Raw genomic sequence first — 55,354 nt, 5'->3', positions numbered from 1 at the left:
CAAGAACGCCCTCCGGCGAGCCCGGACAGTGCCACGTACGCCTTCTCCCAGCCCGGCAGGGAGACCCGGCCGCGGAGCACCGCGCGCGGGTCGGCGGAGATCCGGCCGAGCAGGCGGTGGTAGATCCCGGCCATCGCGGCGGTGGCGGCGCGGCTGCGGCGGTCGAGCATCGGCAGCAGCCGCAGGCCCTCCTCGAAGGCGCGCTGGGCGCGTTCGGCCTCGAAGGCGACCAGACCGGTGAAGTCGGCGCCGACCGGGAGGGCGGGCAGGGCGAAGCCCTGCTGGCAGCCGAACCGGACCAGGTCCTCGGTGGGCAGGTAGGTGCGGCCGTTCAGGGCGTCCTCGCGCAGGTCGCGCAGGATGTTGGTGAGCTGCAGGGCCAGGCCCAGGGTGTCGGCGTACTCGGCGCCGCGCTCCCAGTCCTCGCAGCCGTAGACGCCCAGCGAGAGCCGGCCGACCGAGCCGGCCACGCAGCGGCAGTAGACCTTGAGCTCCTCGAAGGTGGCGTACTCGACGCCCTTGAGGTCCATCTCGACGCCGTCGACCAGTTCGTCGAAGCCGCCCAGCGGGATCGGGAAGCGGCGGGCCGCGTCCGCCAGGGCGACCTTGATCGGGTCGGTGTCGTCCTCGCCGACCGCGCCCGCCCGGACCTCGTCCAGCAGGACGCGGGTGCGGGCCAGCGCCTCGGCCTTCTGCTCGGCGGGCAGGTCGCCGTCGCCGATGTCGTCGACCCGGCGGGCCAGCGCGTACAGCGCCGACATCGCCAGCCGCTTGGCCTCGGGCAGCAGCCGGATGCCGTAGCTGAAGTTGCGGGCCTGCAGGGCGGTGACCGCCTCGCAGTACCGGTAGGCCGCCATGACCGGCGCGGACGCCAGTGGTGATGCCCCCACGCGGGCGCTCACCTTCCCTTCGCGAAGAGTGCCGCCGCCCGGCCGGCCAGGCGGCGCTTGTCGGGCTTCGCCCGGTGCGCGAGCACGTCGAACCTGACCGCCTCGACGGCGTCCAGGGCCGCGTACCCGCCGGCGGTGAATCCCGCCAGCAGCAGTCGGAGCCTCCCGTGAACCGTACCCACCAGCGGCGCGCCGCGGTCGAGCAGGGTCCGGGCCCGGCTCGCCTCCCAGGCGATCAGCTGGCGCACGCCGCGGCTCGCGGTGTCGGCGGCGAGGTCGTCCTCGGTGACGCCGAAGGCCGCGAGGTCCTCCTGCGGGAGGTAGATCCGGCCGCGTTCGAGGTCCTCGGCGACGTCCTGGAGGTGCTCGACGATCTGCAGCGCGGTGCAGATCGCGTCGGACAGCTCGATCCGCTCCGGGGTGGCGCGGCCGGCCAGGGCGAGCACCAGGCGGCCGACCGGGTCGGCGGACAGGGTGCAGTAGTGGCGCAGGTCCGCGTAGGTGGCGTAGCGGGCGGTGGTCTGGTCCACCCGGTTGGCCTCGATCAGCCGGCGGAACGGCTCGGGGGTGACGGCGTGCCGTTCGACCAGCGGGACCAGCCGGCGCAGCAGCGGGTGCCGGGGCTCGCCGGGGTCGGTGCCCAGGACGGTGCCGTGCGGGGCCGGGTCGTCGCCGAGGGCGGTGGCGAAGACCCGGTCGAGGTCGCGCTCCAGGCCGTCCAGCAGGGCGAGCCGGAAGCCCTCGTCGCCGGGCCCGCCCGGGACGTCCAGCAGCCGGGCGACGGCGGCCGGGTCGGCGAGGTCGCCGTCGCCGGCGTCGTCGACCAGGCGGGCGAAGCCGTAGACCGCCATCAGGTCGCCGCGCCAGGCGGCGGGCAGGAAGCCGGGGGCGACCGGGAAGTTCTCCAGGTCGGCCTTGTCCAGCGTCACCGCCGCTGTCTGGTTATCTGACTTAGTTGAATCCGACACTGCCGTCACTCCCCCGTTCTACACCGGGCCGCACCGCCACCGCGCCACGGACACGCATCCGCCGTCGCCCCTTCACCCGCCGCACGGCGCAGGGCCGGTGCCCGGGGATCCGCTCCCCGCGCACCGGCCCTGCGCCCCGCGACCCGCCCCCGTTCAGGGGCGGTCGCCCTTCTCGTAGCGGCGGACCACCTCGTCGGTGTGCCCGTCCATGATCAGCTCGCCGTGCTCGATCCAGATCGTCCGCTCGCAGGTCTCGCGGATCGCGTTGTTGTCGTGGCTGACCAGGAAGACCGTACCGGCCTCCTTGCGCAGCTCGTTGATCCGGGCCTTGGAGCGCTGCTGGAAGCCCTGGTCGCCGGTGGCGAGGGCCTCGTCGATCAGCAGCACGTCGTGGGTCTTCGCCGCCGCGATGGAGAACCGCAGGCGGGCGCCCATGCCGGAGGAGTACGTGCGCATCGGCAGCGAGATGAAGTCGCCCTTCTCGTTGATGCCCGAGAAGTCGACGATGCCCTGGTAGCGCTTGCGCACCTCGGACGGGGACATGCCCATCGCCAGGCAGCCGAGCACCACGTTGCGCTCGCCGGTCAGGTCGTTCATCAGCGCCGCGTTGACGCCCAGCAGCGAGGGCTGCCCCTGGGTGTAGATGCCGCCGCGCTCGGTCGGCAGCAGGCCGGCGATGGCCGCCAGCATGGTCGACTTGCCGGAGCCGTTCGAGCCGATCAGGCCGATCGCCTCGCCCTTGTACGCGGTGAAGCTGATGCCGCGCACCGCGTGCACCTCGCGGATCGTGGGCGACTTCTTCCGGGTGATGATCCGGCTCAGCGCCGAGGTGGCGCTGCCCTTGCCGGAACCGGCGCCGTGCACCTTGTAGACGATGTGCACATCGTCCACCACCACGGTGGGGACCTGGGCCTGGTTGTCCACCACGGTGGTCTCCTTGACGGTGTCGAGAGCTGCGTCAGCCACGGCCGTACTCCTCCTCTGCCTTCCAGAAGAACACGAAGCCGACGGCGAAGGCGACGACCCCCCAGGAGGCGGCCATGATCCAGATGTGGTCGGGGAGGATCAGCGCCTTCGGCAGCGCGTTGCCGTGGGCGTCCCAGCCGCCCGGGTAGAGCTTCTTGTCGAAGCTCTCGGGCATGAAGGCGTAGCGGATCAGGTCCATGTAGACCACGGCCGGGTTCCACGAGTAGACCGTCTGCCAGATCGGCGGCCACTTCTCGATGAAGCTCGACACGCTGTACATCACGCCCGAGACGTACATCCAGGTGCGCAGCAGGAACGGCATCAGCTGCGAGATGTCGGAGGTCTTGGAGCCGATCCGGGCCATCACCAGGGCGAGGCCGGTGTTGAACATCGACTGGAACACCAGCGCCGGGATGATCAGCAGCCAGGTCATGCCCGGGGTGATGCCGTTCAGCAGCACGATGACGACCAGCACCACCATCGAGATCAGCAGCTGCTGGAGCTGGATGATGGTGAAGGCGATCGGCAGGCTGGCGCGCGGGAAGTGCAGCGCCCGGATCAGGCCCAGGTTGTCGGAGATCGACCGGGTGCCGGCCTGGATCGCGCTCTGCGAGAACTGGAAGATGAAGACGCCGATGCACAGCCAGGCGATGTAGTTCGGGACGGTGTCCCGGTTGCTCATGATCAGACCGAAGACCAGGTAGAACACCGCGCAGTTCAGCAGCGGGGTGAGCACCTGCCAGACCTGGCCGAGCTTCGCCGTGGTGTACTGCGCGACCAGCCGGGCGGTGGCGAACGCACTGATGAAGCTGCGCCGGGCCCAGAGCTGGCGGACGTACTGCGGCAGGCTCGGGCGCTTGCCGCTGACGGACAACCCGTACTTGTCCGCCAACTGCTTCGGGGTCAGACCCGCGTCGGAACCCCTTGGTGCGGAGAGGTTCACCGGGTCACTCAGTGTCGACACATTCGTCCTTCAGGGGGTCGAAATCCCCCGCCGGGGGGACGGGGCGGGGGACCGGGGCGTACCACGGGAGCTCTGGTCTGCTTGGTGATCGGCCGGGGGAGGGAGCCGAACCGCCGCGATCAGATGATTGGCGGTCTGCCGAGCCTGGTCAAGCGCCAGACGGTGGACCACTTCATCGGCCGGCGCGGGCCGCAGGACTCCTTCCAGCCTGCCCGGAAACCGCCGAGCCAGGCCCGCAGCCCCTCCTTCGAGGGACGCCGGAGCACGGTCAGCAGGAACCAGGTTCCCAGGTAGAGAGGCACCAGGAGGGCCGGAAGGTTCCGCCGGGCCAGCCAGACCCGGTTGCGGGCCACGTTGTGGAAGTAGGCGGCGTGCCGGGCCGGGGAGGTCGCCGGGTGGTGGAGCACCACGTCCGGGCGGTAGTCGATCGACCAGCCGGCGTCCAGCGCGCGCCAGGCCAGGTCGGTCTCCTCGTGCGCGTAGAAGAACTCCGCCGGCAGCTGCCCGGCCTGCGGGAACACCGCGCTGCGCACCGCGCTGGCGCCGCCCAGGAAGGTGGTGACCCGGGAGCCGTGCATCGGGTCGCTGGCGCGCAGCCGGGGCACGTGCCGGCGCTGGGTGGTGCCGGTCTCCGGGTCGGCGATCCGGAACGAGACGATGCCCAGCGCCGGGTCGGCGGTGAACGCCGCGCGCAGCAGCTCGGCCGAGTCGGTGTTCGGCAGCAGGCCGTCGTCGTCCAGGAAGAGCACCGCGTCGACGTCCCGGCCGTCCGGGCCGAACAGCTCGATGCCGACGTTGCGGCCGCCCGGGATGCCGAGGTTCTCCGGCAGCTCGGCAGTGCGCACCCCCGCGGGCAGCGGAGGCAGCGGGGCGCCGTTGCCGACCACCGCGAGCTCCACCGGCGGGCCCTGCTGGGCGCGCACCGACTCGATCAGCGCGTTCAGCTCGGCGGGCCGGTTGCCCATGGTGATGATGACCGCGCCGAGGCGGAAGGCGTCGCTCATCGCAGCCTGCTGGACAGCACGATGGACAGCAGGTGCAGGACGGTCTGCAGGACCGCGATGGCGGCCAGCACCACGACCGCGAGCCGGGTGAAGAACAGGTCGCCGCGGACCGCGTCGGCGATGCCGGCGGCCAGGATGAACAGCGACGCCTCGACCGCGCCGACCAGGCGGTGGAACTTGAGCAGCGAGGCGGCCCGGCGGGCCTTGGCCACCGTGTTCGAGCGCGGCACCGAGGCGCTGTCCTCGACGGCGGTCATCCCGGAGCGGGCGCGGGCCACGTCGACCAGGTCGGTCTCGGACTTGATCAGGATCGCGCCGAGCGCGGCCAGCGTGCCCAGGAAGGCCCACTGCCAGGCGGCGTGCGCGCCCTCGCGGTGGAACAGGTCGGCGGCGCGCAGGCCCAGGCCGGTCAGCAGCGCGGCCTCGGACATGTAGTGGCCGACCCGGTCCAGGTAGACGCCGGTCAGCGAGGTCTGCCGGCGCCAGCGGGCCACCTCGCCGTCCACGCAGTCCAGCAGCAGGTAGACCTGGATCAGCACCGCGCCGAGCACCGCGCCGGTCAGGCCGGGCACCAGCAGGGCGAGGCCGGCCAGGATGCCGGTGAGCATCATCAGGTAGGTCAGGCCGTTGGGCGTGATCGCCGTGACGGTCGACAGGACCCGGGTGATCCGCAGCGAGATCTTCCGCATGTAGAGGCGGCCGGCCCAGTGCTCGGCGCTGCGGCGCTGCAGCATCCCCTCGGGATGGATCACCGCCCGCAGTTCCTCGATCGACGGGCGCCGGGTGAGGTCGACCGGCGGACGTTCAGCTGTTGACGGCTTGGACATAGTCGGCGTACGCGTCCCTGATGTCTGTGGCGGAGAGGTCGAGGTGTTCGAGGATGGTGAAGCGCCCCGGTCTGGTGTTCGGAGCGTAGTGCACCGCTTCGGTGAACTCCGCGTCGGTGAAGCCGAGCTGATCGGCGGTCACCGGCAGGCCGTGGAAGCGCAGGCGCTCCACGATCAGCCCGGACAGTTCCCGTTCGCCCCGCAGGTGGCAGGCGAAGGCGGCGCCGAGGCCGACCTGCTCACCGTGCTGGCCGGGCCGTTTGGGGTGCAGTTCGACCAGGGCGTGCGAGATCTCGTGGCAGGCGCCCGAGCTGGGCCGGGTGCTGCCCGCGATGTTCATCGCGATGCCGGACAGTACCAGGGCTTCCGCCAGCGTGGTCAGCAGGTCCGGGTCCTCCAGGGTGCCCGGGTGCCGGAGCAGGTTCTCGCCCGCCGAACGGGCCATCGCGACGGCCAGTCCGTCGACCGGTTCGCCGGTCACCGCGTGCGAGAGCTCCCAGTCCGCGCAGGCGGAGATGTTGGAGACCGCGTCGCCGATCCCGGCCGCCACGAACCGCTTCGGGGCCTTGGCGATCACGTCCAGGTCGACCACGATGCCGATCGGGCTGGGCACCCCGTAGGAGCCGCGGCCGGCGTCGTTGTCGAGGGTGGAGACCGGGGAGCAGAGGCCGTCGTGGGCGAGGTTGGTGGCGACCGCGACCACGGGCAGGCCGACCCGCGCCGCGGCGTACTTCGCCACGTCGATGATCTTGCCGCCGCCGAGGCCGACCAGGGCGTCGTAGTGGCCGCGGCGGATCTCGTCGGTCAGCCGCACCGCGCTGTCCAGGGTGCCGTCGGCCACCCGGTACCAGTCGGCGCCGGGCAGCGCGGGCTCCAGGCGCTCGCGCAGCAGTTCGCCGGAGCCGCCGCTGATCGCCACCGCGATCCGGCCGCCGGACGACAGCCGCCGGTCGGCCAGGATCCCGCCGAGCGAGTCGAGGGCGCCCGCGCGGATCTCCACGAAGACCGGCGAGGGCACCAGGCGGGTCAGTACTGGCACGCGATCTCCCGGGCCTTGGCGAGGTCGTCGTGGTTGTCGACCTCGACCCAGGAGACCTCGCCGATCGGCTGCACGTCGACGGTCAGGCCGCGGTCGACCATCTCCTGGTAGCCGTCCTCGTAGTACAGCTGCGGGTCGCGCTCGTAGACCGCCTTCAGCGCGTCGGCCAGCGGGCCGGCCGCCGAGGGGTTGATCACGGTGACGCCGATGTACTCGCCGGTGGCGTCCAGCGGGTCCATCAGCTTGGTGATCCGGCGCACCCCCAGCTCCGGGTCGACGACGACCTTCATCTCCTCGTCGGCGAGCTTCTTCACGGTGTCCAGCGCGAGCAGGATCCCGGGGGCGCGGCCCTCCTTGATCCGGCGGTCGTTGCCGTCCAGCATGGTGCGCTGCACCGAGGCCGGGTGCACGGTGTCGCCGTTGGCGAGCAGCAGGCCCTCGGCGAACAGCTCGCGGGCGCACCACAGCGAGTAGGCGTTGTTCCACTCCTCGGCCTTGTCGTTCTCGACCAGGGTGAGCTTCACGCCGTACTTCCGCTCCAGCTCCTGCTTGCGCTCGTGCACCGCCTCCTTGCGGTAGCCGACCACGATCGCGGCCTCCCGCAGCCCGACCTCGGCGAAGTTCCCCAGGGTCAGGTCGAGCACCGTCCGCTCACCGTCGACCGGCACCAGCGCCTTGGGGAGGGTGTCGGTGTACGGACGGAGCCGGCGGCCGGCGCCGGCGGCCAGGACGAGGCCGATCATGCGGGACTCCAAGGGGGGATCGGGGGTCGCGCGGCGCCGATCCGGGTCGGAGGTACCGTGCGGGTCTGGTGCGGCCGCGGCTGCGGCGCGCCGGGCGGACGGCCGCTGCGGGCCGCCCGGTGCCACTGATGGTAGGCGACCCCGTCGACCAGCCAGAACGCACCCCCGCACGGTTCGCCGATCGTTCCGGAGCGTTCGGTGAACGTCCGGTGACCGGTGCCGACCGCGGGTCGAACACTTCTGCCGGTGGTGTCGCCGTCCTCCCCCGGGGAGTGCGTCGCGGCCCCGCCGGGGCCCGCCCATGCGGCAGACTTGGGCCCCGACGCCGTCGGCGGACCGGCCGGTCCGGGCCGACGCGCGCAGCCGACCCCAAGGAACGGGGCGGGCGGCCCGGGGACCACAGCCGGGCGGCGGCCCCGGTCCACGTGCCGAAAGGGGCATTGTGCCCATGAGCCCTGCTGTCAGCCCGACCGAGGCCCTCTCGCCGGAGACCGTCACCCCCTCCGGGGCCGCACCGGGCGAGATCCTGCTGGAACTGGTCGACGACGACGGCCTGACCATCGGGACCGGCGAGAAGCTCTGGGCCCACCAGCAGCCGGGCCGGCTGCACCGGGCGTTCTCGGTCTTCCTGTTCGACCGCCAGGGCCGGATGCTGCTGCAGCGCCGGGCCCTCGGCAAGTACCACTCCCCCGGCGTCTGGTCGAACACCTGCTGCGGGCACCCCTACCCCGGCGAGCAGCCGTTCCTGGCCGCCGCCCGCCGCACCTCCGAGGAGCTCGGCGCCGCCCCGGCCCTGCTCTGCGAGGCTGGCAACGTCCGCTACGACCTGCCGGACGAGGCGTCCGGGCTGATCGAGCGGGAGTGGAACCACCTCTTCGTCGGGCTGATCACCGCCGACCTGGAGCCGGACCCGGACGAGATCGAGGACACCCGCTTCGTGACCGCGGCCGAGCTGCGCGAACTGCGGGCCGCGAAGCCGTTCTCGGTGTGGTTCGAGACCGTGTTCGAGGCGGCGCTGCCGGGCATCCGGGAGATCGCCGGGCACGACTGGTAGCACCCGCGGGTCCGCGGGGCCGGGGCCGCCGGTCCGGGCCCCGCGGGCCGGGACCGCCGCGGCGGGGTGGGGCCCGGCCCGGCTCAGTAGTCGGGGTCGTCGTCGGGGTCGGCCTCCGCGTCCGGCCCGGCGGCCCCGGGGCCGGGCAGCGGCAGGCTGGCCCAGATCACCTTGCCGCCGTCCTCGGTGCGCTCCACGTCGCACTCGCCGCCCGCCTGCAGGGTGACGCTCTTGACCAGCAGCAGCCCGCGCCCGCCCGGGCGGGCCGGGTCGTTCTCCTGCGCCTTGGGGCGGTACGGGTGGCCGTCCAGCACCGAGACCCGCACCCGGTCGGGGTCGATGACGAGTTCGCAGACCACCTCGGGCGAGAGCACCGCCGCGTGCGTGACGGCGTTGGACACCAGCTCGGAGACGATCAGCAGCAGGTCGTCCACCAGTTCCTGGTAGCGCTCCCCCGCCATCCCCTGGGCCAGCAGCCGGTCCCGCACGGCGTGTCTGGTGCGCGGCACCGACGCCTCGTGGGAGAGCGCCGAGAAGCGCCACACCCCGGGTTCCGGCCCCGGCCCGGGCTCGCGGCCGGGCCACCAGGTCGCGGTGACCGGGACCGCCTTTTCCGTCTGTTCCACTGCACGCCGCCCTTCACGCGGTGACGGGAGGCTCCCGCGCCGGGGTCCGGCCGGCGACGGCTGTCGGGAATCGGGCGTTCCGCTCAAGGCTCCCTGGTCCACAGAGGCTAGGAGAGCACCACCCGGCGACCCGCACCGGGACTGGAACTACGCGTGTCGTGAAGGTTCCCGACCGATTCGGTGCGTGTTGTGCGCCGTCCTGGCCGGTCGCGGCGCACCCCGGACCGACTGTTGCCGCCAGAACGCCCGTCCGAAATCGCCTCCGGGCCCGCCACCAGCGCAATCGTCCTCCACTCCCCCACCCCGCCGCCCGGCTTGTCCGGGTCTGCCCGCATCCTCGGCGGGCGGCCGCCCGCGCCCCCGAAAACGCAGGTGAGAAGCACTCCCCGGGCCTGGTAATGTTCTCTCTGTCGCCAGGGGGCGACCGAAAGGAAGCCCCGAGGTGAACACCCGGTCCGGGTGGCGGAATGGCAGACGCGCTAGCTTGAGGTGCTAGTGCCCTTTATCGGGCGTGGGGGTTCAAGTCCCCCCTCGGACACCACTGAAGGCCCCAGAGATTCTCTGGGGCCTTCTGCTTTTCCCGCTCCGCTCCTCCGTTCAGGGCAGGTCGGGGCGGGGGCCGGGCCGCGGGTCCCAGAGGCCCTCGGCGCTGCCCTCGGCCAGGCGGGAGCGGTAGGTGGTGACCTTGTGGTCGATGCGCGCGAGGTGGTCCTGGAGTTCGGCGAGGCGCGCGGCGGTCTCGGCGCGGTGGGCTTCGAGGAGGGCGAGGCGCGCGGCCTCGTTGCCGTTGCCGGCGGCGACGAGTTCGGCGTAGCGGCGCAGGGTGCGGATCGGCATGCCGGTGGCGCGCAGCCGGGTGCAGATGTCGATCCACTTGAGGTCGCGGTGGTGGTAGCGGCGGCGGCCGCCGGGGGTGCGGTCGATCTCGGTGACGACCAGGCCGGCCCGCTCGTAGTAGCGCAGGGTGTGGACGCTGACGCCCGTCCGCTCGGCGGCCTCGGCGATGGTCAGTCCTTCGACGGGAATCTCCGGCTTGATTTCGAGCACGCTCGAAATCGTAGCGTCGGTGCCGCCGACCGGGCGGGTCGGAGCCGGCGAGGGGCCGGCTCCCGCCGCGGCGGCGGACGGAGGCGGGACGGTGTCCGAACTGGACGGACGGCGGAGGCGGTTGGTGCTCGCGGTGTGCTGCCTGAGCATGGCGCTGGTGGTGCTGGACGTCTCGGTGGTGAACGTGGCGCTGCCCGCGGTCCACCGGGACTGGGGGGCGTCGGTGGCGGCGCTGCAGTGGACGGTGGACGCGTACACGCTGGTGCTGGCGGCGTTCCTGCTGCCCGCGGGGGCGGCGGCGGACCGGTGGGGGCGGCGGCGGGTGTTCGTGCTGGGGCTGCTGGTCTTCGGGCTGGGGTCGGCGCTGTGCGCGCTGGCGCCGGGGACCGGGGCGCTGGTGGCCGCGCGGGCGGTGCAGGCGGTGGGCGGGACGATGCTGAACCCGGTGGCGATGGGGATCGTGGCGACGACGTTCCCGGAGCCGGCCGAACGGGCCCGGGCGATCGGGGTGTTCGGGTCGGTGTCGGGACTGTCGCTGGCGCTGGGCCCGGTGCTGGGCGGGGCGCTGGTGGACGGCTGGGGCTGGCGGGCGGTGTTCTGGGTGAACCTGCCGGTGGTGGCGGCGGGGGTGGCGGGCGCGCTGCGCTGGGTGCCGGAGTCCCGGGCGGAGCGGGCCCGGCGGTTCGACCCGGTGGGGCAGCTGCTGGTGGTGCTGGTGCTGGGCGGGACGGTGTTCGCGCTGATCTCGGCGGGGCGCTCGGGCTGGTCGGCGCCGTCGGTGTGGGGGCCGCTGGCGCTGGCGGCGGCGGCCGTCCCGGTGCTCGGGCGGTACGAGGCGCGGCGGGCGGACCCGCTGCTGGAGGTGCGGCTGCTGCGCGGGCCGGTGCTGGCGGCGCTGGTGCTGGCGTTCGCGGCGCTGGGCGCGTTCGCGGCGTTCCTGTTCGCGGCGACGCTGTACCTGCAGGGGGTGCGCGGGATGTCCGCGCTGGACGCGGGGCTGTGCCTGGTGCCGGCGGGGGTGCTGATCCTGCTGCTGTCGCCGCGGACCGGGCGGGTGGTGGGCCGGTACGGGCCGCGCGGGCCGCTGCTGGTGTCGGGGACGGCGCTGGCGCTGGCGGGCGCGCTGCTGCCGGCGGTGGGCCCGGGGACGCCGGTGCCCGCGCTGCTGGCGGTGTTCGCGCTGGTCGGGGTGTTCCAGGGCACGGTGAACCCGCCGATCACCAACACCGCGGTGTCGGGGCTGCCGGGGTCGATGGCCTCGACGGCCGCCGCGCTGGCCTCGACGGCCCGGCAGACGGGTTCGGCGGTGGGCGTGGCGGTGGCGGGCGTCCTGCTGGCGCCCGGGGTGGCGGCGGGCGGCGCGCGGTTCACGGCGGCGGCGCACGGGGTGTGGTGGCTGCTGCTGGCGGCGGGGGTGCTGATCGCGGTGCTGGGCGCGGCGGGGCCGGGGGCCCGGCGCGGGGCGGCCGCGGCACCGGCCGCGGCACCGGCTCCGGATCCGGTGGCTCCCGTCGTGGTGGACGGCGCGGGGGCCGGGGCGGGGCGTCAGGCGCAGTCGGGGCAGAGTCCGCGGTAGGTGACCTCGGCGGTGGCGACGCTGAAGCCGAAGCGCTCGGCGGCGGGGAGGGCGGCGAGCGGGTCGCCGGTGGGGTGGACGTCCCGGATGGTGCCGCAGGCGGAGCAGACCAGGTGCTGGTGCGGCTGGTGGGCGTTGGGGTCGTAGCGCTTGGCCCGGCCGTCGGTGGCGACCTCCAGGACCTCACCGAGGGTGACCAGCTCGCCGAGGGTGTTGTAGACGGTGGCCCGGGAGATCTCCGGGAGGCGCTCGGCCGCGCGGGCGTGCACCTCGTCCGCGGTCAGGTGGACGTGGTCGCCGTCGAGCACCTCGGCGACCACCCGCCGCTGGGAGGTCAGTCGCCAGCCGCGGGACCGCAGTCGTTCCAGCAGATCACTCATCTCGTTCACCCAATCAGCTCAACATTCGCCCGAACTGTACAGCGGACGTCGTCGGACGCCCGATTCGAGCGGGACCACCACCCGTTTGACCCTCTTCTTGACTTAGACTCGGTCTATCTTAGGATCGGCTCCGAAGAAGAGCCAGACGCCCGTCGCAGAGCGCTATCCGCCCGACCCGGAGGGACTCCCATGCCCGAGAACGACGACGCCATCGTCACCGACCCCAAGACCGAGGGCGCGGGCGGCTGCCCGGTCGCGCACGGCCGGGCCGCGCACCCCACTCAGGGCGGCGGCAACCGGCAGTGGTGGCCCAACCGGCTGAACCTGAAGATCCTGGCGAAGAACCCGGCGGTGGCGAACCCGCTGGGCGCGGACTTCGACTACCCGGCGGCCTTCGCCTCGCTCGACCTGGCCGCCGTCAAGCGCGACATCGAGACCGTGCTCACCACCTCGCAGGACTGGTGGCCGGCCGACTTCGGCCACTACGGCCCGCTGATCGTCCGGATGGCCTGGCACAGCGCCGGCACCTACCGGATCTCCGACGGCCGCGGCGGCGCGGGCGCCGGGCAGCAGCGCTTCGCCCCGCTCAACTCCTGGCCGGACAACGCCAACCTGGACAAGGCCCGCCGCCTGCTGTGGCCGGTGAAGCAGAAGTACGGCCAGGCGCTGTCCTGGGCCGACCTGCTGATCCTGTCCGGCAACGTGGCGCTGGAGTCGATGGGCTTCGAGACCTTCGGCTTCGGCGGCGGCCGGGCGGACGTCTGGGAGGCCGACGAGGACGTGTACTGGGGCCCGGAGACCACCTGGCTGGGCGACGAGCGCTACACCGGCGACCGCCAGCTGGAGGAGCCGCTGGGCGCCGTCCAGATGGGCCTGATCTACGTCAACCCGGAGGGCCCCAACGGCAACCCGGACCCGGTCGCGGCGGCCCGCGACATCCGCGAGACCTTCCGCCGGATGGCGATGAACGACGAGGAGACCGTCGCGCTGATCGCCGGCGGCCACACCTTCGGCAAGACCCACGGCGCCGGCCCGGCCGACAACGTCGCCGCCGACCCCGAGGGCGCGGCGCTGGAGGAGCAGGGCCTCGGCTGGAAGAGCGCGTACGGCTCCGGCAAGGGCGCCGACGCGATCACCTCCGGCCTGGAGGTGACCTGGACCAACACCCCCACCACCTGGGACAACTCGTTCTTCGAGATCCTGTTCGGCTACGAGTGGGAGCTCACCAAGTCCCCCGCCGGGGCGCACCAGTGGAAGCCGAAGGACGGCGCCGGCGCGGACACCGTGCCGGACGCCTTCGACCCGGCGAAGAAGCACGCCCCGCAGATGCTCACCACCGACCTGTCGCTGCGCTTCGACCCGGTGTACGAGCAGATCTCCCGCCGCTTCCTGAACGACCCGGCGGCCTTCGCGGACGCCTTCGCCCGCGCCTGGTTCAAGCTGACCCACCGCGACATGGGCCCGGTCGTCCGCTACCTCGGCCCCGAGGTGCCGTCCGAGGAGCTGCTCTGGCAGGACCCGCTGCCGACCGCCCAGGGCGAGCCGGTCGACGCGGCGGACGTGGCGGAGCTGAAGGCGAAGCTGCTGGACTCCGGTCTGACCACCGCCCAGCTGGTGTCCACCGCGTGGGCCTCGGCGGCGTCCTTCCGCGGCAGTGACAAGCGCGGCGGCGCGAACGGCGCCCGGATCCGGCTGGAGCCGCAGCGCGGCTGGGAGGCCAACGACCCGGAGCAGCTGGCGCAGGTGCTGCGGGTGCTGGAGGGCGTGCAGCAGGAGTTCAACGCGCGGGGCGGCAAGCAGGTCTCGCTGGCCGACCTGATCGTGCTCGGCGGCACCGCGGCGGTCGAGCGGGCCGCGAAGGAGGGCGGCGTCGAGGTCGAGGTGGGCTTCCGCCCGGGCCGGGTGGACGCCACCCAGGAGAAGACCGACGTCGAGTCCTTCTCGGCGCTGGAGCCGCAGGCCGACGGGTTCCGCAACTACCAGGGCAAGGGCACCCGGCTCCCGGCCGAGTACCTGCTGGTGGACAAGGCCAACCTGCTGAACCTGTCCGCCCCCGAGCTGACCGTGCTGGTCGGCGGCCTGCGGGTGCTGGGCGCGAACACCGGCGGCTCGCAGCACGGCGTGCTGACCGAGCGCCCCGGCACGCTGTCCAACGACTTCTTCACCAACCTGCTGGACCTGGGCACCACCTGGGCGCCGGTCGCCTCCGACAACACGGTCTACGAGGGCCGGGACGCCTCCGGTGCGGTCAAGTGGACCGGCACCCGGGCCGACCTGGTGTTCGGCTCCAACTCGGAGCTGCGGGCGCTGGCCGAGGTGTACGCCTCGGCCGACGCCAAGGAGAAGTTCGTCAAGGACTTCGCCGCCGCCTGGACCAAGGTGATGGAGCTGGACCGCTTCGACCTGGTGTGAGCGTGAGCTGACGGAGGGCCCGGGCCGCTGCTGCGGTCCGGGCCCTCCGGCGTCGCGGGCCCTCCGGCGTCGCGGGCGGGGATCAGTGCCGCAGTTCCAGGGTGCAGCACTTGACGGCGCCGCCGGCCCGGAGCAGCTCGGTCAGGTCGACGCCGATCGGGGTGAAGCCGCGTTCGCGCAGCCGCTCGGCGAGGCGGACGGCGGCCTCCGGGAGGACCACGCGGGCGCCGTCGGAGACCGCGTTCAGGCCGAACACCCGGGCGTCGTCGGCGTCGGCCAGCACCGCGTCCGGGTAGAGGCGCTCCAGGGTCGCGCGGGACGCGGCGTCGAAGGCCGGCGGGTGGTACATGATCTCGGTGTCGCTGAGCACGGCGAGCGCGGTGTCCAGGTGGTAGTAGCGCGGGTCGACCAGCCGCAGCGGGACCACCTCGCGGCCGAGGAACTCCGCCGCCTCGGCGTGCGCGGCCGCCTCGGTGCGGAAGCCGGTGCCGGCCAGGATCCGCTCGCCGGCCACCAGCAGGTCGCCCTCGCCCTCGTTGACGTGCTCGGCGTCCTTGACCTCCCAGCCGCGCCGGCGGAACCAGTCGGCGTACGCGGGGCCCTCGGCGGCCCGCTCGGGGTGCCGGAAGCGGGCCCCGAGCACCCGGCCGTCCAGCGTGGTGGCGCCGTTGGCGGCGAACACCATGTCCGGCAGGCCGGGCAGCGGCTCGATCAACTCGACGGTGTGGCCCAGGCGTTGGAACAGCGCGTGCAGCTGGTCCCACTGGGCGAGGGCGGTGCCGGTGTCGGTGGGCTTCGCCGGGTCCATCCACGGGTTGATGGAGTAGTCGACGGTGAAGTGCGCGGGCCGGCACATCAGGTAGTGGCGCGGGGTGGCGGTTCGCGGCGACACGGTGGTGTCTCCTTCCGGGCACGGAGGATCGACCGACGGTCGGTCGGTCGTGTTTCCTCGCGGGGGGATCGGGGTCGTTCAGCTGCCGACGGACTGCGGGAAGGCGAACAGTCCGTCCGGGTCGTGGCGGCGCTTGGTGGCGACCAGCCGCGGGTAGTTCGCACCGTAGTAGGCGTCGCGCCAGTCCCGCAGGTCCGGGTCGGTGAAGTTCAGGTAGGCGCCGCCGGTCGCGTGCGGGGCGATCAGGCGGTCGAGGCCGGCGAGGTGGTCGAGGTGCGGGGCCGGGTCCTCGCCGGGCAGCCAGGAGGTGTCCAGGCTGACCAGGTACCGGGCGTCGCGGTGCACGAACGCGGTGGCCGCCGGGTCGACCCGGTTGATCGCGCCGCCCCAGCCGAACAGCGCCAGGCCGCAGCCGTCGGTGTTGCCGCTGGGGGGCGCGGCCGCGAGGTGCGCCAGGGCGGCGTCCAGGGCCCCGGGCGGCAGCGGGCGGGTGGCGAAGTGGGTGCGGACGGCGAACGCCCCGCCGCTGGTCTCGTGCTTCAGGTGGTCCATCGCGTCCCAGAACGCCCGGTCGGCGATCTCCGCGCGCAGCGGCGGGGCGGCCGCGAACGCCGGGGCGAGCAGTTCGCGCAGCTCGGCGGCGCTGCCCAGGTGCAGGCCGACGGTGGAGACCAGGGTGCGGCCGCCGGAGCGGGCGACGCCCAGGCGGAGCGAGGTCTCCTCGGGCGCGGTGAGCATCAACTGCTGGACGGCGGCCAGGACTCCGGGGGCGTGGACGGCCTCCCAGAGCAGCACGCAGGTGGCCGCGGCGGGGGCCTCGACGGCCTGGAAGGTCAGGTCCAGGTTGATCCCGAAGTTGCCGCCGCCACCGCCCCGGCAGGCCCAGTACAGGTCCGCGTTCCGCTCGGCGTCGCACTCCAGGACCTCCCCGGCCGCGGTGGCCAGGGTGGTGGCGCGCAGCGTGTCCGCCGTCAGCCCGAACCGGCGGGAGGTCGCGGCCGAGCCGCCGCCGAGCGCCAGGCCGGCGATCCCGACGCCCGCGCCGTTGCCCAGCGGCAGTGCCAGCCCGTGCGGGCGCAGCGCCGCGTACAGCGCGCCGGTCAGGACGCCGCCGCCGACCGTGACCCGCCCGGTGCCGGGGTCGACGGTGATCGCGTCCAGCGCCCGCAGGTCCACCACCAGACCGGAGTTGACGGAGTGCCCGGCGTACGAGTGCCCTCCGCCGCGCGGCACGATCGGCACCCCGTGGTCGCGCGCCCAGTCGACGGCCCGCAGCACGTCGGCCGCGTCGGCGGCGCGCAGCACGGCGGCGGGCGCGCGGTGCGCCCAGCGCTCGTTGAACGCGGCGGAGGAGGCGCGGAAGCCGTCGTTCCCGGGGCGCAGCAGGGGGCCGGTGGTGTGCTTGTCGAGCAGCGCCCAGTCGACGGGGGTCACGGGGCGACCTCTTCGATGGTGGAGGTGCCGGTGCCGGGCCGGGGGCCGTAGCGCTCCCAGGTCTCGTGGAGGCGGATCCGGCCGTCGGGGGTGAGGGCGGGGGTGTTGCGGGTGCGGCCGCAGACGACCTGGCCGTCGGTGAGGACGAAGGTGTAGCCCATCGCGAGGGTGCCGTCGGGCTGGCGGGTACCGGCCGTCCAGCCGCGCCGGATGCTGCCGCCGGCGACCTCGCCCCAGACCAGGTCGCCCTGCTGGTGGTAGACGGCGACGGTGCGGTGGTCGCCGTCGGGGGCGTGGAAGCGGCGGCCCTCGTAGTCGAGGCGGTGGAGGTCGGCGGGGTGGCGGGGGGCCTCGGGGTGACGGGGGGCCTCGGGGTGACGGGGGGCCTCGGGGTGACGGGGGGCCTCGGGGTGGCGGGGGGCCTCGGGGTGGCGGGGTTCGGCGGGTTCGCGGGGTTCGGCGGGGCGGCGGGGGTTCACGCCTGCCACCAGATGGCGTAGTAGGCGAAGTCGGTGTCGTGCGGGTTGGCGACGGCGTGGTCGGAGTCGGCCGGGAGCAGGACGAGGTCCCCGGCCGCGACGGGGTGGCGGTGGCCGTCCGGGGTGCGGACCTCGCCGCGGCCGCTGATGCAGATGAAGAGTTCGCGTTCGGTGTGCTGGTGGGTGTCGGTGAGGTCGCCGGGGCGCAGGACGCACCAGGCGCCGTGGAAGGGGGCGGTCAGGCCGTCCCAGGGGTGCAGGAGCTTGAGGTCGAGGCCGTGGGCGCGTTCGAGCCCTTCGGGTTCCTGGCGGCGGATCACCAGGCCGGGCGGCAGGCCGGTTTCGGGCATGGCGGGGCTCCGTTCTGGGGGGTGCGGCGGGTCAGCGGGCGGCGGCGTGGCCGAGGCCGGCGTCGCGGGCGAGGACGAGGGCCTGGGCGCGGTCGGCCACGCCGAGCTTGCCGAGGATGTTGGAGATCCGGTTGCTGACGGTCTTGGAGGCGAGGGCGAGTTCCCGCGCGATGACGGTGTTGGAGCGGCCGGCGGCGAGGTGTTCGAGGACCTGGCGCTCGCGGTCGCTGAGCTGCGGGAACGGGTAGCTGCGCGGGCGCTGGCCGGTGCCGATCAGGGTGCCGAGCCGGGCCGCGATGGTGCGGTCGAGGATGGCCTCGCCGGCGCCGACGGCGTGGATGCCGCGGACGATCTGGTCGGCGGTGGCGCGCTTGACCAGGTAGCCGCGGGCTCCGGCGTGGAAGGCGGCGGCGACGGCCTTGTCGTCGTCGTACGGGCTGAACACCAGGACGCCGGTCCCGGGGGCGAGGCGCAGGACCTGGCTGATCATCCGCATGCCGGTGCCGTCGTCCATCTGCGGGTCGAGGACCAGGACGTCGGGGCGGTGCCGGGAGGCGGCGGCGAGCACTTCGCCGGTGGTGCCGGCCTCGTCGACCACGGCCGCGCCGCCGCCCGCCTCGACCATCGAGCGGACGCCCTGGCGGACGGCGGGCTGGGCGTCGGCGAGCAGCACGGTCAGTGGCGTGGTGGTCCCGTGCTGGTTCATCGTCCCCTCGCGGCGTGTGGTGGTGCGGCGGTGGTGCGGTGCGGTGCGGAGTCGATCACCGGTAGTGATGATTCCGTTACCTCATCATGATCCGATCAATCCGGCGCCTCAAGTGCGCAATGTCATGCAGGAGTTGGCAGATGTGAGGATTGGGCGGACGTCTCCCGGGCCTTGCGCATGATCTCCTCGCGGCCGCGCCAGTGCGACCAGAACGCGCCGGTGTAGCCGAGGCCGCCCAGGCTGGTGAGGAACGGGTTGTCGGCGTAGTTGTTGTCGTGCTCGCTCATGCCCTCGACGGTCGGCAGCATGACCCGGTGGTGGTCGGCCGGGTCGATCAGCGCCCACAGGTCGGTGACGGCGCCGTGCCAGCGCTCGGCCGGGTCGGCGGCGCGGGCCGGGTCGGGCAGCAGGTCGGGCGAGAAGTAGCAGACCAGCCGGAAGTTGCCGTGCTCGTCGAACATGAACTGCCGCTCGTACTCGGCCGGGGAGGAGCACATCCGCAGCGGCTTGAGCACGATCGGGCCGTCGGCGGTGTTGGACTGCAGGCCGGGGACGGTGCGCACGCCCGCGCAGCGCTCGGCGAGGTCGATGCCCATCGGGGTGTACGGGAACAGCCGCAGGCCGAGCGAGAAGCCGGTGACGGTGGCGTCCAGCGCCATGAAGGCGTCCACGCAGGCGCGGACCGTCTCGGGGGTCTCCCCCGGCATGCCGAACAGCGCCTCGACCATGGTGAGGATGCCGCGTTCGTGGCAGAGCCGGACCAGCCGCTCGGTGTCGGCGAAGGTGTAGTAGGTGCCGCCCTTCTCGGTGACCTTCCAGCCGCTGAGCACCTCGGGGCGGATGTGGTCGCTGCCGACGTTGACGCCCCGGCAGCCGGCCTCGGCCAGCAGGTCGGCGAACTCCTCGTCGAACGGGCTGGGTTGGCAGTAGACCCAGAGCCGCAGGTCGTTCAGCGGGTTGGCCGGGTCGGCGTGCCGGCGGCGGACGATCTCCCGCAGCAGGTTCTTGGCGTGCGCGATCGAGAGGTTGAACTCGCTGTCGGTGGTGTGCTGGTCCAGGATGCCCTGGGCCGCCAGCGACTCCATCTCGTCGACCACCGAGGCGAGTTCGCGCTGCCCGTAGCGGGTGCCCTTGGCGTCGGGCTCGACGCAGTGCGAGCAGCGGTAGGCGCAGCCGTTCTTGGTCAGGATGGAGCCGAGGCCGCCGCGCCGGTAGTACTCCAGGTTGTCGACCCGGTGCGGCAGACCGGAGCGCCGCCGGTACACCGAGAGCCGGTCGACCTGCCACACCCGGGGCTCGAACTGGCCTGTGGCCTCGGCGAGTTGGGTCTGACCGTGGCGGACGGTGAGCACCGCGGGCGGCACCCGGACGGCGCCCCGGTCGGTGTTGCGGATCAGGCCGGGGATGCCCGCGGTGTCGCGGCCCTCGGCGATCGCGGCGGCCAGTTCGCAGAGGATCTTCTCACCGGGGCCCTTCACGCCGTAGTCGATGCCGAAGTACTCGACCAGCGCGAACGGCATGGTGGAGAAGCCGATCCCGCCACCGACCACGGGCGCGTCGGTGAGCCGCCGGATCTCGGTGATGATCTCCCGGTGCTCACCGACGAACGGGCGCTGCTCGAAGGCGTACACGGTGTCGGTGTTGCGGACGGTCACCCCGACCAGCATCGGGGAGCGTTCGGCGAAGTACTCGTGCAGGCACGCCTTCCAGTCCTCGCGGCGGAAGGTCAGGTCGAGCACCTCCACCTCGAATCCGTCGTCCTCCAGCGCGGTGGTGAGCACGTCGAGGGCGTACGGGGCGATCGGCGGATGCACCTTGTTCGGGTTGACCAGCAGGACGAGTCTGCTCATCGGGGTTCTCTCCCTCGGGGTTCGGGGTTCGCGGGGTCAGACCAGGCCGAGGCTGATGCCGAACTCGGGCTCGGAGCCCAGCAGGTAGGCCCCGGCGGACTGCAGGATGCGGTCCTGGGCGACCAGGTGCTGGGCGAGGACGGTGGTGTCGCGCAGCCAGCGGTCCATCGGCGAGGAGCGGTTGATCGACCAGGTCTGCAGCAGGTCGTAGGTGCGGGCGACGATCGTCCGGGAGCTGCGGAAGGCGTGCAGCCAGGACAGCGGGGAGGCGACCCGCTCGGTGGGGGTGAGGTCGTCCAGGGTGCCGCCGGCCGCCAGCACCGCCCACTGGCGGCGCATCGCGCCGTACACGCCCTCCCGGACGGCGTTGAACTCGCCTTCCAAGCGGGCGAGTTCGGTCTGCACCCGCCAGCTGTCGGCCCAGCTGCGGCCGGCCATCCGGTCGTAGCGGGTGGTGGCGACCTCGCGGGCGTGGTCGAGCGCGGCCCGGGCCACGCCGAGCGGGACGCCGCACATCGCCCGGGTGAAGGAGTCCGGCTGGGCGAGCGGGCCGGGGCGGCCCTGCGGGGTGGCGAAGGTGTAGGTGTGCTCCTCGGGGACGAACACGCCGTCCATGGTGTAGTCGCAACTGCCGCTGCCGCACAGGCCGGTGGTGTCCCAGTTGTCGATCACCTCGACCTGTGCGCGGGGCACCAGGAACTGCCGGGAGTCGTGCCGGTGCTTGCTGCCGGGGGCGGCCCAGGGCCGGCCGCCCTCGTAGATGAACGCGCCGGAGGTGACCCAGTCGGCGTGCTTGACGCCGGAGCCGAACGACCAGCGGCCGCTGAGCCGGAAGCCGCCGGGGACCCGTTCGGCCCGGCCGGCGGGCTGGAGCAGGCCGGCCACCACCAGGTCGAGGCGCGGAAAGACCTCCTTGGCCACCGTCTGGTCCAGGAAGTTGGCGTAGATGCCGGTGTTGGCGCCGATCACGGCGCACCAGGCGGCCGAGGCGTCGCCGTACGCGAGGGCCTCCACCACCTCGGTCTGCTCCATCGAGGTCAGGCCGGGCCCGCCCCACTCGGGGCCGTAGCACATGCCGAACACGCCGGTGCCGCGCAGCAGTTCGACCACCTCGGCGGGCAGCGTGCGGTTGGCCTCGATCTCCGGGGCCCGCTCCCGCAGGACCGGCGCCAACTCCCTTGCCCGGAGCAGGATTTCCGATGTCATGCTGGTCACTTCTCCTTCTACGTCGGGGGTCGGGCGGGTCAGCGGTCCAGGCCGAGGCTGATCCGGAACAGCGGGGGGCTGCCGAGCAGGTAGGCGCCGACCGACTCCAGCACGGCGTCCTGGGCGGTCAGGTTCTGGCACATCACCGCGGTGTCGCGCAGCCAGCGGTCCATCGGCGAGGAGCGGTTGATCGACCAGGTCTGCAGCAGGTCGTAGAGCCGGGTGACGACGGCGCGGGAGGCCCGGAAGGCGTGCAGCCAGGCGAGCGGGGAGGCGGCGCGCTCGGTGGGGGTGAGGTCGTCCAGGGTGCCGCCGGCCGCCAGCACCGCCCACTGGCGGCGTGCCGCGCCGTACGCGCCCTCCCGGGCGGCGTTGAACTCGGCCTCGCAGCTGGCGAGTTCGGTCTGCACTCGCCAGCTGTCGGCCCAGCTGCGGCCGGCCATCCGGTCGTAGCGGGTGGTGGCGACCTCGCGGGCGTGGTCGAGCGCGGCCCGGGCCACGCCGAGCGGGACGCCGCACAGGGCGCGCATGAAGGAGTCCGGCTGGGCGAGCGGGCCGGGGGCGCCGCGGACCTCCCAGAAGGTGAAGGTGTGCTCCTCGGGGACGAACACGTCGGTCATCGTGTAGTCGCAACTGCCGGTCCCGCACAGGCCGGTGGTGTCCCAGTCCTCGACCACCTCGACGGCGGAGCGCGGCACCAGGAACTGCCGGGAGTCGTGCGCGTGCGGGCTGCCGGGCTCGGCCCAGGGCTCGCCGTCCTGGAACAGGAACGCGCCGGAGGTGACCCAGTCGCTGTGCCTGATCCCGGAGCCGAACGACCAGCGGCCGCTGAGCCGGAAGCCGCCGGGGACCCGTTCGGCCCGGCCGGCCGGGGCGAGCACACCCGCGGTGATCAGGTCCAGGCTCGGGTACACGTCCTTCACCACGGACTGGTGGAGGAAGTTGGCGAGCAGCCCGCTGTTGGCGCCGATCACGGCGCACCAGGCGGCCGAGGCGTCGCCGTGCGCCAGCGCCTCGACGACCTCCAGCTGTTCGACCGAGGTGAGTTCGGGGCCGCCCCACTCGCGGGCGAAGCACATCCGGAACACGCCGGTGCCGCGCAGCAGTTCGACCACCTCGGCGGGCAGCGTGCGGTTGGCCTCGATCTCCGGGGCCTTCTCCCGCAGCACGGGGGCGATCTCCTTGGCCCGGCGCAGCACCTCGGCGGCGTCCTGGGGCGGCCCGGCCCAGCGCGCGGCGCTCACCGGTCCACGTCCAGCAGCCCGGCGGGCATCGCGAACGGGGCCTCGGGGTCGGCGGGCCCGACCTCCGAGGTGACGGTGCGCACCAGCGCGGCGGCGGCGGCCAGCCGCTGCTCGCAGGCGGCGACGCCGTCGGCCTCGCAGACCACGAAGGAGTGCCGGGCCAGGTAGCCGCCGGGGGGCAGCCGCAGCACGGTGCCGGGCGGGGCCATCGGGGCGGCGTGCAGCAGGCCGGGCGCGTCGCCGGGCGCGGGGAGGGTCAACTCCTCCAGCCGGCAGTCCTGTTCGGGGCAGCCGAAGCGGATCCCGGCGACCGCGGCGCGGGTCGGGGCGATCTCCGGGCGGCGGCCGGTGGCGACGTCGAACAGCACCTCGCCGGGTTCGATCCCGGTGGCGATCCGGCCGAGCAGCGGGATCAGGTCGCCGCCGAGCCGCCCGTTGACCTCGACGATCAGCGGGCCGCGCGGGGTGAGCCGCAGCTCGGTGTGGGTGATGCCGTCCTCGACGCCGAGCGCCCGGTGCGCGTCGGCCAGGTGGGCCAGCAGGGCCGGATCGGCGAGCAGCGGGTCGGCGGCGTCGACGACGTGGCCGACCTCCTCGAAGTACGGCTCGTCGCTGCTGTACTTGCGGGCCAGGAACAGCGGCAGGTACTCGCCCTTGTGGACGGCGCCGTCCACGCTGATCTCCGGGCCGCCCGCGTACTCCTCGACGATCACGCTGGCCCGGTAGGGGCCGGGGTCGACCTCGCTGGCGGACAGCGCGGTGCGGAACGCCTCGTCGAGCTCCCGCTCGTCGGCGGCGAAGACCACGCCGATGCTGGCGCCCATGGCGCGCGGCTTGAGCACCACGGGGTAGCCGATCCGGGCGGCGGCGGCGCGGGCCTCGGCGAGGTCGGTGGTGAGCGCGAAGCCGGGCTGGCGCAGGCCGGCGGCGGTGAGCACGGTGCGGGTGCGCTCCTTGTCGCGGACGCCGCGCACGCCGCGTTCGGACAGGCCGGGGACGCCGAGTTCGGCGGCCAGCAGGCCGGCGTCCAGCACCAGCGGCTCGTCCCAGCAGAGCAGGCCGACGATGTTCCGGCGGGCGGCGATCTCCCGGACGGTGGCGTTCATGGTGGCGGTGTCGAAGACGTCGGCGACCACGATCTCGTCGAAGTACTCGCGCTGCCAGGTCGGCCGCAGGTTGTTGACCAGCAGCAGCTCCAGGCCGGCGGCGCGGGCCCGGCGGCTCATCGGGCCGACCAGGTACTCGCGGTACTCCTTGAGTCCGCTGCCGATCACCAGCAGGGTGCCGGGCGTCGTTTCCCGTTGTTCGGTCATGATTCCTCCGCTGCTCGGGGGGCGATGTCGAACCGGACCAGCGCGGCGGCCGCGTCGGCGAGCCGGCGGGCCTCGGCGGGGGTGTCGGCGAGGGTGGTGACGATGCCGACCCGGTCCCAGGAGCTGCGCAGGCCGGCGGCGCGGTGGCCGGGGGCGATGCCGATCGCGGCGAGCCGGACGCCTTCGGCGGCGCGGGCGGCGTCCAGGCCGTGCACGGCGGTGACGGTGCCGGGCCGGTCGGGGGCCAGGAAGGCGGCGGCGGTGGCGCGTTCGGCCTTGGCGGGCAGCGGGCCGGGGTCCTCGCCGCGCATCAGCGCGTAGTAGGCGCGGGTGAGGTCGACCGGGTAGGCGGCCTCGATCAGGTCGGTGATGGAGTCGCCGGGCAGCCGTCCGGCGCACTCGACCAGGACCGGGACGCCGTCGGCGAGGATCCACTCGCAGTGCAGCACGCCGGTGCCGAAACCGACCGCGGCGGCCAGCCTTTCGGTCTCGGTGGCCAGCAACTCGTGCGTCTCCGGAGGCAGTTCGGCCGGGACGGTGTGCCCGGACTCGATCGGGTGCGGGCCGGGGTAGAGCAGTTTGCCGGTGGTGTTGGCGAACACCGGGCGGCCGTCGGCGACCAGCATCTCGACGCTGAACTCCGGGCCGGAGACGTACTGTTCGGCCAGCATGACGGGGGTGATCGGCCGGTCCGGGACGAACGCGCCCTCATCCTGGGCCTGTCCGAACGCCCAGGCGGCCTCGGCCTCGTCGGGGCCGCCGACCACCAGGGTGCCGACGGACGCCTGCCGGTTGGCGGGCTTGAGCACCGCCGGGCCGGGGTGCCGGGTCAGGAAGCCGGTCAGCGCGGCGGCGTCGGCGACCGGCTCGGAGGCCGGGTTGGCGATCCCGGCGGCGGCCGCGACCACCCGCAACTGGTGCTTGTCGCGCAGCAGTTGGGCGGCGCCCAGGCCCGCGCCGGGCAGCCCGTAGCGTTCGGCGAGCCGGGCCGCGAACGGCACCGCGTACTCGACGGCGGGGATCACCGCGACCGGGTCGAGCCCGGGGTGGGCGGCGAAGAAGGCGTCGGCGCGGCCGGGCAGGTGGTACTCCCACTCGATCAACCCGCGGGCGTAGCCGATGGCTTCGACCGCCCCGGCGAGGTTCCGCTTGCGGGCGACGTCCGGTTCCTCGACGTACACCACCGAGTCGGCGTCCTGGAAGGCCGCGACGGTCGCGACCGCGAAGGCCACGTAGCCGACGATCAGCACCGGCCGCGGGCCGGTCGACGGGCCGCTCATACCGTCTCTCCCACCGGGTCCTGGTCGGCGGCGGCCGCGGCGGCGGTCCGCCGCTGCGCCCGCTGCCTGGTGCCGTACACCGCGAGCACCCCGGCCAGGCCGTTGACCACGGCCATCAGCACCCAGAACCCGGCGTGCAGGTGCGTCCAGGCCCACACGCCGAACAGCGGTCCGACCGCCGAGGCCAGGCCGGCCGCGGCCTGCATGGTGGCCAGGTAGCGGGCCTTCGAGCCGTCCGGGAAGGTGGCCGGGTGGGCGAACATGCTGGGCCCGGCGATCATCAGCCCGCTGACCGCGAGCACCGCGCCGAACAGCACGAACGCCCCGGAGTGCGCGGCCAGCCCGTAGGCGGCGAGGCCGATCGAGTTGACCAGGTGGCCGACGCCGACCGCCAGGTGGGTGGGGATCCGGGTGATGTACGCGGTGATCTTCAGCTCGCAGGTGATCAGCACCAGCGAGGAGGCGGTGAGCACCGCGCTGTACAGCCAGGTCGGGTAGTCGTCGTGGACGATCTCCAGCGGCAGCGAGATCGAGGACTGCACGTAGGCGACCGTCCCGAGCACCACCGCGGCCAGGTAGGCGAGGTACGCCCGGTCGCGGAGCATCCCGGCGTACGCGGCCCGGCCGTCCGAGCGGCGTTCGGCCTTCGTCCGCGGCGCCCGCTCGGGCACCGCGTGCCGGGGCAGCAGCCGGTGGGCGAGCAGCGCGTACACCAGGGTGGTGGCGCCGTCGATCCAGAACAGCAGGTCCCAGTCGAGCAGGATCACCCCGGCGGCGATCAGCGGGGCGAGCGCGGCGCCGGTGTTCAGCGCGATCCGCATCATCGAGAACGCCATCACGTGGTAGCGCTCCGGCATCAGGTCGCTGAGCAGCACCGAGGCCGCGGGCCGGTACGCCTGCGCGGCCAGGCCGGCCAGCGCGATCGCCACCAGCAGCGCCGGGACCAGCCCCGGCCGGGCCAGCAGCGGCAGCACGGCGACCAGCGGCGCGGAGCCGAGCATCGCCGCGACGATGGTGGCGCGCGCCCCGAACCGGTGGGTGGCCTCCCCGCCGAGCAGGGTGCCGAACACGGTGCCCAGGCTGTAGGCGCCGAGCGCGAGGCCCGCGGTGCCGTCCGACAGGTCCCGGTGCGTCAGGTAGAGCACCAGGAAGGTCTGGACGAACGCGCCGAGCTGGTTGACCAGGACGCCGCCGAGCAGGTACCGGACGGTGGTCGGGGTGGCCCTGAGCGTGTCGAGGACGCCGATCGGGGGCCCGTCGTCGTCGGTCATGCCGCCTCCTTCACTGCTTCGGCGATGCGCTCCGCGACCAGCGGAGCGGTGGAGAACCCGCTGCCGCCGCAGGCGGTGCGGGTCCACAGGCCCGGGGAGACCCGGGTGAGCAGCGGGCCGCCGGTGGCGGTGTCCGCGGTGTAGTGGCAGACCCGGACGCCCGCCACCCGGTAGCGCTCCAGGTCGGGCAGGACGCCCTCGGCGGCCAGCCGGTCCAGGTGGGGCCGCTGGTCCTCGCCGGTGCTGTCGGTGTCCGCGACGGGGCGGCACACCGTGTCGGAGCTGAGCTTGAGCAGCGTCCCGGCGCCGGGCGGCAGCACCCAGCCGCGGCCCGCCCGGCCCAGGCCGCCCGCGGCGGGCGCGTCGTCCCAGCGGTCCTCGCCGTCGGGGCGGCGCAGGTAGAGCATGGTCTGCCGGTACAGGGTGACCGGGCCGAGGGCGAGCCGCCGGGTCCACGGGCCGCCGGCCAGCAGGGCGAGGTCGCCGCGGAGCACCTCGCCGGTGTCCAGCACGATCCGGCCGGAGCCGGTGAACACCGAGCGGACGGTGCTGTGCGGGCGCAGCACCACGCCCGGCCGGGCGGTCAGCCAGCGGGTGGCGGCGTGCAGCACCCGGTCGGCGAGCAGCACGCCGCCGGTGCGTTCGCGCACCCCGACGGTGCCGGGCGGCAGTCCCAGCGGCGGGAGCGCGTCCGGCCTCGGCAGGTCCACCGGGACGCCCGCCCCGTCGGCCTCGGCGAGCAGCTCGTCGAGGCGTTCGGCGGGGTGGGCGGTGAGGGTGCCGACCCGGCGGTACAGCGGGGTGCCGAGCAGCGCCTCCAGGTCCTGCCAGTGGCGGTGCGCGGCGAGCCGACGGGCGGTGCCGTCGGGGTCGCCGGGCAGCAGGGTGCGGATGGCGCGGTGCTGGTCGTGCGAGGTGGCGTCGGGGTTGGGCAGCGGGCCGCGCTCCAGGACGGTGACCCGGTGCCCGGCCCGGGCGCAGGCGACGGCGGCGAGCAGGCCGGTGACGCCCGCGCCGACCACCACCACGTGCGCGGCGGCGCTGCCCGTCGCGGGGGCGGCCGGTGCGAGGCCGGTGGCACTGCTCACCGCCCGCCGCCGCGGGCGCGGGTCGCCAGCCGGGGCAGCGGGCGGGGGGTGACGGTGGTGGCGGTGTGCTCGGCGGGGATCGCGGTGTCGGGCAGGGCCTCGGCGGCGAGGTCGACCAGCAGCGGGGCGGCGCAGCGCAGGAACAGGTCGAGCTCGTGCCAGAAGTCGCCGGCGTCGGCGTCGGTGACCTCCCAGCGGTCGAGCCGGCCGAGCTGTTCGGTGAGGGTGGCGGCCGCGGCGCTGAGGCTGAAGCGGCGCGGGCGCAGGGCGGCGGCGAAGCGTTCGGCGATCAGCGCGGCGGCGTGCCGGGAGCGGGCGCCGACCGGCAGCGGGCCGCGGCCGAGGTGGGCCTCGGCCTTGGCGGCGACCCGGTTCCAGGGTTCGACCAGGCGCTGGCCGCAGACCCGGTCCATGGCGGCGCGGGTGAAGTTGGTGCGCTGGAAGTCGGGGCCGGTGGCGGCCAGGTAGTAGCGGGCGAGGTCGCGCGGGACCTCGGCGGTGAGCTGGCGTCCGGTGACGACGTGGCCGCGGCTGGTGGAGAACTTGTCGCTGTCGAGCTCGTAGAACTCGTTGGTGACGAAGTGGGCGGGCAGGGCGAGTCCGCCGAGGGCGAGCAGCATGGCGGTGCCGGCCAGCGCGAAGGCGAAGCTGGCGTCGGAGCCGAAGAAGTAGGCGACTTCGGGGCCGTTCTCCAGCGCCCAGTGCCGTTCCTCGTCGCCGGGGACCTCGCCGCGGGCCTCGGCGGCCAGCGCGATGGCGTGCAGGCTCCAGGCGACGGTCTCGGTGTCGGAGTACAGCACCTGCCCGGGGGTCTCGGCGAACGGGGCGGGGATGCCCCAGTCGATGGGCAGCGTGATCGGGTAGTCGGGCAGCCGCCGGGCCATCAACTCCTCGACGAGCTGGGCGAGTCGGGGCCGCATGGTGGGGGCCAGCCGGGCGAAGTAGCTGGCCAGGGCGGTCCGGTGCTCCTCCAGCGGCAGCACCAGGACCTCCTTCTCCCGCAGTTCGACCGGGAGTTCGGGGTGCCGGGTGGAGCGCGGGTCGATCAGTTCGCCGGAGGCGATCCAGTGGCCGCAGCTCTCGCACAGCCCGGCGCAGCCCTCGGCCAGGCAGACCGGGCAGCCGCCGCGGACGTAGGCGTCGGTGAGGTACTCGCCGGTGCCGGGCAGGTACGGGAAGGCGACCTTGCGCAGCCTCAAGTGCCCTTCGCCGTAAAGCCGTTCGAAGAAGGTGCGGACGGTCTTCAGGTAGCGCTCGTCGAACCGGACGAAGCCGTCCGGGACGATCCCGGCCGCGGCCAGGGTGGCCTCGACCTGTTCGGCGGCGCGCTGCCGCAGCTCCTCGGGCTGTTCGCCGAGCCGGCGGGCGGTGGTGACGATGTAGTTCTGGGTGAAGTGGACGCCGGTGCCGAACAGGGTGTCCCGGCCGGTGGCGCGGGCGTAGCGGGCGCACACGTCGGCGGACAGGAACGGCCCGGCCAGGTGGCCCAGGTGCAGGTCCCCGTTGGCGGTGGGGCCGGGGGCGATCACCAGCAGCGCGGCCATCAGCGGCCACCCGCGGCGGCGGGGGCGGCGGCAGCGGCGGGGGCGGCGGCATCGGCGGCATCGGCGGCATCGGCCAGGCCGTGGCGGGCCAGCAGGTCGCCGGTGATGTCGCGGGCCCGGTGGGCGAGCACGCTGATCAGCGAGTCGGCGATGCCGTGGGTGGCCTCGTTGACGCCCTGCAGGTACAGCGCGGCGTCGGTGCCCGCGCCCAGGTCGACCCGGTAGTCACGGCTGACGGTGACCTCGGCCAGCCCGGCTTTCTCGGTCAACTGCCGCACCAGGGAAGGCATCCGACTGTCGTAGCCGGTGCCGAGCAGGACCAGGTCGCAGCGCTGCTCGGTGACCTTGCCGGTGCGCCGGTCGCGCAGGTCGAGGACCACCTCGCCGTCCTCCTCGCGGGCGGCGAGCACCTCGGTCATCGCCCGGACCTCGGCCCGGCCGGTGCCGATCATCTTCTCGCGGTAGAGCAGCATGTACAGCTCGTCGAGGAACGGCGGGGCGAGCGCGGCGTAGTTGGTGAACCGCATCTCGTCGAGGAGCTGGGCGCGGGTGTCGGCGGGGGCGTCGAAGAACTCGTCGACGAAGGACGGGTAGAACAGCTCGTTGACGAACTTGCTGGTCTGGTAGTTCTGCAGGCCGATCGAACGGACCAGCATGGTGACGGTGGAGTTCGGCAGGTTCTCGTACAGCGCCATGAACATCTCGGCGGCGCTCTGCGCGCCGCCGATCACCACGGTGCGCAGCGGGGCGTCCTTGTCGACGGCGCTGATCCGGCTGCGGAAGCGGGCGCTGTGGATGACCTTCTCGGCGGGCAGGTCGGCGAAGACCGCGGGGATGTGCATGTCGCGGCCGGCGCCGACGACCAGGTCGCGGCAGCGGATGGTGTCGCCGTCGGCGAGGGTGACCTGCCAGCCGACCAGCTTGCCGTCGGCGTCGTAGCGCGGCTCGGTGGCGGTGGCCTTCGCGTCGTAGCGGATCCGCACCTTCTCCAGCGAACGGGCCACCCACTGCAGGTAGTCGGAGAACTCCCAGCGGTGCGGGTGGAAGGTGCCCAGGTTGATGAACTGGTCCAGCCGGTCGTGCTGGTGCAGGAAGTTCAGGAACGAGAAGCGGCTGCGCGGGTCGCGCAGGGTCACCAGGTCCTTCAGGAAGGACACTTGGCTGCGGGCCCAGGGCATCAGCAGGTCGCGCTGCCACTTGATGTCCGGGGCCTGCTCCAACAGCAGGGTGCGCTCGGCCAGTTCGGCCGATCCGCTCTCCTCGATCGCGGCGGCGAGGGCCAGGTTCGCCGGTCCGGCGCCGATCGCCAGTACGCCCACCTCTAGGTCAGCCACACTCTCCCCCTCGGGAACTCGGTTTCTTCCAGGGCCGGTTGTCGCGACGAGGAATCTAGGAAGCCGACGTTCCCGGCCGGTAGGGCGTCCTTCCCGGCGGCGGGGGAATTTCCGGACGGGCGTGCGAAGGGCCCCGGAGGAAGTTCCCCCGGGGCCCTTCGCGCGGTTCCTACTTCTTGGTGATCCGCAGCACCCCGGTCTCGGTGCCCTGGTAGAGGGTGCCGTTGGGCGCGGTGGTGCCGGTCATCTGCAGCGGGTTGTAGAGCAGGCCGATGCCGAAGGTGGTGCCGGCGACCTTGGCGCCGGTGGCCGGGTCGATCACCGCGTGCGCGTAGCTGGCAAAGGTCTGGGCGCCGACCGAGTCGGTGGGGCCGCTGACGGTGACGGTGTAGATCAGGTTGTCGCCGAGCGAGAGCCGGGGCAGCGCCGCCGACTTGACGTCGCTCTCCCACACGGTGGAGCAGCCGGTGCCGGTCGCGTTCAGGTCGATCCGGGCCAGGCCGCCCTGGAAGGAGGCCGAGGACGGGACGCTGGCGGGCGCGCCCTCGGGCAGCGCCGGGTACGGGTAGCCGTAGGTGTTGGTGACGAACACGCTGCGGCCGGAGGCGATCACCGCGTCCTCGGTGCCGCTGGCGGCCCACTTGGTGAGCACCGGCGTGCTGCAGACCGGGGCCGGCCCGGCGTCGACCTTGTAGACCAGCAGGTTCTCGTGCGGGGCGGCGTTGTCGGTGATGGTGACGTACTCGGTGCCGTCGCCGGGCCCGAAGAAGCTGGGCGTGGCGCCGGTGCCCCAGCTGAGCTGGCCGGGCTTGCGGCCGGGACCGCGGTCGTAGGGGGCGCGCCACTGCACGACGGGGGTGCCGTCGGCGGCCTGGCCGAGCAGGTACAGGGCGTGGTCGGTGGCGACGGCGGTGTGGCCGGGGACGGTGGAGATGCTGTTGGCGACGCCCTCGCCGGTGGCCAGGGTGCGCACCGTGCCGGTGGCGGTGTCGGCGGTGCCGATGACGCCGCCGCCGGTGGCGAACCACACCTTGCCGTCCCAGCCGGGGCTGAGGCCGACGATGTTGTCGCCGGACGGTATCGCGGCGGCCAGCGGGGTGCTCTCGTCGACGGTCAGCTGCCAGGAGCCGCTGCTGCCGCGGTGGTGGCCGATCCGCAGCAGGTTGTCGTTGCCGTCGACGCCGACCAGCCGGTCGTTCTGGTCCAGGTAGGCGTACACGCCGCCGAACAGGGCACCCTTGGGGAGCTCCAGCGAGGCCAGGTCGTTGCCGTTCGCGGGGTCGAGCAGGTGCACGGTCGGGGTCTGGCCGAAGATCGTGGTGCACAGCGCGACCGGGTAGCCGTCCTGCCCGACCGTCACGGTGGGGCAGGCCGAGGCGAGCGCGGTGCGGCTCCAGTTGACGGCGCCGGTACCGGGTCCCGCGTACGGGGTGGTGTCGCTGGAGGCGGAGTCACCGTGCATCCCGGCGTTGCCGTTCGGAGCGGTGGCCGGGTTCTGCGGGGGCAGCGGCCCGAAGGCGGTGGCGGCGAGCGCCGCGGCCAGGGCGAGGGCGGGGAACAACAGTCGGGTGCGCATGGCGGGGTCCTGTTCCGGGAGGCGGAATCCTTCCGACGACAGCGGAAGGAAGGAACGCCGAACGGCAGCCGGCACCGGGGACGGGGAAAGCGCGCGGGGCCGCTCGGCGGGAGTGCGTGAGCGGCCCTCTACGGGAGGGAAGGGGTAAGGGCCGCGTCAGCCGACGCGGCGACAACCCGTCGTGGTGGCAAGGCCATGGTCGACATGGCGGCGGCTCACCAGCAGGGTCATGCCAGGAACCATAGCGGCCGGGCACCGCGTTCCGCTGCCCCTTTCTCACTCCTCGGACGAACGGAGTCGGGCGGGCGGTGAACGGCGGGCGGTGAACGGCGGGCAGCGGGCAGCGGGCAGCGGGCAGCGGGCAGCGGGCAGCGGGCAGCGAAGTGTGAACGGCGGACGGGCTGGTGTCTCGGCGTCGCCTTCCGGGCCGCGCCTCCGTCCGGTCTGGGCCCGGCACCGGCCAGCCCGCGGGCAGCGGCACCGGCACCCCGCCCCGGCGGCGCGGCAGCACGTGCTCGCGCCACGCCTCGGGCAGCACGAACGCGTCCTCGTCCGGGAACCCGGCGGCGCGGGCGAGCCCGTCGGCCTCCCGGAACTCCGCCGAACCGCCGTCGACCGACTCCCAGCGCTGCACTTCGCCCCTCCGGCCCCGACCGGCCGACCACGAACCGGCCGACCACCTGGCGGCACCCTAGTGGGCGCTCCGGACACCCCGGCCCGGGGAGGGGCCGAGCATCCGCCGCCCGGTTCCCGGGGGCCGGTGCGGGGCATGGCTTGGGGGACACCGGTGTGCGGTGCGGGACGGTTCGAGGCGAGAGGGGCCGTGGTGGGCACGGAGTGGGCGAGCGACGCGGTGCTGTACCAGATCTATCCGCAGAGCTTCGCGGACGGGGACGGCGACGGGATCGGCGACTTCGCGGGGCTGACGGAGCGGCTGGAGTACCTGCGCTGGCTGGGGGTGGACGCGGTCTGGCTGAACCCGTGCTTCGCCTCCCCGTTCGGCGACGCGGGCTACGACGTGGCGGACTTCCTGACCACCGCGCCCCGCTACGGGACGTCGGAGGACCTGGCGAAGTTCACCGACGCGGCCCGCCGGGTCGGCGTCCGGGTGCTGCTGGACCTGGTGGCGGGCCACACCTCGGACCGGCACCCGTGGTTCGTCCGCTCGGCCGCCGACCCGTCCGACCACCGCTACGTGTGGGCGGACCGCCCGGCGCCCGGATACGTGGCCTCGCCGGGCAGCCGGCCGGGCTGGTACCGGCCGAACTTCTTCGACTTCCAGCCCGCGCTGAACTTCGGCTACGCCCGCACCGACCCGGCCGAGCCGTGGCGGCAGCCGGTGGACGCCGAGGGCCCGCGGGCCAACCGGGCGGCGCTGCGCGAGATCATGGCGCACTGGTTCGCGCTGGGCGTCTCGGGCTTCCGGGTCGACATGGCGTCCTCGCTGGTCAAGGACGACCCCGGGTTCGTGGAGACCGGCCGGCTGTGGCGCGAGACCCGGGCCTGGATGGACGCCCATCACCCCGACAACGTGATCCTGGCCGAGTGGGGCGACCCGGCCCGCTCGGTGCCGATGGGCTTCCACGGGGACTTCTTCCTGCAGTTCGGCGGCCCGAGCGACGGCGCGGCGCTGCGCTCGCTGTGGAACAACGGCGCGGGCACGGTGCACGAGGAGTGGCCGGCCGAGCCGTGCTACTTCGACGCCGAGGGGCGCGGCTCGATGCGCCCGTTCCTGGCCGAGTGGGAGCGCGCCGCGAAGGCCGCCGCCGGGCACGGCTTCGCCTCGCTGCCCACCGCGAACCACGACTTCTCCCGGCTGGCCTGCGGGCCGCGCACCCGCGAGCAGTTGGCGGCGGCGTTCACCTTCCAGCTGACCTGGCCGACCGTTCCGGCGATCTACTACGGCGACGAGATCGGCATGCGCTTCGTACCGGGCCTGCCGGACACCGAGGGCAGCGTGCTGGGCCCGCACTACAACCGGGCCGGTTCGCGCACCCCCATGCAGTGGGACGCGACGGCGGACGCCGGTTTCTCCACCGCCCCCGCCGAGGAGTTCTACCTGCCGCTGGACCCGTCCCCGGACCGTCCGGACGTGGCCTCCCAGCGCGCCGACGAGTCCTCGCTGCTGCACCAGGTACGGGAGTTGATCGCGCTGCGCCGCGCGCACCCCGGCCTGGGGGCGCACGCGCCGGTCGAACTGCTGCACACCGGCTACCCGTTGGCGTACCTGCGGGGCGAGCACTACCTGGTGGTGGTCAACCCGCGGCGGACGCCCGCCTGCCTGCCGGTGGAACGCGAACTGCCCGGGCGGCCGCTGTTCGGACGGGGCGTGTCGCTGACCCACTCGGTGCTGCGCGCGGAGGGCTTCTCGTACGCCGTGTTCACCCACTGACCGCCGCCGACCGGCCCGCACCGCACGGCAAGGGCACCTGCAGGGGCTCGGCCGAGCGCGCGCACAGGGGCGCGGGGAACGGCGGGTCGATGCTGCTGACGGCCGGAGCCCACCGATGTGTCCGTGCTGCTGCCTGCAGTGAACAGAACCGGAAGCCGATGCGCGCTCCGGCAGTGAACCACTGGCAGACCGGGCCTCGCCGTTCTCCGAGCCCCTGATGGCGCTCTCGCGAGCCCTGGCGGTGTTCTCGCTACAGGCCCCGGCCCAGGAGCAGCACCGCCAACGCGATCGCCGCCGCCGCGATGACGCCCAGGAAGGGGGCGCGGCTGCGGGGCGGGGCGAGCAGGGTGGTGAGGGCGGGCGGGGTGGTGACCGCGAGCACCGGCCAGCCGGGGGCGAGCAGGAGCGCGGCGGCGGTCGCGGCGAGGACGGCGATGACCGCCGAGGCCCGGCGGCCGAGGCGTTGCGGGAGGCCGCGGACGCCGGCGGCGCGATCTGCGGCCAGGTCGGGCAGCACGTTGGCGAAGTGCGCGGCGGTGCCGAGCAGCGCGCCCGCGGCGAGGATGTCCGGGGCGGGCCAGGGGCGGCCGGGCAGGGCGAGCGTGACGAAGGCGGGCAGCAGGGCGAAGGCCACCGCGTACGGGAGCCAGGACCAGGCGGTGGCCTTGAGGCGCAGGTTGTACGCCCACCCGGCGGCCACCGCCGCGAGGTGGACGCTCGCCGCGGCGACCCCGCAGGCGGCCGACAGCAGCACGCAGCAGACGACCGCCCAGCGGGTGGCCGCGACCACCTGACGGACCGTCAACTCTTCGGCGGCGAGCGGCTTGTCGGGCCGTCCGGCGTCCGCGTCCCGGCGCCGGTCGATCAGGTCGTTGCTCCAGCCGATCGAGAGCTGTCCGGCGGCGACGGCGCCGGTGGTGAGGGCCGTGCCGAGCGCGCCGCGCCCGGCGGTGGCGGCCATCGCGGCGGTGAGCGCGGTGACGGCGGCGGCGGGCGCGGGGTGGCAGGCCCGCAACAGGGTGCCGATCAGGGTCCGGGGCTCCACCGCTGCGCTGCTCACACCGGCCAGGCTAGGCGGGTCCGCGCGGTCAGCCGGGCAGGACATGAGCGAATCGTCCCGTCCGACCTGCCGGATTCACCGGGTCCGAGCGTCGGCGTCACGCGGGCCGAGCCGTGGCCGGTGGCCGGTGGCCGAGCCGTGGCCGGTGGCCGAGCCGTGGCCGGCCGGGGCGCTCTCGGGCGTGCACCGGCTCGGGCTGGCACACCGGGGCCTCAAGCCCGCGAACGCGATGCTCACCTCGGCGGGGCCGCGGCTGTCGGACTTCGGCATCGCCGCGCCGGTCGACGGCGCCCGGCCGACCGCGACCGGCGCCAACCCGGGCACGCTCACCGCCATGGCGCCCGAGCAGTCCGGCGACGAGCCGGTCGGCAGCGCCACGGACGCCTGGGCCTGCCGCGTGGTGCGCGGGGCGCACGGCGCCGGCCCGTTCGCGGCGACCGGCACCGGCGGGGTGATCCGTCGGATCGTCGACACCGAACCTGAGCCGTCCGACCGCCCCCGACGGCCGGATCCTCGGCCGGAAGGTGCTCGGCCACGACCTCGGCCGACTGCGGACCTGGCTCTGCAACGACCTGTGCCAGGCCGCCGTCCACGACCTCGCCGTCCCCACCGCCCCCTGCGGCCTGCTGCCCGACCGCCCCGGCGCCACTCGGTTCGCCACCCGGGCCGGTGCCCGCACCGACACCGAGCCGGTCGCCTGGTTCGCGGCGGCGCCGGCGGTGCACGACTGACCGGCCGTCACCGCCGGGGACGCGCCCGGACGGGCGAATTGCCCGGTTCGGGTGGAGTGTTCCCTATTCTGGGCCGGTGACGCGGATCGCGGCTGTGCACGGAGTGCTCCCGGCCCACCGCTACGGGCAGCGGGAGTTGGCCGAAGCGGTGGCGGCGCTGCGCCCGGACGGGGACGGGGACGGGCACGTGCGGGCCCTCGCGGAGCGGTTCGCGGCGGGGGCGGGCGTGGAGTTCCGGCACCTGGCGTTCCCGCTGGAGCGGTACCCGGAGCTGGACGGTTTCGGCCGGGCCAACGACGCCTGGCTGGCGGCCGCGGTCGAACTCGCCGAGCGGGCCGCCGCCGGGGTCCTGCGGCGGGGCCGGGTCGCGCCCGAGCGGGTCGACTTCGTCGTCTCCACCACCGTCACCGGCGTCGCCGCGCCCTCCCTGGAGGCCCGGTTGGCGCCCCGGTTGGGCCTGCGCGCGGACGTCCGGCGGCTGCCGCTGTTCGGGCTGGGCTGCGCGGGCGGCGCGGCGGGCATCGCGGCGCTGGACGACCTGCTGACCTGCCGTCCGGACGGGGTGGCGCTGCTGCTGGCCACCGAGTTGTGCTCGTTGACGCTCCAGCGCACCGACGCCTCGGCGGCGAACCTGCTGGCCACCGCCCTGTTCGGGGACGGGGCGGGCGCGCTGGTCGCGGTCGGCGACGCGGTCGACCTGCCGGGTCCGGAGGTGGTGGCGACCCGCAGCCGACTGTACCCGGGCACCGAGCGGCTGCTCGGCTGGGAGGTCGGCGACACCGGTTTCCGGATCCTGCTGGGTGCCGAACTCCCGGAACTGGTACGGCTGTTCGTCGGCGAGGAGGTGTCCTCCTTCCTGGCCGCGCACGACCTGAAGCCGGGCGACGTGACGGCCTGGATCTGCCACCCGGGCGGGCCCCGGGTGTTGGACGCGCTGCAGGAGGAACTCGCCCTGCCCGCCGCCGCCTTGGCCCCGAGCCGGTCCTCGCTGGCGCGCTGCGGCAACCTCTCCTCGGCCTCCGTGCTGCACATCCTGCGGGACGTGCTGGCGGCCGATCCCGCGCCGCCGCCCGGCTCGTACGGGCTGGTGCTGGCCCTCGGGCCCGGCTTCGCCTCCGAACTCGTCCTCCTGCGCTGGTAGTTGCCGATGAACAGCGAGACCGCCTACACCGCCCTGATCGCGCTGGTCGCCGTGGAGCGGCTGGCCGAGCTGCTGGTGGCCCGCCGGAACGCCGCCTGGAGCCTGGCCCGGGGCGGGGTCGAGTACGGGCGCGGGCACTACCCGGCGATGGTGGCGCTGCACACCACGCTGCTGCTCGGCTGCCTGCTCGAAGTCCGGTACGCGCAAAGGCCGTTCGTCCCGGTGCTGGGCTGGCCGATGCTGGCGCTGGCACTGGGCGCGCAGGGCCTGCGCTGGTGGTGCATCCGGACGCTGGGGCCGCGCTGGAACACCCGGGTGATCGTGGTGCCGGGCCTGCCGCTGGTGAGCGGCGGTCCGTACCGGTGGCTGCGGCACCCCAACTACCTGGCGGTGGTGGTGGAGGGCTTCGCACTGCCGCTGGTGCACAGCGCCTGGCTGACGGCGCTCTGCTTCACCGCGCTGAACGCCTGGCTGCTGGCGACCCGGCTGCGCTGCGAGGACGCCGCACTGACCCGCTGCCGGACCGCGACGTGACCGACCCCGACGTGACCGACCCCGACGTGACCGACCCGCCACCCGACCAGGACGCGACCGGCCCCGACCCGGACGCGACCGGCCCCGACCCGACCGACCCGCCGGAGCACCGCGTGACCGACCTGCTGGTGGTCGGCGGCGGGCCGGCCGGGCTGGCCGCCGCGATCCACGCCGCCCGGGCCGGCCTGTCCGTGACCGTGCTGGAGCCGCGCGCCACGCCGATCGACAAGGCCTGCGGCGAGGGCCTGATGCCGGGCGCGGTACGGGCGTTGGAGCGGCTGGGCGTGGACGTCGAGGGCCGCCCGTTCGCGGGCATCCGCTACCTGTCCGCCGACGGCGCCCGCACCGCCGAGGCCCGGTTCCGCACCGGCCACGGCCTGGGCGTGCGCCGCACCGCCCTGCACGCGGCGCTCGCCGACCGGGCCGAGCAGCTCGGCGTCCACCGCCTGGCCGCCCGCGCCGACGGGCTGCAGCTGACCCGGCACGCCGTCACCGTCGGCGGGTCGACCGCCCGCCACCTGATCGCGGCGGACGGCCTGCACTCCCCCGTCCGGCGCGCCCTGGGCCTGCACCGGCCCAGCCCCGACCGGCACCCGGCCCGGTACGGGCAGCGGCGGCACTTCGCGGTGCGCCCGTGGAGCGACCTGGTCGAGGTGCACTGGTCGCGGCACGCGGAGGCGTACGTGACGCCGGTCGCGGACGGGACGGTCGGGGTCGCCGTGCTGGGCACCGAGCGGCTCCCGTACGACCGCCAACTCGCGGCTTTCCCGGCCCTGCTGGAGCGGCTGGGCGGCGCACCGGCCGGCCCGGTGCGCGGCGCGGGCCCGCTGCGGCAGCGGGCGGGGGCCCGGGTGCACGGCCGGGTGCTGCTGGTCGGCGACGCGGCCGGCTACCTGGACGCCCTCACCGGCGAGGGCGTCGCGCTGGCGCTGGCCTCCGCCGAGGCCGCCGTCCGCTGCCTGGCCGCCGGCCGCCCCGCCGGCTACGAGCGGGCCTGGCGGCGCACCACCCGCCGCTACCGCCTGCTCACCGCCGCCCTGCTGGCCGCCCGCCACCACCCCCGGCTGGGCCCGCGCATCGTCCCGCTGGCGGCCACGCTGCCCCCGCTCTTCGGCGCCGCGGTCAACCTGCTGGCCCACTGAACCCGCCGCCACCACCTGCTCGCCACCGCTCCGCCACCGCTCCTGGCCGCCGCCGTCACCCCACCTGCCCGCCGAGCCGCGACTGCGGCAGCATCGGCTGCGGCCCGGGCGACAGCACGATCCGCGGCACCGGCCGCACCGGGCCCGGGCCGGCCGGGCGCAGCCGCCAGCGGCCGGCGACGGTGGCCAGCGCGAGCACCGCCTCGGCCAGCCCGAAGCGGTCGCCCGGGCACTTGGTCGCGCCGAACCCGAACGGCAGGTAGCCGCCCCGGGACGGGCCGCCGTCCGCGAACCGGTCCGGGTCGAACACACCCGGCCGGGGGAAGAGTTCGGGGCGGCGCTGCAGCAGGTACAGGCAGCAGACCACCAGCGCCCCGGCGGGCAGCCGGGCCCCGGCGAGTTCGGTCGGGCGGGTGGTGGTGCGGCTGACCGCCCAGGCGGGCGGGTAGAGCCGCAGCGCCTCGTCGATCACCCGGGCGGTGTACGGCAGGTGCGGCAGGTCCTCCCAGCGGGCGGGCCGCCCGGCCAGTACGGCGTCCACCTCGGCGTGCAGCTTCCGTTCGGCCTCCGGGTGCTCGGCGACCAGCCGGAGCGACCAGGCCAGCGCCGCGGAGGTGGTCTCGGCCCCGGCCAGCACCAGGGTGGCGACCTGGTCGGCGAGTTCGCGCTCGGCCAGCGGCCGGCCGGCCTCGTCGCGGGCCGCCAGCAGCAGCGACAGCAGGTCGCCCCGGTCGATCCCGCGGGCCCGGTAGTCGGCGATGATCGCGGCCACCCCGGCGTGCCAGTCGGCCAGTGCGCGCCGGTAGCGGCGCCGTCCCGGGGTGGGCAGCAGGTCGGCGGCGGGCAGCACGACCCGCAGGTAGATGCCGCGCAGCAGGACGTCCAGCGCCGCGCGCAGTTCCTCGGCGGCCCGCGGCCGCAGCCCGGCGGAGAACAGGGTGCGCACGGCGACGGCGGTGGTGAGCCGGAACGCCTCCCGGGTGACGTCGACGGCCCGCCCCTCCCGCCACTGCGCGAGCAGCGCGGTGGTCCCGTCCGTCATCGCCTCCGCGTAGTGCGGCAGCAGCGCGGGCCGGAAGGCGGGCTGGACGATCCGGCGCAGCCGCGGGTGGTCGGCGTGCGGGCAGGAGGCCAGGCCGTTCCCGAGGAAGGCCCGGATCTTCGCGTACAGCGGCCCGGTGCGGTCGTAGCCCGTCCGGTCGGTGAGCACCCGCCGGACCGTCTCGGGTCCGCTGACCACGTACATCTCGCGCGGCCCGACCCGGATCCGGACCGGGTCGCCGTGCGCGGGCAGCGTGTCGAGGAAGGCGAGCGGCCGGGAGAGCAGCGCGGGCAGGTGGCCGAGCAGCGGCAGGCCGCCGGGGGCGAGGGCGGGGCGGGTGGCGGGCACGGACGACCACGATACGTGTCCGCCCGGCTGCTCGGAGTGACATCGACGGGCCGTCCCGGGCCCGGCGCGGGACACTGGAGGCATGAGCGAGTCCGGAGACATATTCCACCCGCCGGTCGTGGTCCGCCCGCCGACCCGCGGGGCGCGGCCGTACCGGCGGGTGGAGATCTACGGACGGACGGTCGGGCGGGCGACCGGGCCCGAGGACGTGGTGGAGCTGCTCCGGCACGCGGGCGTCGCCGAGCCCGACCTGGACGACCCGGACCTGGTGGCCTGGCGCGGCGGCGACCGCACGGTCTGGGCCCACGACTGAGCGGTCAGACCGCGCGGCGGTAGAGCCGGACGCCGAGCGGGGCGAAGACCGCGACGATGCCGACGTCCCAGGCGAGGGCCTGCCAGACCTGGGTGCCGAGCGGGCCGCCGATCATCAGGGTGCGGACGGCGCCGGCCGTGATGGTGACGGGCTGGTGGTCGGCGAAGACCTGGAGCCAGCCGGGCATGGTCTCGGTGGGAACGAACGCGGAGGACGCGAAGACCAGCGGGGCGAGGACGGGGAACGCGGCGGCGGTCGCGGTCTCCGGGTCGCCGACGGCGAGGCCGACCACGGCGAACACCCAGGACATCGCGAACCCGAAGGCCAGCACCAGCAGCCAGCCGGCCAGGAACGCCGGGACGCCGTTGTGGATCCGGAAGCCGACCAGGAAGCCGACGCCGGTCATCAGCGCGACCACGAACACGTTCCGGGCCAGGTCGGCGGTGGTGCGCCCGGAGAGCACCGCGGAGCGGGCCATCGGCAGCGAGCGGAAGCGCTCCATCAGCCCGGTCTGCAGGTCGCCGGCCAGGCCGATCGCGGTGTTGACCGCGCCGAACACCACGACCTGCACGAACACGCCGGGCATCAGGTAGTCGACGTACGAGACGCCGTGCAGCGCCGCGCCGACCACCCCGCCGAACACGTAGCGGAACATCAGCACGAAGACGATCGGCTGCACCGTGGAGAAGATCAGCAGCCGGGGCACCCGGCGCAGCGCGATCAGGTTGCGCCCGGCGACGGCCAGCCCGTCCCGGACGGGGGCGAGCAGGCGGTCGGCGAGCGGGCGGTCGGCGAGCGGGCGGTCCAGCGCGGGGGTGGTCATGAGGACGGGCCTCCCGGGGCGGCGCCGCGGTCACGGCTGCCGTCGGTGCCGCGGTCGGTGCGGTGGCCGGTGAGGGCGAGGTAGACGTCGTCGAGGCTGGATTCGCGGACGGCGATGGTGCGCGGGGCGAGCCGTTCGGCCTCCAGGGCGTGCAGGACGTCCATCAGCAGCGGCGAGCCGTCCGGGCTGGGCAGTCGCAGCAGCGCGCCGTCGCGTTCGGGGCGCCGGCGCAGGCGGTCGGCGAGCAGGTCGGCGGCGCGGGCGGCCCGCGGGTCCTCGCCCATGCCGAGTTCGAGGACGGTGGTGCCGAGGCGGGCCTTCAGGGCGTGCGGGGTGTCGTCGGCGACGACCCGGCCCTCGGCGAGGACGGCGACCCGCTGGGCGAGCCGGTCGGCCTCCTCCAGGTACTGGGTGGTGAGCAGGACGGTGGTGCCCTCGGCGACGAGTTCGCGGATCAGTTCCCAGAGCGCGGTGCGGCTCTGCGGGTCGAGGCCGGTGGTGGGTTCGTCGAGGAACAGCACGGGCGGTGCGGGGACGAGCGCGGCGGCGACGTCGAGCCGGCGGCGCATGCCGCCGGAGTAGGTGCGCACCGGGCGGTCGGCGGCGGCCGCGAGGTCGAAGCGGTCGAGCAGGTCGGCGGCGCGCGGGTCGCGGCGGCGCCGGGGCAGTTGGGTGAGCCGGCCGATCAGCCGGAGGTTCTCGCGGGCGGTCAGGTTGGGGTCGACGGCGGCGTACTGTCCGGCGAGCCCGATCAGCCGGCGGACGGCAGCGGGGTGGGCGGCGACGTCGGTGCCGAGCACCTCGGCGCGGCCGGCGGTGGGCCGGATGACGGTGGTGAGGATCCGGATGGTGGTGGTCTTCCCGGCGCCGTTGGGGCCGAGCAGGCCGAACACGGTGCCGGGCGGGACGGCGAAGTCGACGCCGTCCAGGGCGGTGAGGTGCTTGAAGCGCTTGCCGAGGCCCTCGACCCGGATCGCGGGCCGGGCGCCGGCGGGCTCGGTGGTCATGGGCGTGCCCCCTCGGGCGGGCGGTGCCCCTCCAGTGTCCGCCCGCCGGTGCCGGGTGGGCCTTCCGGGGCAACCGCGTCCCCCCTGGTGCGGAGCGGCCCGGCTCTGGAGTGGCCGGGCGGCGGGCGGCGGGAGTGGATGGTGTTCCAGTGCCGCGCCGTCCCCTGGAGCCCCGATGCCCCGTACCCGTCGTGCCGCCGCCGCGGTGCTGTCGCTGTCCGTCCTGTCCGCCGCGGCCTGCGCGGCGCCCGCCGACCTGAACGCCCCGCCCGCGACGGACTCCCCGTCGGTGGCGGCGCCGTCCGCGAGTTCCGGCCCGTCGGCGTCCACGTTCGCGTCCTCGACCGGCACCCGGGTGGCGCTGGCGAGCGTGGGCAGCCTGGGCCCGGTCCTGGTGGACGCGCAGGGCCGCACCCTGTACCTGTACGGCGCGGACAACTCGGTGCACGCCGGCTGCCTGGACGAGTGCGCGAAGTCCTGGCCGCCGGTGACCACCCCGGGGTTCCCGCTGGCCGGGCCGGGCGTGGACGACGGGCTGCTGGGCGCGGCGGCGCTGCCGGACGGGACGGCGCAGGTGCTGTACAAGGGCCACCCGCTGTACCGGTACACGGGCGACCGCGCGCCGGGCGAGGCGGCCGGGCACACGGTGGCGGACCCGCGCGGCACCTTCTACGCGGTGACCTCGCTGGGCGACCCGGTGGGCGTCGACATCGCGACGCTGCGCGGGACGGGCGGCGCGGTGCCGGGCGGGGGCGCGTCGGCCGGTTCGTCGGCGGCGGCATCGGCTCCCGCCCAGGACCCGGCGACACCTGCGGACCCCGGTGCCCGGGCCACCGCGCAGGACCCGACGCCCGCGCCCGCCGTCCAGGCGCCCGAGCCGGCCGTCCAGGCCCCCGTCGAGGTGCCGGTGCAGGTGCCCCCGGCCGAGGCACCGGCCCAGGCACCGGCGGACGAGGCACCCGCTCAGGCGCCCGCGGACGGGGCCCCGGCCGGCACCGACGGTTCGCAGGAGGGCTGAGGTGGCCGGACCGCGTCCCGGTGGGTCGCCGGTCGTCCCGCTGCTGGCGGTGCTGGCGCCGGCGGCGGTCTCGCTGGGCCTGCTGTGGTTCGGGCGGGCGCACGTGCCGGATCCGGGGCGGAGCCTGTTCGGCGCGTCCGGCGAGGACGCGCTGCGGCTGAAGTCCTGGCTCGGTTCGGCGCTGTTCGGGCTGGCGCTGGTGCAGGTGGTGCTGGCGCTGGGGATGTACCGGCGCGGCCCGGCGGCCCGCCCGGTGCGGGTGGCGCACCGGGTGGGCGGCTGGCTGGCGTTCGCGCTGTCGCTGCCGATCGCCCAGCACTGCCTGCTGGCGTACGGGGTGCGGTTCACCGACGTCCGGGTGGGGCTGCACTCGGCGGCGGGGTGCTTCCTGTACGGGGCGTTCGCGGCCAAGGTGCTGCTGGTGCGGCACGGCGGGCTGCGCGGCTGGGTGCTGCCGGTGGCGGGCGGGGCGCTGTTCTGCGCGGTGGGGGTGCTGTGGTGGTCGGCGGCGCTGTGGTTCCTGAACGGGTACGCGGCGCCGGGGTTCTGAGGGGACACCGGGCCGGGCCCCGCCGGTTGTGGGCGGGCCGGGCGCACGTGCCGGTGCACTCGTACGGCGAGGACGGCCCGGTGCGGTTCGACGCGGCCCGCACCACCCGGCCGTACGCACCGAACCCGTGCGGCGGGCCGGCCGCCGACCCGTCGCTGTGGGGCGGGGAGCTCGGCTGGGACGTCGCGGGGAAGACGGTGCGTCCGGTCGCGCCTCCGGTCCGCTGCCGGTCCGCCGCCGTTCACGCTGCCGGTCCGCTGCCGGCCCCCCGCCGGCCCCCCGCCGGTCCGCCGCCGTTCGTTGACAAGCGCCGCCGTCGGGCCGATCCTAAGCAAGCGCTTAGTCAGCACGTCCCGACCCTCTGCGAGGTGCCCCGATGACCACCGCCGCTCCGCCCGGACTCGACCTGGAGAGGCTGCGCGCCCACCTGGACGCCGCCCTGCCCGCGCCCGTCGCGGGGCCGCTCACCGCCCGGCTGTTCGAGGGCGGCCGGTCCAACCTGACCTACCTGGTCGAGGACGGCGCCTCCCGCTGGGTGCTGCGCCGCCCGCCGCTCGGGCACGTGCTGGCCACCGCCCACGACATGGCCCGCGAGCACCGGGTGCTGGGCGCCCTGGCCGGCACCGCCGTACCCGTTCCCCGGCCGGTGCTGCTGGTCGAGGACACCGGGGTGATCGGCGCGCCGTTCTACCTGATGGAGTACGTCCCCGGCACCGCCCACCGGGACGCGAAGGCGCTGGCCGCGCTCGGCGAGCAGCGGGTGCACGCCCTCGGGCTGCGCCTGGTGGACACCCTGGTCGCCCTGCACGCACTCGACCCGGACGCGGTCGGCCTGGTCGGCTTCGGCCGTCCCGAAGGCTTCCTGGAGCGCCAACTGCGCCGCTGGGGAAAGCAGTTGGACGCCTCCCGAAGCCGCGAGGTGCCGGGCGCGGACGACCTGCACCGCCGCCTCGCCGAGACCCTGCCGCCCTCCCCCGCCGCCGCGCTGGTGCACGGCGACTACCGGCTGGACAACGTCCTGGTCGACGCCGAGGACCGGATCGCGGCCGTCCTGGACTGGGAGATGTCCACCGTCGGCGACCCGCTCACCGACCTCGGCCTCCTGGTGATGTACACCGAACTCGCCCGCCGCTTCGACGGGTTGCTCCCCGGCGCGGCCCTCGCCCCCGGCTTCCCCACCACCGCCGAACTGGTCCGCCACTACGCGCACGCCTCCGGCCGGGACGTCGCCGGCCTCGGCTGGTACGTGGCCTTCGCCTCCTTCAAGCTGGCGGTCGTCCTGGAGGGCATCCACTACCGCTACACCCGGGGCGCCACCGTCGGCGCGGGCTTCGACCGGGTCGGCGAACTGGTGCCGCTCTTCGTCGAGTTCGGCCTCGACGTACTGGAGGGCTGATCGATGGACTTCTCCCACGACGCCCGGACGACCGAGCTGCTCGGCCAACTGACCTCCTTCATGGACGAGTTCGTCTACCCCGCCGAACCGGTGCTGGCCGCCCAGCTCGCCGACCCGGCCCGCGAGCCGTGGTCGATCCCGCCGGTGGTCGGCGAGTTGCGGGCCACCGCGAAGGCCCGCGGCCTGTGGAACCTCTTCTTCCCGGGCGAGTCGGGCGCCGGGCTGACCAACCTGCAGTACGCGCCGCTGGCCGAACTCACCGGCCGTTCCATCCTGTTGGCGCCGCCCGCGCTCAACTGCGCGGCCCCCGACACCGGGAACATGGAACTGCTCGCCCAGTTCGGCACCCCCGCCCAGCGCGAGCGCTGGCTGCGGCCGCTGCTCGACGGCGAGATCCGCTCCGCCTTCGCGATGACCGAGCCGGACGTGGCCTCCTCCGACGCCACCAACATCGCCACCCGGATCGAGCGCGACGGCGACGAGTACGTCGTCAACGGCCGCAAGTGGTACATCACCGGGGCGATGAACCCGGACTGCGGGGTCCTCATCGTGATGGGCAAGACCGACCCCGCCGCCGAGACCCACCGCCAGCAGTCGATGGTCCTCGTCCCGCGCGACACCCCGGGCGTGCGGGTGCTGCGCGGCATGCGGGTGTTCGGCTACCCCGACGACGACCACGGCGGCCACGCCGAGATCCTCTTCGAGGACGTCCGGGTGCCCGCCGCCAACCTGATCGGCGAGGAGGGCGGCGGCTTCGCCATCGCGCAGGCCCGGCTCGGCCCCGGCCGGATCCACCACTGCATGCGCGCCCTCGGCATCGCCGAACGCGCCCTCGAACTGACCTGCCGCCGGGTCAACTCCCGGGTGGCGTTCGGCCGTCCGCTCGCCGACCAGGGCGTGGTCCAGGACTGGATCGCCGAGGCCCGCGTCCGGATCGAGCAGGCCCGCCTGCTGGTGCTGAAGACCGCCTGGCTGATGGACACCGTCGGCAACCGCGGCGCCCACACCGAGATCCAGGCCATCAAGATCGCCGTCCCGGCCACCGTCGAGTGGATCCTCGACAAGGCCGTCCAGGCCCACGGCGCGGCCGGCGTCAGCCAGGACACCCCCCTCGCCCAACTCTGGGCCGGCAACCGCACCCTGCGACTGGCCGACGGCCCGGACGAGGTCCACAAGCGCTCGCTCGCCCGCCGCGAGCTGCGCAAGTACCGCTGACGGCGGCGGGGGCGGGTCCGGCACCCGCCCCCGGGCCGGGGCGGTCAGGGGACGATCGCGAGGCGGCCGGTGGTGGTGCCGGCCGCGAGGTCGTGGACGGCGGTGGCGGCCGACTCCAGGGGGAGGCGGGCGGAGACCAGGGGGCGGGGGGCGAGGGCGGTGAGGGCCGCGTGGCAGGCGCGGACGGCGGCGGGGTCCCGGGTGACGTAGAGGCCCCAGTGCAGGCCGAGCAGGGAGTAGTTCTTCACCAGGGCGTGGCCGAGCGGCGGGGCGGGGATCTCGCCGGAGGCGAAGCCGACCAGGACGATCCGGCCCTCGAAGGCGACGCACTTGGTGGAGCCGGTGAAGGCAGCCCCGCCGACCGGGTCGAAGACCACGTCGGCGCCGCGGCCGCCGGTGGCCTCCCTGACGGCGGTGACGAAGTCCCCGGCGCGGCGGTCGACGACCAGGTCCGCACCCGACTCGGCCGCGGCTGCGGCCTTCTCCGGCCCGCCGACCACGGCGATGACGAACGCCCCGGCGGCCTTGCCGAGTTGGACGGCGGCGCTGCCGACGCCTCCGGCCGCGGCGTGCACCAGGAGGGTCTCGCCGGGGGCGAGGCGGGCGCGCCGGTGCAGGGCGAACCAGGCCGTCTGGTAGGCGATGTGGAAGCCGGCGGCTTCGGCGTCGTCCAGGTGGCCGGGGGCGGGCAGGGCGGTCGCGGCGTTCATCAGGGCGTGCTCGGCGAACGCCCCGGCGGGCAACTCCGCGGTGCCGATCAGGCGTTGACCGGCCCGCGGCCCCTCGACGACCTCGCCGCAGAGTTCCACGCCGGGGGTGAACGGCAGCGGCGGGCGGACCTGGTACTGCCCGGCGGCCATCAGCGCGTCGGGGAAGTTGACGGCCGCGGCCCTCACCCGGACCAGGAGTTGGCCCGGTCCGGGGACGGGGAGGTCGGCGTCCGCGACGAGTTCCATCACGTCCAGGGGCGGGCCGGTGCGGGTGATCCGCCAGGCTCTCATCGGGCCTCGATCTCCTGCTGGAGGCGGTTCATGCCGCGCAGCCAGCGGTCGGGGGTGGTGGCGCGGGCCGCGTACTGCCCGGCGGTCTCGGGGTGCGGGAGGATCAGGAACTCGTCGGCGGCCATCCCGCGCAGCGCCTCGGCGGCGGCCTCGGCGGGCTCGATCGCCGTGGGGGCGAGCAGGACCTGCCCGTGGGTGCCGGTGCCGTCGAGCATCCGGGTGCGCACGCCCTGCGGGCACAGGGCGTGCACCTTCAGGCCGCGGTGCCGGTAGGTGGCGGAGAGCCACTCGGCGTACGCGAGGGCGCCGTGCTTGGTGACGGAGTACGGGGCGGAGCCGAGCATGGTGAGCAGCCCGGCGGCGGAGACGGTGGCCAGGTAGCGGCCGGTGCCGCGCTCCAGCCAGTCGGGCAGCAGCAGGCGGGTGGCCCGGACGTGGGCGAGCACGTTGACCTGCCAGGCCAGCTCCCAGGCGTCGGGCGCGGCGTCGGGGCCGCCGGTGGTGGCGGCGCCCGCGTTGGCGCAGTAGAGGTCGATCGCGCCGAGGCGGTCACGGGCGGCGCCGATCAGGGCGGCGACCCCGTCCTCACCCGCGGCGTCGCCGGGGACGGCGTGCCCGCCGATCTCGGCGGCGACGGCGCGGGCCGCGTCGGCGTCGAGGTCGTTGACCACCACCCGGGCGCCGGCGGCGGCCAGGGCCCGGGCGAGGGCGGCCCCGATGCCGCGCCCGGCGCCGGTGACGACGGCACCGGCGCCGGCGAAGTCGGCCCCGGCGGGGCCCGTCCCGGCGCCGTCGGGGCGGGTTCCGCTCACAGTCCGCCGCCGAGGGTGACGCCGCCGTCCACCACCAGGGTCTGGCCGGTGATCCAGGCGGCGTCCTCGGAGAGCAGGAAGGCGACGGCTCCGGCGACGTCCTCGGGGAGGCCGAGGCGGCCGAGGGGGTAGGCGCGGGCGACCTTCTCCTCGCGGCCCTCGTAGAGCGCCTCGGCGAACTTGGTCTTGACCACGGCGGGGGCCACCGCGTTGACCCGGACGGCGGGGCCGAGTTCGGCGGCGAGTTCCATGGTGAGGCGGATCAGGGCGGCCTTGGAGACGCCGTACATGCCGATGCCACTGGAGGAGCGGAGGCCCGCGATGGAGGCGACGTTGACGACGGCGCCGCCGTGCTCGGCCATCCAGGCGGCGTGGGCGCGGCGGGTCCAGGCGAGCGGGGCGAGCACGTTGACGGCGAGGATCTTGGCGGCGGCGGCCGGGTCGGTGTCCAGCACCGGGCCGTAGACCGGGTTGATGCCGGTGTTGTTGACCAGCAGGTCGAGGCGGCCGTAGGTCTCCATCACCCGGGCGACGGTCTCCTCCTGGTGCGCGGCGTCGTCGGACTTCCCGGCGACGGCGATCGCGTGCTCCGGCCCGCCGAGCTCCTTCGCGGCCTGCTCCAGGGTCTCCGCGGTGCGGGCGGTGAGGCAGACCCTCGCCCCGCGCCGGACCAGCTCCCGGGCGATGCCGAACCCGATGCCCCGGCTCGCGCCGGTGACCACGGCCACCTTGCCCTCGAACGACACTGTCATCCTCGTACCTCGCACCTCTCCGAACGGACGTGACTAAGCGCTTGCTTAGCATCTTTGCGGCGGGCCACACTGTCAACAGCCCGACCCGCCGGGTCGGGCCGGAGCCGTCTGGGAGGATTGGGCCCATGACCGACCCAGCGACCGCCGCGCTCTGGCCCGGGGGCGGGGAGCGCACCGAGACCGCCCGGCGGCTGCTGCTGGCCGCCGTGGACTCCTTCGCCCGCCGCGGCTACCACGCCACCACCACCCGGGACATCGCCACGGCCGCCGGGATGAGCCCCGCCGCGCTGTACATCCACTACCCCTCGAAGGCGGCGCTGCTCGCCGAGATCTCCCGCACCGGCCACCGGGCCACCCTGGAGCTGGTGGAGCGGGCCGAGGCCGCCGGGGCGGACCCGGTGGAGCGGATGCGCGCCCTGGCCGAGTCGTTCACCGTCTGGCACGCCCGCGGCCACACCGTCGGCCGGATCGTCAACAACGAGCTGCACGCGCTGCCCGAGGAGGACTTCGCGGCCGTCGCCGAGCTGCGGATCCGGATCGAGGAGACGGTGCTGCGGATCATCGCGGACGGGGCGGCGGCGGGCCTGTTCCGCGTCCCGGACCAGCGGACCGCGGCCCGCGCCGTGACCTCGCTCGGGATCGACGTCTCGCGCTGGTACACCGAGCGCAGCAGCGAGTCCCCGGAGGAGCTGGGGCGGCGCTACGGGCAGTTGGTGCTGCGGATGCTGGGCGCCCCGGACGGGCGGACCGGCGACTGAGCGCGGCCCGGTACTGGACCTCCACCCCTCCTCTTGATTAGGTTAGCCTTACCTAATCGAGAAGGAGGCTCCACGTGCTGCCCCAGCCCGCCCGCCGCCCGTCCGCCGCCGAACGCGCCCGCACCCTGCTGGAGTTCGCCTCCTCCGCGGTCCTGGACGTCCGCGGCGCCGACCTCACCGCCCGCCCCGGCCTGCCCCCGCAGGTCGCCTGCGCACCGCGGCCGGACGGCTCGGTCGCGGTGCTGGTCGGCCGCGAGTCGGCGCTGCACCGGATCACCGCGCTGGCCCGCGGCCCGCTCACCGCCGAACTCGACTGCGTGGACGTCGCCCCCGTCGCCGTCCCGCACCGCGTCCGCGGCCGGCTCCGGGTCCGCGGCCTGCTCTCCCGCGCCCCCGGCGAGAGCGCCGCCGTGCTGTTCCCCCGGCACGGCCACGGGGACGGCGCCGGGGTGGTGCTCCGGCTGGAGCCCGAACACCTGGCGCTGGACGACCTGTGGGGCTCCGAGTGCTGCCTCGCCCCGGACGAGACGGCCGCCGCGGCCCCCGACCCGGTCGCCGCGGAGGAGGCCGGCCTGCTCCAGCACCTGGCCGCCGCGCACGCCGACCAACTGCTCCTGCTCGGCGCGAGCGCCCTGGACCACCACCGCCCCACCACCGACCCCCTGCACGAGGTCCGCCCGGTCGCCCTCGACCGCCACGGCCTGCGGGTGCGCCTGCTGCTCGGCGACGGCACCCTGGACGCCCGCTTCGACTTCCACCGCCCGGTCGACCACCCGGACGACCTGCCGGAGGCGATGCACCGGCTGTTCGCAGAGCCCCGACGGGGGCTCGGGGAACGGCGGGCCCGGGCCTGCTGACGGGGCCGCTCCTTCAGATCGCCGACCCCAGCACCGAGAAGTGGCCGCCCTCCGCGTCGGCGAGCCGGGCGACGCGCCCGTACGGGGAGTCGGCGGGGCCGTCCAGGACGCGGCCGCCGAGGCTGGTGGCGCGGTGGGCGGCGGTGTCGGTGTCGGTGACGGCGAAGAAGACCTCCCAGTGCGGGGAGAGGTCCTTCGCGGAGCGCAGCGCGGCGACGCTGCGGCCCGCGGAGCGCAGGACGACGCGCTCGTGCTCGTAGCGGACCTCGAAGTCGGCCGGGTCGCGGCCGTCCCAGCGGAACACCTCGCCGTAGAAGAGGGCGGCGGCGAACGGGTCGGCGGTGCGCAGTTCGATCCAGGCGGGGGCGCCGGGGCGGGTGGTCCGGGGGGCGTCGCCGGGGCGGGCCCCGGCGGGTTCGCCCTGCCAGATGCCGAAGGTGGCGCCGAAGGGGTCGGCGGCCAGCGCGACCCGGCCGGCGTCGAAGGCGAGCGGGCCGACGGCGAGGGTGCCGCCGCGTTCGCGGACGCCGTCGGCGGCGCGGTCGGCGTCCTCGATGCCGAAGTAGGTGGTCCAGGCGACCGGGCGTTCCCAGTCGGTGCCGAGCTCGCTCAGTCCGGCGACCTCGACGCCGTCGACGACCGCGCGCAGGTACGGGCCCCAGCGGTCCGGGCCGGGGGTGAACTCCCAGCCCAGCAGCGGGCCGTAGAAGTCCTGCGCGGCCCGGAGGTCGCGCACGGTCAGGCCGACCCAGCACGGCACCGCGGGCACGCAGCGCACCGTGGCCGTTCGCTCCACCATCCCGCGGGCTCCCTTCGCCGCTCCGCCGACCGGACGGCCGGACCCGCCCCAGCCTAGGCGGACGGCCCCGCCGGATCGTGGTCCGCCTCGCGGGCGAATCCGGGCCCGGCGGGGCCGCGGAGCGGCGCGGGTCCCCGGGTCGGACGTGTGGCGGTGCCAAGGTCGGGCAGGACGGCGACAAGGGAACGCCGCTGTGGGAAGGACGTGGGGCATGGACACCGGGATCGTGATCGTCGGGGCGAGCCTGGCCGGGGCGAAGGCCGCCGAGGCGCTGCGCGCGGAGGGCTACCGGGGGCCGGTCACCCTGGTCGGCGACGAGGCCGAGCGGCCGTACGAGCGGCCCCCGCTGTCCAAGGGGTACCTGCTCGGCAAGGAGGAGAAGGAGAAGGTCTACGTCCACCCGGCCGACTGGTACGAGCAGCACGGGGTGGAGCTGCGGCTGGGCACGGCGGCGACCGCGATCGACCCGGCCGGGCACACCGTGACGCTGGAGGGCGGCGAGCGGCTGCCGTTCTCGAAGCTGCTGCTGGCCACCGGTTCGGCGCCGCGCGCGCTGCCGGTGCCGGGCGGCGACGGGGACTTCGTACGGACGCTGCGCCGGCTCGGCGACAGCGAGCAGTTGCGGGCCGCGTTCCGCCCCGGCGCCCGGGTGGTGGTGGTCGGCGCGGGCTGGATCGGCCTGGAGGCGGCGGCCGCGGCCCGCACCGCCGGGGCGGAGGTGACGGTGCTGGAGGCGGCCGAGCTGCCGCTGCTGCGGGTGCTGGGCCGGGAGGCCGCGCGGGTCTTCGCCGACCTGCACCGGGCGCACGGCGTCGACCTGCGGTTCGGCGTCCGGGTCGAGGAGTTGCGGGCGGACGGGGTGCGGCTGGGCGACGGCAGCACCGTCCCGGCCGACGTGCTGCTGGTCGGCGTCGGGATCAGCCCGAACACGGCGCTGGCCGAGAACGCGGGCCTGACCGTGGACAACGGGGTCCGCACCGACCAGCACCTGGCCACCTCGCACCCGGACGTGTTCGCGGCGGGCGACGTGGCGAACGCCTTCCACCCGCTGTTCGGCAAGCCGATCCGGGTCGAGCACTGGGCGAACGCGCTGAACCAGCCCGCGGTGGCGGCCGCCTCGATGCTCGGCAAGGCGGCGGTGTACGACCGCGTCCCGTACTTCTTCACCGACCAGTACGACCTGGGCATGGAGTACACCGGCTACGCGGAACCCGGCGGCTACAACCGGGTGGTGTTCCGGGGCGACGTCGCCGGGCGGGAGTTCATCGCGTTCTGGCTCTCCGGCGGGAGGGTGCTGGCCGGGATGAACGTCAACGTCTGGGACGTCACCGACCCGATCCGCGAACTGGTCCGCTCCGGGCGGGCAGTGGACGCGGAGCGGCTGGCCGACCCGGCGGTGCCGCTGGACGAGCTCTGATCCGGGGCGCGGTCAGGTCACCTCGCGCCACATCAGCGGGGCCATCGGGTCGCCGGCGGGGCGGGTCATCTCGTCGTGCGCCTTGGTGAGCAGCTGCATGGCGAGGTCGTTGAGGGCGCGGGCCCCGGCGACCTCCTCGCCGACCCGCAGTTGCGGCCTGTCGCCGTGCCGCCGGGTGGCGCTCCCGTGGCCACGCAGCTCGGTGCCGTCGGCGAGGCGGACCATCGCGGCGGCCCTGGTGCGGTCGCCGTCCTCCTGGAACTCCATCTCGATGTGCCATCCGACCAGCGTCCTCATCATGGCCGCCACCTCCCGGGTGCGTGCTGGGTGTTCGGGTCGTCGGGGCCGGTCCGGTCCTTCCAGGGTGCGACGCCGGGGCCGGGGCGGCGAGGCGGGGCCGGTCTCAGCAGCGGCTGAGGCCGGTCCGCTCCACGTCGACCGGCGCCTCTCCGACGTCCTCCCCGGGGGGCTCCTCGACGGTCTCCGGCTCGTCGCACGCCTCGCGGCCGGTCCCGGTGTGCACCACGCGCACCGGGTGGTGGGGGTCGTCCTCGTGGACGACCTGCTGCGGGAGACCGCAGCGCGGGCAGAGCAGGGGCATCCGGTTGTTCATCACCGCCGTCCACGCGCCCCGCGGCGGGCAGCTCCCCGGGCCCGCGTGGCCTCCTCACTGCTTCCAGTGTGCCCCGGGGACGGGGACGGTGACCAGCACCGACGTCCCGGAGCGGACCTCGAAGCGGGCGATCGCCGCCGGGGGCAGCCCGCTGCCGCCCGCGGTGCGCAGCCCGGTGGTGGCGCCGTAGCCGGTGGGCGGGACGGTCCAGCTGGTGACGGTCTGCCGGGTGCCGTCGGTGCCGACCGCGACCAGTTCGCAGGTCTGCGGGCCGGGGACGCGGTCCAGGTCGAGGGTGATCCGGCTGCCCCAGGCGGCGGGGTCGACGCCGACCGTGGCGGACACCCCGGTGGCCGGGTCGGTGGCGCTGAACCGCTGCGCGGTGGCGGCGACCTGACTGCTCTGGACGACCGCCCAGGTGACCGCGGGCCCGCCCAGCGCGAGGATCGCCGCGACGGCCGCCAGCACCAGCCGCCGCACCTTGGCGCGCCGCCGCTCGGCGGACACCCGGCCGAGCAGCAGCTCCTCGCCCGCCGGCTCCGGGAGCGCGTCGGCGGCGAGTTCGGCGAGCAGCGCGGTGGTGGGGGCGAGTTCGGCGGCCTCGGCGGTGCAGCGCGGGCAGTGCGCGAGGTGCTCGGCGAAGCGGGCGGCGCGTTCGGGTTCGAGCACGCCGAGCAGGTGCGCGCCGAGATCGGCGTGCGGGTCCTCGTGCGGGCCGTCGTGCGGGTCCTCGTGCGGGCTGTCGTACGGGTCCTCGTGCGGGCTGTCGTCGTCGTACGGGCCGTCGTCGTACGGGCCGTCGTCGTGCGGGCCGTCGTGCGGTTCGCGGGGTGCGGTCATGGGGTCACGCCCCGTTCCTCCAGGGCGAGCCGCAGGGCTCGCAGGGCGTAGTGCAGGCGGGAGCGGACGGTGCCGGGCGGGACGCCGAGGACGGCGGCGGCCTCGGTGGCGGTGCGGCCGCGCAGGTAGGTCTCGGTGATCGCGGCGCGGTGCGCGGCGGACAGCGCGCCGAGCGCGTCGGTGATCGTCATCAGCCGCAGGGCGCGGTCGAGTTCGTCCTCGGCGGCGGGGGCGGCGGGGTCCGGGAGGCGGTCGAGGGCGCTCTCCGGGACCTCCCGGGGGCGGGCGCGGGCGCTGCGGCGGCCGTCGATGACGATCCGGCGGGCGACGGTGGCCAGCCAGGGCCGCAGGCCGTCGCGGTCCGGGTCGAGCCGGTCGAGGTGCCGCCAGGCGCGCACCAGGGTCTCCTGGACGACGTCCTCGGCGCGCTGCCGGTCGCCGCCGACCAGGTGCAGCACCATGCCGTACAGCGGGCCGGCGTGCTCCCGGTACAGCGCGCGCATCAGCCGGTCCTCGGCGGCGGGGCGTCCGGTGCGGCGGGGGCCGGGGGTGCGCGGGGGCTCGGCCACGGCGCCATCCTCGCGCGCGGGGCGCGCGGCGGCGATCGGGCGCGGCACGGGCGGCGGCCCCGGCGGGCGGGGGGCGCGGGACGGGCCGGGGACCTCAAGTCCGGGGCGGCTGGTGTCGATAACCGTGACGGGGGTGGGGGGCGGGGGGGCGGGGCGCGCCC

At 75.0% G+C, this 55,354-nt stretch carries 54 protein-coding genes, 1 tRNA gene and 1 pseudogene (1 of these 56 cut by a window edge); 18 read left to right on the top strand and 38 right to left on the bottom strand.

Features of this window, described 5'->3' with window-relative positions:
• The 8 genes from hpnD to ACWEO5_RS11375 form a co-directional block, all read right to left on the bottom strand.
• Window positions 1-857 carry the 5' portion of a presqualene diphosphate synthase HpnD gene (gene hpnD, locus ACWEO5_RS11410; protein ID WP_344550752.1) on the bottom strand. 1 nt of this gene lie to the left of the window's left edge, so 857 of the gene's 858 nt are visible here — the first part of the coding sequence; the start codon lies at window positions 855-857; its stop codon straddles the left edge of the window (only 2 of its three bases are visible, at window positions 1-2).
• 41 nt (window positions 858-898) lie between these two features.
• Window positions 899-1,819, bottom strand: coding sequence for a squalene synthase HpnC (hpnC, locus tag ACWEO5_RS11405; RefSeq protein WP_452162186.1), 921 nt, complete (start codon window positions 1,817-1,819; stop codon window positions 899-901).
• A gap of 192 nt (window positions 1,820-2,011) precedes the next feature.
• Window positions 2,012-2,824 carry an ABC transporter ATP-binding protein gene (locus ACWEO5_RS11400; RefSeq protein ID WP_452162185.1) on the bottom strand — a complete coding sequence of 271 codons (813 nt, stop codon included), beginning with the start codon at window positions 2,822-2,824 and terminating at the stop codon, window positions 2,012-2,014.
• Complete coding sequence (locus tag ACWEO5_RS11395) at window positions 2,817-3,788, bottom strand: ABC transporter permease (protein WP_344550635.1); 972 nt, start codon at window positions 3,786-3,788, stop codon at window positions 2,817-2,819. The genes ACWEO5_RS11400 and ACWEO5_RS11395 overlap by 8 nt, the downstream gene beginning before the upstream one ends.
• A gap of 119 nt (window positions 3,789-3,907) precedes the next feature.
• Window positions 3,908-4,792, bottom strand: coding sequence for a glycosyltransferase family 2 protein (locus ACWEO5_RS11390; protein ID WP_452162184.1), 885 nt, complete (start codon window positions 4,790-4,792; stop codon window positions 3,908-3,910).
• A complete protein-coding gene (locus ACWEO5_RS11385) occupies window positions 4,789-5,526 on the bottom strand; it encodes a CDP-alcohol phosphatidyltransferase family protein (RefSeq protein WP_452162198.1) in 738 nt (245 codons plus the stop codon). Before ACWEO5_RS11385 ends, ACWEO5_RS11390 begins: the two co-directional genes overlap by 4 nt.
• A gap of 70 nt (window positions 5,527-5,596) precedes the next feature.
• Complete coding sequence (locus ACWEO5_RS11380; protein ID WP_344550637.1) at window positions 5,597-6,658, bottom strand: iron-containing alcohol dehydrogenase family protein; 1,062 nt, start codon at window positions 6,656-6,658, stop codon at window positions 5,597-5,599.
• Window positions 6,646-7,401: a phosphocholine cytidylyltransferase family protein gene (locus tag ACWEO5_RS11375; RefSeq protein WP_344550638.1), complete on the bottom strand. Its 756-nt coding sequence runs from the start codon at window positions 7,399-7,401 to the stop codon at window positions 6,646-6,648. The genes ACWEO5_RS11380 and ACWEO5_RS11375 overlap by 13 nt, the downstream gene beginning before the upstream one ends.
• A gap of 442 nt (window positions 7,402-7,843) precedes the next feature.
• Between ACWEO5_RS11375 and idi the strand changes: the two genes are divergently transcribed.
• The gene (gene idi / locus ACWEO5_RS11370) at window positions 7,844-8,455 is read left to right on the top strand and encodes an isopentenyl-diphosphate Delta-isomerase (protein WP_344550639.1); all 612 of its coding nucleotides are present in this window, start codon (window positions 7,844-7,846) and stop codon (window positions 8,453-8,455) included.
• A gap of 83 nt (window positions 8,456-8,538) precedes the next feature.
• Here idi and ACWEO5_RS11365 read toward each other — a convergent pair whose 3' ends face one another.
• Window positions 8,539-9,081, bottom strand: a complete 543-nt coding sequence (locus ACWEO5_RS11365) for an ATP-binding protein (protein WP_452162183.1) — start codon at window positions 9,079-9,081, stop codon at window positions 8,539-8,541.
• Window positions 9,082-9,534: 453 nt separating this feature from the next.
• Here ACWEO5_RS11365 and ACWEO5_RS11360 point away from each other — a divergent pair.
• Window positions 9,535-9,622, top strand: a tRNA-Leu gene (locus ACWEO5_RS11360).
• 56 nt (window positions 9,623-9,678) lie between these two features.
• On the opposite strand, the gene ACWEO5_RS11355 is transcribed toward ACWEO5_RS11360, so the two are convergent.
• The gene (locus tag ACWEO5_RS11355; RefSeq protein ID WP_452162182.1) at window positions 9,679-10,128 is read right to left on the bottom strand and encodes a MerR family transcriptional regulator; all 450 of its coding nucleotides are present in this window, start codon (window positions 10,126-10,128) and stop codon (window positions 9,679-9,681) included.
• Window positions 10,129-10,219: 91 nt separating this feature from the next.
• On the opposite strand from ACWEO5_RS11355, the gene ACWEO5_RS11350 reads away from it, so the two are divergent.
• Entirely contained in the window at window positions 10,220-11,704 is a 1,485-nt protein-coding gene (locus ACWEO5_RS11350; RefSeq protein WP_452162181.1) for an MFS transporter, read from the top strand.
• Here the strand turns inward: ACWEO5_RS11350 and ACWEO5_RS11345 are convergent.
• The gene (locus tag ACWEO5_RS11345) at window positions 11,674-12,084 is read right to left on the bottom strand and encodes a Fur family transcriptional regulator (RefSeq protein ID WP_344550645.1); all 411 of its coding nucleotides are present in this window, start codon (window positions 12,082-12,084) and stop codon (window positions 11,674-11,676) included. The genes ACWEO5_RS11350 and ACWEO5_RS11345 overlap by 31 nt on opposite strands.
• Before the next feature lie 189 nt (window positions 12,085-12,273).
• On the opposite strand from ACWEO5_RS11345, the gene katG reads away from it, so the two are divergent.
• The gene (katG, locus tag ACWEO5_RS11340) at window positions 12,274-14,496 is read left to right on the top strand and encodes a catalase/peroxidase HPI (protein ID WP_452162180.1); all 2,223 of its coding nucleotides are present in this window, start codon (window positions 12,274-12,276) and stop codon (window positions 14,494-14,496) included.
• Between the two features lie 82 nt (window positions 14,497-14,578).
• Here katG and ddaH read toward each other — a convergent pair whose 3' ends face one another.
• From ddaH to ACWEO5_RS11265, 15 genes are all read right to left on the bottom strand, one after another.
• The gene (gene ddaH / locus ACWEO5_RS11335) at window positions 14,579-15,388 is read right to left on the bottom strand and encodes a dimethylargininase (protein WP_452162179.1); all 810 of its coding nucleotides are present in this window, start codon (window positions 15,386-15,388) and stop codon (window positions 14,579-14,581) included.
• A gap of 78 nt (window positions 15,389-15,466) precedes the next feature.
• Window positions 15,467-16,822 (bottom strand): FAD-binding oxidoreductase, encoded by a 1,356-nt coding sequence (locus tag ACWEO5_RS11330; protein WP_452162178.1) that lies wholly within the window; start codon window positions 16,820-16,822, stop codon window positions 15,467-15,469.
• Window positions 16,819-17,301, bottom strand: coding sequence for a hypothetical protein (locus ACWEO5_RS11325; protein WP_452162177.1), 483 nt, complete (start codon window positions 17,299-17,301; stop codon window positions 16,819-16,821). Before ACWEO5_RS11325 ends, ACWEO5_RS11330 begins: the two co-directional genes overlap by 4 nt.
• Window positions 17,298-17,651: a cupin domain-containing protein gene (locus ACWEO5_RS11320; RefSeq protein WP_344550650.1), complete on the bottom strand. Its 354-nt coding sequence runs from the start codon at window positions 17,649-17,651 to the stop codon at window positions 17,298-17,300. The genes ACWEO5_RS11325 and ACWEO5_RS11320 overlap by 4 nt, the downstream gene beginning before the upstream one ends.
• Before the next feature lie 31 nt (window positions 17,652-17,682).
• A complete protein-coding gene (locus tag ACWEO5_RS11315) occupies window positions 17,683-18,357 on the bottom strand; it encodes a response regulator (protein WP_452162176.1) in 675 nt (224 codons plus the stop codon).
• Between the two features lie 122 nt (window positions 18,358-18,479).
• On the bottom strand, window positions 18,480-20,207 hold the full coding sequence (tsrT, locus tag ACWEO5_RS11310) for a tryptophan 2-C-methyltransferase (protein WP_452162175.1): 1,728 nt from the start codon (window positions 20,205-20,207) through the stop codon (window positions 18,480-18,482).
• 36 nt (window positions 20,208-20,243) lie between these two features.
• Window positions 20,244-21,413 (bottom strand): acyl-CoA dehydrogenase family protein, encoded by a 1,170-nt coding sequence (locus ACWEO5_RS11305; RefSeq protein WP_452162174.1) that lies wholly within the window; start codon window positions 21,411-21,413, stop codon window positions 20,244-20,246.
• 38 nt (window positions 21,414-21,451) lie between these two features.
• Window positions 21,452-22,657: an acyl-CoA dehydrogenase family protein gene (locus ACWEO5_RS11300; protein WP_452162173.1), complete on the bottom strand. Its 1,206-nt coding sequence runs from the start codon at window positions 22,655-22,657 to the stop codon at window positions 21,452-21,454.
• A complete protein-coding gene (locus tag ACWEO5_RS11295; protein ID WP_452162172.1) occupies window positions 22,654-23,970 on the bottom strand; it encodes an ATP-grasp domain-containing protein in 1,317 nt (438 codons plus the stop codon). Before ACWEO5_RS11295 ends, ACWEO5_RS11300 begins: the two co-directional genes overlap by 4 nt.
• Window positions 23,967-25,250: an ATP-grasp domain-containing protein gene (locus ACWEO5_RS11290; protein ID WP_452162171.1), complete on the bottom strand. Its 1,284-nt coding sequence runs from the start codon at window positions 25,248-25,250 to the stop codon at window positions 23,967-23,969. Before ACWEO5_RS11290 ends, ACWEO5_RS11295 begins: the two co-directional genes overlap by 4 nt.
• Complete coding sequence (locus ACWEO5_RS11285) at window positions 25,247-26,521, bottom strand: MFS transporter (protein ID WP_452162170.1); 1,275 nt, start codon at window positions 26,519-26,521, stop codon at window positions 25,247-25,249. Before ACWEO5_RS11285 ends, ACWEO5_RS11290 begins: the two co-directional genes overlap by 4 nt.
• Window positions 26,518-27,609: an NAD(P)/FAD-dependent oxidoreductase gene (locus ACWEO5_RS11280; protein WP_452162169.1), complete on the bottom strand. Its 1,092-nt coding sequence runs from the start codon at window positions 27,607-27,609 to the stop codon at window positions 26,518-26,520. Before ACWEO5_RS11280 ends, ACWEO5_RS11285 begins: the two co-directional genes overlap by 4 nt.
• Entirely contained in the window at window positions 27,606-29,153 is a 1,548-nt protein-coding gene (locus tag ACWEO5_RS11275) for a class I tRNA ligase family protein (protein ID WP_452162168.1), read from the bottom strand. The genes ACWEO5_RS11280 and ACWEO5_RS11275 overlap by 4 nt, the downstream gene beginning before the upstream one ends.
• Window positions 29,153-30,487, bottom strand: coding sequence for a SidA/IucD/PvdA family monooxygenase (locus ACWEO5_RS11270; protein ID WP_452162167.1), 1,335 nt, complete (start codon window positions 30,485-30,487; stop codon window positions 29,153-29,155). The genes ACWEO5_RS11275 and ACWEO5_RS11270 overlap by 1 nt, the downstream gene beginning before the upstream one ends.
• 169 nt (window positions 30,488-30,656) lie before the next feature.
• The gene (locus tag ACWEO5_RS11265; protein ID WP_452162166.1) at window positions 30,657-32,063 is read right to left on the bottom strand and encodes a hypothetical protein; all 1,407 of its coding nucleotides are present in this window, start codon (window positions 32,061-32,063) and stop codon (window positions 30,657-30,659) included.
• 823 nt (window positions 32,064-32,886) lie between these two features.
• Between ACWEO5_RS11265 and ACWEO5_RS11260 the strand changes: the two genes are divergently transcribed.
• A complete protein-coding gene (locus ACWEO5_RS11260; protein ID WP_452162165.1) occupies window positions 32,887-34,455 on the top strand; it encodes an alpha-amylase family glycosyl hydrolase in 1,569 nt (522 codons plus the stop codon).
• Between the two features lie 250 nt (window positions 34,456-34,705).
• On the opposite strand, the gene ACWEO5_RS11255 is transcribed toward ACWEO5_RS11260, so the two are convergent.
• A complete protein-coding gene (locus ACWEO5_RS11255; protein ID WP_452162164.1) occupies window positions 34,706-35,515 on the bottom strand; it encodes a UbiA family prenyltransferase in 810 nt (269 codons plus the stop codon).
• Between the two features lie 43 nt (window positions 35,516-35,558).
• Here ACWEO5_RS11255 and ACWEO5_RS11250 point away from each other — a divergent pair.
• The 5 genes and pseudogenes from ACWEO5_RS11250 to ACWEO5_RS11230 all read left to right on the top strand — a co-directional run.
• Window positions 35,559-35,906 (top strand): annotated as a pseudogene (locus ACWEO5_RS11250) (protein kinase domain-containing protein); the annotation flags it as partial.
• Window positions 35,907-36,039: 133 nt separating this feature from the next.
• Window positions 36,040-36,246: a hypothetical protein gene (locus ACWEO5_RS11245; RefSeq protein WP_452162199.1), complete on the top strand. Its 207-nt coding sequence runs from the start codon at window positions 36,040-36,042 to the stop codon at window positions 36,244-36,246.
• Between the two features lie 76 nt (window positions 36,247-36,322).
• On the top strand, window positions 36,323-37,387 hold the full coding sequence (locus ACWEO5_RS11240) for a type III polyketide synthase (RefSeq protein ID WP_452162163.1): 1,065 nt from the start codon (window positions 36,323-36,325) through the stop codon (window positions 37,385-37,387).
• Between the two features lie 6 nt (window positions 37,388-37,393).
• The gene (locus ACWEO5_RS11235; protein WP_452162162.1) at window positions 37,394-37,921 is read left to right on the top strand and encodes an isoprenylcysteine carboxyl methyltransferase family protein; all 528 of its coding nucleotides are present in this window, start codon (window positions 37,394-37,396) and stop codon (window positions 37,919-37,921) included.
• A 113-nt stretch (window positions 37,922-38,034) separates the two neighbouring features.
• Window positions 38,035-39,063, top strand: a complete 1,029-nt coding sequence (locus ACWEO5_RS11230) for an NAD(P)/FAD-dependent oxidoreductase (RefSeq protein WP_452162197.1) — start codon at window positions 38,035-38,037, stop codon at window positions 39,061-39,063.
• Window positions 39,064-39,118: 55 nt separating this feature from the next.
• Here ACWEO5_RS11230 and ACWEO5_RS11225 read toward each other — a convergent pair whose 3' ends face one another.
• Window positions 39,119-40,453, bottom strand: a complete 1,335-nt coding sequence (locus ACWEO5_RS11225) for a cytochrome P450 (protein ID WP_452162161.1) — start codon at window positions 40,451-40,453, stop codon at window positions 39,119-39,121.
• A gap of 82 nt (window positions 40,454-40,535) precedes the next feature.
• Between ACWEO5_RS11225 and ACWEO5_RS11220 the strand changes: the two genes are divergently transcribed.
• Window positions 40,536-40,766 (top strand): hypothetical protein, encoded by a 231-nt coding sequence (locus ACWEO5_RS11220; RefSeq protein WP_344550671.1) that lies wholly within the window; start codon window positions 40,536-40,538, stop codon window positions 40,764-40,766.
• A gap of 4 nt (window positions 40,767-40,770) precedes the next feature.
• Here ACWEO5_RS11220 and ACWEO5_RS11215 read toward each other — a convergent pair whose 3' ends face one another.
• The gene (locus ACWEO5_RS11215) at window positions 40,771-41,589 is read right to left on the bottom strand and encodes an ABC transporter permease (RefSeq protein ID WP_452162160.1); all 819 of its coding nucleotides are present in this window, start codon (window positions 41,587-41,589) and stop codon (window positions 40,771-40,773) included.
• Entirely contained in the window at window positions 41,586-42,596 is a 1,011-nt protein-coding gene (locus tag ACWEO5_RS11210; RefSeq protein ID WP_452162159.1) for an ABC transporter ATP-binding protein, read from the bottom strand. Before ACWEO5_RS11210 ends, ACWEO5_RS11215 begins: the two co-directional genes overlap by 4 nt.
• 175 nt (window positions 42,597-42,771) lie before the next feature.
• On the opposite strand from ACWEO5_RS11210, the gene ACWEO5_RS11205 reads away from it, so the two are divergent.
• The 4 genes from ACWEO5_RS11205 (at window position 42,772) to ACWEO5_RS11190 (ending at window position 46,775) form a co-directional block, all read left to right on the top strand.
• Window positions 42,772-43,614, top strand: coding sequence for a COG4315 family predicted lipoprotein (locus ACWEO5_RS11205; RefSeq protein ID WP_452162158.1), 843 nt, complete (start codon window positions 42,772-42,774; stop codon window positions 43,612-43,614).
• Between the two features lies 1 nt (window position 43,615).
• Window positions 43,616-44,164, top strand: coding sequence for a DUF6529 family protein (locus tag ACWEO5_RS11200; RefSeq protein WP_452162157.1), 549 nt, complete (start codon window positions 43,616-43,618; stop codon window positions 44,162-44,164).
• A 376-nt stretch (window positions 44,165-44,540) separates the two neighbouring features.
• Window positions 44,541-45,560 carry a phosphotransferase family protein gene (locus tag ACWEO5_RS11195; protein WP_452162156.1) on the top strand — a complete coding sequence of 340 codons (1,020 nt, stop codon included), beginning with the start codon at window positions 44,541-44,543 and terminating at the stop codon, window positions 45,558-45,560.
• 3 nt (window positions 45,561-45,563) lie between these two features.
• Window positions 45,564-46,775 carry an acyl-CoA dehydrogenase family protein gene (locus tag ACWEO5_RS11190; protein WP_452162155.1) on the top strand — a complete coding sequence of 404 codons (1,212 nt, stop codon included), beginning with the start codon at window positions 45,564-45,566 and terminating at the stop codon, window positions 46,773-46,775.
• 44 nt (window positions 46,776-46,819) lie between these two features.
• On the opposite strand, the gene ACWEO5_RS11185 is transcribed toward ACWEO5_RS11190, so the two are convergent.
• Genes ACWEO5_RS11185 through ACWEO5_RS11175 form a run of 3 tightly spaced genes read right to left on the bottom strand, consistent with a single transcriptional unit; the run spans window position 46,820 to window position 49,340 of the window.
• Window positions 46,820-47,776: an NADPH:quinone oxidoreductase family protein gene (locus tag ACWEO5_RS11185; RefSeq protein WP_452162154.1), complete on the bottom strand. Its 957-nt coding sequence runs from the start codon at window positions 47,774-47,776 to the stop codon at window positions 46,820-46,822.
• Entirely contained in the window at window positions 47,773-48,588 is an 816-nt protein-coding gene (locus ACWEO5_RS11180; RefSeq protein ID WP_452162153.1) for an SDR family oxidoreductase, read from the bottom strand. The genes ACWEO5_RS11185 and ACWEO5_RS11180 overlap by 4 nt, the downstream gene beginning before the upstream one ends.
• Window positions 48,585-49,340: an SDR family oxidoreductase gene (locus ACWEO5_RS11175; RefSeq protein WP_452162152.1), complete on the bottom strand. Its 756-nt coding sequence runs from the start codon at window positions 49,338-49,340 to the stop codon at window positions 48,585-48,587. Before ACWEO5_RS11175 ends, ACWEO5_RS11180 begins: the two co-directional genes overlap by 4 nt.
• A 125-nt stretch (window positions 49,341-49,465) precedes the next feature.
• Between ACWEO5_RS11175 and ACWEO5_RS11170 the strand changes: the two genes are divergently transcribed.
• Entirely contained in the window at window positions 49,466-50,098 is a 633-nt protein-coding gene (locus tag ACWEO5_RS11170; RefSeq protein ID WP_452162151.1) for a TetR/AcrR family transcriptional regulator, read from the top strand.
• Window positions 50,099-50,172: 74 nt separating this feature from the next.
• Complete coding sequence (locus tag ACWEO5_RS11165) at window positions 50,173-50,955, top strand: DUF2470 domain-containing protein (RefSeq protein WP_452162150.1); 783 nt, start codon at window positions 50,173-50,175, stop codon at window positions 50,953-50,955.
• Between the two features lie 13 nt (window positions 50,956-50,968).
• On the opposite strand, the gene ACWEO5_RS11160 is transcribed toward ACWEO5_RS11165, so the two are convergent.
• Complete coding sequence (locus tag ACWEO5_RS11160) at window positions 50,969-51,754, bottom strand: VOC family protein (RefSeq protein WP_452162149.1); 786 nt, start codon at window positions 51,752-51,754, stop codon at window positions 50,969-50,971.
• 211 nt (window positions 51,755-51,965) lie between these two features.
• On the opposite strand from ACWEO5_RS11160, the gene ACWEO5_RS11155 reads away from it, so the two are divergent.
• Window positions 51,966-53,171, top strand: coding sequence for an NAD(P)/FAD-dependent oxidoreductase (locus tag ACWEO5_RS11155; RefSeq protein WP_452162148.1), 1,206 nt, complete (start codon window positions 51,966-51,968; stop codon window positions 53,169-53,171).
• A 12-nt stretch (window positions 53,172-53,183) separates the two neighbouring features.
• Here the strand turns inward: ACWEO5_RS11155 and ACWEO5_RS11150 are convergent, their stop codons facing one another.
• The 4 genes from ACWEO5_RS11150 to ACWEO5_RS11135 form a co-directional block, all read right to left on the bottom strand.
• A complete protein-coding gene (locus tag ACWEO5_RS11150) occupies window positions 53,184-53,471 on the bottom strand; it encodes a DUF1876 domain-containing protein (protein WP_452162147.1) in 288 nt (95 codons plus the stop codon).
• Window positions 53,472-53,574: 103 nt separating this feature from the next.
• Complete coding sequence (locus tag ACWEO5_RS11145; RefSeq protein ID WP_344550685.1) at window positions 53,575-53,784, bottom strand: hypothetical protein; 210 nt, start codon at window positions 53,782-53,784, stop codon at window positions 53,575-53,577.
• Window positions 53,785-53,838: 54 nt separating this feature from the next.
• Complete coding sequence (locus tag ACWEO5_RS11140) at window positions 53,839-54,624, bottom strand: anti-sigma factor family protein (protein WP_452162146.1); 786 nt, start codon at window positions 54,622-54,624, stop codon at window positions 53,839-53,841.
• Window positions 54,621-55,193 carry a sigma-70 family RNA polymerase sigma factor gene (locus tag ACWEO5_RS11135; protein ID WP_380272727.1) on the bottom strand — a complete coding sequence of 191 codons (573 nt, stop codon included), beginning with the start codon at window positions 55,191-55,193 and terminating at the stop codon, window positions 54,621-54,623. The genes ACWEO5_RS11140 and ACWEO5_RS11135 overlap by 4 nt, the downstream gene beginning before the upstream one ends.
• Window positions 55,194-55,354 lie beyond the last annotated feature (161 nt).

The organism is Kitasatospora sp. NPDC004272, assembly GCF_053603035.1.
This window is presented reverse-complemented; position numbering and strand designations above follow the sequence as displayed.

Bases quoted from the DNA above. Each gene is read 5' to 3' on its own strand.
- ACWEO5_RS11390 (WP_452162184.1), bottom strand. From the start codon at position 4,792: ATGAGCGACGCCTTCCGCCTCGGCGCGGTCATCATCACCATGGGCAAC.
- ACWEO5_RS11385 (WP_452162198.1), bottom strand. From the start codon at position 5,526: ATGCTGCAGCGCCGCAGCGCCGAGCACTGGGCCGGCCGCCTCTACATG.
- ACWEO5_RS11375 (WP_344550638.1), bottom strand. From the start codon at position 7,401: ATGATCGGCCTCGTCCTGGCCGCCGGCGCCGGCCGCCGGCTCCGTCCG.
- ACWEO5_RS11345 (WP_344550645.1), bottom strand. From the start codon at position 12,084: ATGAGTGATCTGCTGGAACGACTGCGGTCCCGCGGCTGGCGACTGACC.
- katG (WP_452162180.1), top strand. From the start codon at position 12,274: ATGCCCGAGAACGACGACGCCATCGTCACCGACCCCAAGACCGAGGGC.
- ACWEO5_RS11320 (WP_344550650.1), bottom strand. From the start codon at position 17,651: ATGCCCGAAACCGGCCTGCCGCCCGGCCTGGTGATCCGCCGCCAGGAA.
- ACWEO5_RS11315 (WP_452162176.1), bottom strand. From the start codon at position 18,357: ATGAACCAGCACGGGACCACCACGCCACTGACCGTGCTGCTCGCCGAC.
- tsrT (WP_452162175.1), bottom strand. From the start codon at position 20,207: ATGAGCAGACTCGTCCTGCTGGTCAACCCGAACAAGGTGCATCCGCCG.
- ACWEO5_RS11305 (WP_452162174.1), bottom strand. From the start codon at position 21,413: ATGACATCGGAAATCCTGCTCCGGGCAAGGGAGTTGGCGCCGGTCCTG.
- ACWEO5_RS11295 (WP_452162172.1), bottom strand. From the start codon at position 23,970: ATGACCGAACAACGGGAAACGACGCCCGGCACCCTGCTGGTGATCGGC.
- ACWEO5_RS11290 (WP_452162171.1), bottom strand. From the start codon at position 25,250: ATGAGCGGCCCGTCGACCGGCCCGCGGCCGGTGCTGATCGTCGGCTAC.
- ACWEO5_RS11285 (WP_452162170.1), bottom strand. From the start codon at position 26,521: ATGACCGACGACGACGGGCCCCCGATCGGCGTCCTCGACACGCTCAGG.
- ACWEO5_RS11275 (WP_452162168.1), bottom strand. From the start codon at position 29,153: ATGGCCGCGCTGCTGGTGATCGCCCCCGGCCCCACCGCCAACGGGGAC.
- ACWEO5_RS11265 (WP_452162166.1), bottom strand. From the start codon at position 32,063: ATGCGCACCCGACTGTTGTTCCCCGCCCTCGCCCTGGCCGCGGCGCTC.
- ACWEO5_RS11235 (WP_452162162.1), top strand. From the start codon at position 37,394: ATGAACAGCGAGACCGCCTACACCGCCCTGATCGCGCTGGTCGCCGTG.
- ACWEO5_RS11220 (WP_344550671.1), top strand. From the start codon at position 40,536: ATGAGCGAGTCCGGAGACATATTCCACCCGCCGGTCGTGGTCCGCCCG.
- ACWEO5_RS11215 (WP_452162160.1), bottom strand. From the start codon at position 41,589: ATGACCACCCCCGCGCTGGACCGCCCGCTCGCCGACCGCCCGCTCGCC.
- ACWEO5_RS11210 (WP_452162159.1), bottom strand. From the start codon at position 42,596: ATGACCACCGAGCCCGCCGGCGCCCGGCCCGCGATCCGGGTCGAGGGC.
- ACWEO5_RS11205 (WP_452162158.1), top strand. From the start codon at position 42,772: ATGCCCCGTACCCGTCGTGCCGCCGCCGCGGTGCTGTCGCTGTCCGTC.
- ACWEO5_RS11195 (WP_452162156.1), top strand. From the start codon at position 44,541: ATGACCACCGCCGCTCCGCCCGGACTCGACCTGGAGAGGCTGCGCGCC.
- ACWEO5_RS11190 (WP_452162155.1), top strand. From the start codon at position 45,564: ATGGACTTCTCCCACGACGCCCGGACGACCGAGCTGCTCGGCCAACTG.
- ACWEO5_RS11185 (WP_452162154.1), bottom strand. From the start codon at position 47,776: ATGAGAGCCTGGCGGATCACCCGCACCGGCCCGCCCCTGGACGTGATG.
- ACWEO5_RS11175 (WP_452162152.1), bottom strand. From the start codon at position 49,340: ATGACAGTGTCGTTCGAGGGCAAGGTGGCCGTGGTCACCGGCGCGAGC.
- ACWEO5_RS11170 (WP_452162151.1), top strand. From the start codon at position 49,466: ATGACCGACCCAGCGACCGCCGCGCTCTGGCCCGGGGGCGGGGAGCGC.
- ACWEO5_RS11160 (WP_452162149.1), bottom strand. From the start codon at position 51,754: ATGGTGGAGCGAACGGCCACGGTGCGCTGCGTGCCCGCGGTGCCGTGC.
- ACWEO5_RS11155 (WP_452162148.1), top strand. From the start codon at position 51,966: ATGGACACCGGGATCGTGATCGTCGGGGCGAGCCTGGCCGGGGCGAAG.
- ACWEO5_RS11150 (WP_452162147.1), bottom strand. From the start codon at position 53,471: ATGATGAGGACGCTGGTCGGATGGCACATCGAGATGGAGTTCCAGGAG.
- ACWEO5_RS11145 (WP_344550685.1), bottom strand. From the start codon at position 53,784: ATGAACAACCGGATGCCCCTGCTCTGCCCGCGCTGCGGTCTCCCGCAG.
- ACWEO5_RS11140 (WP_452162146.1), bottom strand. From the start codon at position 54,624: ATGACCGCACCCCGCGAACCGCACGACGGCCCGCACGACGACGGCCCG.